Source organism: Collinsella aerofaciens, from assembly GCF_039758965.1.
Lineage (GTDB): Bacteria > Actinomycetota > Coriobacteriia > Coriobacteriales > Coriobacteriaceae > Collinsella > Collinsella aerofaciens_BR.
Genome location: NZ_JBDMSL010000003.1, coordinates 57,672 through 115,342, shown reverse-complemented (window position 1 = coordinate 115,342; position 57,671 = coordinate 57,672). Strand labels below are relative to the sequence as shown.

Sequence of the window (57,671 nt, the reverse complement as noted above, 5' to 3'; positions counted from 1 at the left end):
CTGTAGAAGTCCTCGGTAACGATGCACCCGACCAGGATGGCGCCGATAATCAGGTGCTTTCGTTGGTTGTTAACGCGTGCCTTCAACTCGACCTTTGTACTTTTATGAGCCGTCCAAAAGATGTACAGCCCCACAAAGATAAGGAACACCTGGCGCATTGTGTAGTAGAGCCACTGATGCATGGGGCCGTAGGGGACAGCGACGATACTCAGCGACTCGCACAGCAAAAACGTTACGACGGGGATAACGAACTGCTTTTTAGAATGTTTGTCGAGCAAGTCCCTGGCAATGGCCCAAATAAAAGCCTGCGAAGCGGTCGCCACAAGGGTCCGCATCACGGGCATGATGATTGAGTAATAGTCGCTAGCTGGAAAGCTCTGGTTTTGCAGCGTGTATTCAAAAAAGAAAATCTCGGTCATCTCGAAGGCATAGCAAATAAAAACGCCGCTGCCATAGATAAAGAACTGTCGGCGAGACGAGGCATAGGCGGCAAGCGAGAGCGCCGCTCTCGAGGCTCTCGAGCAGCTCTAAGCCTCAAGGCTTCTAAAAGCGCGTCTGCGGCGTCGGATGCTCGTCTCCTGTCGCCCGCTCACCGAGGCCCGGCAATTGCCTTAATATCTTAAGGGCCTCGATTTGCCCAAAACTGAGCGAAGGAGCTCATCATGAGCGACGGAAAGAAAAAGCTTTCCTTCTTGACGGTCATCTCGACCATCATCTGCGTCGTCTTCGTTTGCGAGGCCGCCGCACCTGCTGCTGCCATTGGCAACCAGCAGTTCTTCTGGTGGATCTTCCTGATTCTGACCTTCCTGCTCCCTTATGGCATGGTTGTTGCCGAGCTCGGCACTGCCTATGACGGTGAGGGTGGCATTTACGACTGGGTACGCGATGGCCTGGGCGACAAGTGGGGTGCCCGCATTTCGTACTACTACTGGGTTAACTACCCGCTGTGGATTGCCTCGCTGGCCACCATGTTCCCTGACATTTTGGGCATGGTCTTTGGCGTCGAGTTCAATCTGATTGCCAAGATTGGTATCGACCTTGCCTTTGTGTGGATCGTCTATCTTATGGGTCGCTCCAAGGCTGCCGACTCCGAGTGGGTCCTGAACGGCGGCGCCGTCATCAAGGTTGCCGTTGCCGTTATTGTCGGCGCTTTGGGCATTTGGTACGCCATGGAGAACGGTTTTGCGAACGACATGTCCGCTGCCACCTTCCTGCCCGAGCTCACCAACACCAACGCGCTCGGCTACCTGTCGATCATCATCTTTAACTTCATGGGCTTCGAGGTCATCTGCACCATGACCGACGATATGGCCGATCCCGCTCGCGATATCCCCAAGGCTATCATCGTCGGCGGCCTGTCTATCGCCGTGATCTATCTGTTCGCTGGCTTTGGCATCGGCGCTGCTGTGCCGGCCGATTCCATCGATCCCGACTACGGCATGATCTACGCTGTCCAGACCATGGTGGGCGACTCCATGATCTTCAAGGTCATCTGCATTGCCTTCCTGATCACCCTGTTCGCCAACATGGCTGCCTGGTCCTTCGGCGTCAACTCCGTTGCTCGTTATGCTGCCGAGCATGGCAACATGCCCAAGGTCTTCGCCTCGATGATCTCGGATGACGACATGCCCAACGGCGCCAACCTGGTCAACGCCATCGTCGCCTCCCTGGTGCTGTGCCTGCAGCTCGTTCCCATCGACGCCATCTCCAACGGTGTCTTCTGGATGCTCTTCGGTACCTCCGTTGTATTCTTGCTGCTCACCTACATCCCGATGTTCCCGGCATTCCTCAACCTTCGTAAGAACGACCCTAACCGTGCGCGCATCTTTACGTTCCCGTTTAAGGGCGTCATGATGAAGGTCATGCTGGCTATTCCCTGCATCGAGCTGATTCTGGCTATCGTTGCAACGCTGATTCCGTTCTCTGTCGATGAGATTGGCGATAAGGTCCCGATGATCGTTATCTTCATCGTGCTCTTGCTTATTGGCGAGGTTGTCCGCGTCGTCAGTGCTAAGGGTCGCGAGACCGAGTACAAGGGTCTCACCCCTGAACTAGCTGCTCAGCGTCTCGCTGAGGAGGCCGCCGAGGCCGAGGAGAACTAGAACACCCGATTCGGGGTTCCAACCCTCCTCGCCACTTGACCATTCCCCGGGGTGGGTGTGAGCGATAGCTCTGGTAACCACCGCCCGCCCCAATCTCTCTTCCGTATTCTTCGTGCGTTTTGTTTCCGCGCGCCAGGTTACGTCGTCGCTTGCCGGTGCGACTCCGTGAAAACCGGCGCCGGGCGCCCCGACCTTTGCCGGGGGACGGGCGTCCGCCACCTCTTGGTTTTAGGTTGCGGGTAATTCGCCCGCAGCAAGCGATCGTTCGATTTGGAGGAAATCTTATGCGCACGATTACCGAGTCCGAGTCCACCCCCAAGGCCGACGGCTTCTTTATGCCCGCTGAATTCGCCCCGCAGGATCGCGTGTGGATGGGCTGGCCCCACCGCACCGACACCTGGGCCCACGGCGCCAAGCCGGCTCAGAGGCAGTATGCCGCCATCGCCCGCGCCATTGCCGAATTCACCCCGGTTACCATATGCGCCAACCAGGCCGACTACGCCAACTGCAAGGCCGCCTTTGAGGAAGACGAGAACGTCACCGTTATCGAGATGACCACCGACGACGCTTGGTTCCGCGACACCGCTGCCACTTTTGTTATCAACGGCAAGGGCGATAAGCGCGCCAACCACTGGCACTTCAACGCCTACGGCGGCCTCGTTGACGGCCTCTATTTCCCGTGGGACAAGGACGAGCAGATCGCCCTTAAGATGGCTGAGCTTTCCGGCTGCCGTCGCTATCGTCCCGATGACATGATCCTCGAGGGCGGTTCCATCACCGTCGACGGCGAAGGCACCGTGGTCGTGACCGACCAGTGCCTGCTTTCCCCGGGCCGCACCTGCTCTGCGGTTCTGGAGGAGGAAGAGGATCCCGAGTCCATCTGGCCCAAGTTCCACAAGAAGTTTGAGCCCTGGAGCGAGGAACTTCGCGCCTATATGGACGAGCACCTCAAGGATTACCTGGGTGTCGAGAAGGTCATCTGGGTCAAGGAGGGCATCGATCCCGAGGAGACCAATGGCCACATCGATGATGTCGCTACGTTCATCGCTCCGGGCGTCATGGCCTGCATCTGGACCGACGATCCCGAGTATCCGTTCTACGAGCAATGCCACGCTGTCTACGAGACCCTCTCCAACGCCGTTGACGCCAAGGGCCGCAAGATGAAGGTCTACAAGCTCTGCATGCCCGTGAACCCGCTGTTCATGGACCAGGCTTCCTGCGATACCATCGACGCCGACGAGAACGCCGGGCCGCGCGTCGCCGACGAGCCGCTGATCGCCTCCTACATGAACTACCTGGTCACCAACTACGGCGTTATCGTCCCGCAGTACGGCGACGAGAACGACCAGCTTGCCATTGACACGCTCCAGAAGATCTACGACGAGGTCTGGGGCGAGGGCGTCTACAAATGCGTCGGCGTTCAGTCCGAGCAGGTCGTCTTCGGTGGCGGAAACATCCACTGCATTACTCAGCAGGAACCCTCGGCGTAACTGTCTGTCTTCCCGAGGCACGGCGCCTTCCCGTTCATTTTTCGCTTGCGTACCAAAGTACGCGGCGCTCCTCTTTCACGGGAATCTGCCGCACCTCAGAAACTCAGCCGGTCAAACGGACTGACGTAGCTAGTTACCGCATTAGTCATTGGTGCCAACCCTGGCAACGATGCAGGTCAAAAAACGTCAGCGAAAGCCCGCCAGAGCGAGCAAGGTGCCTTGAAGCGAGGCGGCATTGACCTTCTGGTCATGCCGTCGAAGCTGAAAGGCAGATTGCCGCTCTGGCGGGCTTGCAGCGTCGAGCCGTTACGGCGTTTGGTAAAACGCCGTAACTCTAAACCCGCTCCGCGATCTCGTGGATGAGGTAGTCGGTCTTTTCCCAGCCCAGGCACGGGTCGGTGATCGATTTACCAAAGACGCCGCCGTCGACCGGCTGGTTGCCGTCCTCCAGGTAAGACTCGATCATAAAGCCCTTGACCAGCTTAGAGATGGAATCGTTGCGACGGCAGCTGTCGAGCACTTCCTTGCAAATGCGATACTGCTCCAGCGGACGCTTGCCGGAGTTGTCGTGGTTGCAGTCGATGACCGCTGCCGGATTGGCATAGCCGGCGTGCTCGGTGTAGCGCTCGGCCAGGCGCTCCAGGTGCTCGTAGTGGTAGTTGGGGTAGGTGCGACCGTCGAGACCGATGTAGCCACGCATAACGGCGTGCGCGAGCGGATTGCCGTCGCACTCGACCTCCCAGTTGCGGAAGATGAAGCTCTGGTGCGCCTGCGCGGCGTAAATGGAGTTGAGCATAACGGTGGTAGAGCCGGCAGTGGGATTCTTCATGCCGACGGGCACCGAAATGCCGCTCGACACCAGGCGATGCTCCTGGTTCTCGACCGAGCGCGCACCCACGGCAACATAGCTCAGCAGATCAACGAGGTACTGGTAGTTGGACGGATAGAGCATCTCGTCGGCGGTGAAGAAGCCCGTTTCCTCAATAACGCGCAGGTGCATGTGGCGGATGGCCTTGACGCCCTCGAGCAGGTCGTCGGGAGCCTCGGGGTTGGGGTTGTGCAGCAGGCCCTTGTAGCCGGTGCCCTTGGTGCGCGGCTTGTTGGTGTAGACGCGCGGAATGATGATGAGCTTGTCCTTGACCTCCTCGGCGGTCTTGGCCAGTCGGTTCATGTACTCAAGCACCGAATCCTCGCGGTCGGCAGAGCACGGGCCGATGATGAGCGCCTTGCGCGCGTCCTCGCCAGTAAAGACTTTGGCGACCTCGGCGTCAAATGCCTGCTTTTTGGCGGTAAGCTCGGCGGAAAGCGGCATTTCCTCGCGGATCTCCATGGGGATCGGCAGTCTGTGTTTGAATTCCATGGCCATAGGGGCCTCCTCAATCTATAGAAAGAGCAATAAGCGTATTGTCGAGTGGTCGGCATTATCCGCTGTCGCACGCTAAAGTGCAACCCCTCGCCGCCCCGAAACCTGCCAAAAGGGACAGGTTTAGTTTGGCAGGTTTTATATGGGGGAACGTCGGCGGATACCGGGAGGGAGTGGCACCGCGCGCGACCCTAAGGCTGTTGTCGGTTCCCCAGGAAACACCCTGTGGGCAAAAAATGCCAAATATGAGTACGGTTGCTAACCTAGTAACATATCAGTCTAGCAAGATAATAGACAAAGTGAAAAATATGTTCATTAACGTTGGCACACAGAAGCCCGCTAACGGGCGTTTTGATTAATTTGAAGGCGTATAGAGGCCGCAAGGAGGTCGTTTGAGGCGGTTTTGGCTGTTACCAAAAAGGTAACAGTACTCATATTTGCCATTTTTTGCCCACAGGGCTTCGAAGGGGCTGTCAATCAGGTCCCAAGGGAGGCGGCTCAAGGGCCGTAGAACAAAAACGGGGGCGCAGGTTGTCCTGCGCCCCCGTTCTCGGGCGTTATTCGTTCCCTGCGGCAGAATTTACGCCGCCTCGTCGAACTGCGAGTTGTACAGGTCGGCGTAGAAGCCGCCCTGGGCGAGCAGCTCGTCGTGCGTGCCCTTCTCGACGATGTCGCCGTCGCGGATTACCAAGATCACGTCGGCGTTGCGGATCGTGGACAGGCGGTGCGCGATGACAAAGCTGGTACGGCCCTGCATCAGCGCATCCATGGCGCGCTGAATGAGCTCCTCGGTGCGGGTGTCGACGTTGGAGGTCGCCTCGTCCAGAATCAGCGCCGGGCGGTCGGCCAAAATGGCACGGGCGATGGTCACGAGCTGGCGCTGACCCTGCGACAGGTTAGTGCCCTCCTCGTTGATCATAAAGTCGTAGCCGCCGGCGAGCGTATGGATAAAGTGATCGCAGCGTGCGGCGCGTGCAGCGGCCTCGACCTCGGCATCGCTTGCATCGGGGCGTCCGTAGCGTATGTTCTCGCGAATAGTGCCGTTAAACAGCCAGGTATCCTGCAGCACCATGGCAAACTCGCCGCGCAGCGCCGCGCGATCCCAGTCGCGCACGTCGACACCCTCGACGCGCAGCGAACCGCCGTCCACATCGTAGAAGCGCTGCAGCAGCTTGATGAGCGTGGTCTTGCCAGCTCCGGTGGGGCCGACGATGGCGATGGTCTGGCCGGGCTTGGCCTCGCAGCTAAAGTCGTGGATGATGGTCTTGTCGGGCGTGTAGCCAAACTTGACGTGGTCAAACTCCACATGGCCGGGGCGCTTCTCGGGGATCTGCGCGTCGGCCTTCTGCTCCTCCTCGGGCGCGGCTAGGAACTCAAAGACGCGCTCGGTGGCGGCTGCCATCGACTGCATCGTGTTGCTCACGTTGCCCAGCTGCTGCACGGGCTGCGTAAAGTTGCGCACGTACTGGATAAAGCTCTGGATGTCGCCGGGCGTGGCGTTGCCGGTCAGCGCGAGCTGCGCACCCACCACGACGACGCCCACGTAGCCCATGTTACCCACCAAGCTCATGAGCGGCATCATCAGGCCCGACAGGAACTGCGAGCGCCAGCCACTAATAAACAGGCGGTCGTTTTGACGGTCGAACTCCTCGATCGAGGCCTCGGCGCGGTCGAACACCTGAATGACGTTCTGGCCGGCAAAGTCCTCCTCGATAATGCCGTTGACGGCACCCAGGACCTGCTGCTGCTCGCGGAAGTACGGCTGCGAGAAGTGAATCATCACCATTAAGATAATCGCGGCGGCCGGCAGCGTGAGCACGGTGACGCCGGTGAGCGGCAGGCTGATCGACAGCATCATGACGAGCACGCCGATAATCTGCGTGACGGACGTAATGAGCTGCGTTACGCTCTGGTTGAGTGACTGGCCGAGCGTATCGACGTCGTTGGTGATGCGGCTGAGCACATCGCCCTTGCTGTGACCGTTGAAGTAGCTCATCGGCACGACGGCAATCTTGGCGGCAATCTCCTTGCGCATGCGGTAGCAGATCTTTTGCGTGACGCCGGTCATGAGCCAGCCCTGGATCAGGCTGCAGGCAGAGCTCGCCAGATACAGGCAGAGCAAAAAGCCGAGCGTCTTGGAGATCCAGTTAAAGTCGACATCGCCGGTGCCGTTGACCTTGGCAACCAGGCCCTCGAACAGCTTGGTCGTAACCTGGCCGAGCACCTTGGGCCCCACAATGTTAAAGATGACCGAGCACACGGCAAAGGCGACGGCGGCAAACACGGCAATCTTGTGCTGACCGATATAGCCGAGCAGCTGCCTCATGGTGCCCTTAAAGTCCTTGGCCTTTTCGCCGCGACGCATGCCACCCATGCGGCCCATGGGTCCACGCTGACGGGTGGGCTTGGGAATTTGAGTCTTGGTCTCGTCTGCCATTAGCGCTCGCCTCCTTCCGTGACGGCTGCAATTTCTTCTTGGGTAAGCCCCAGCTCCTCGGCGGAAAGCTGCGACTGTGCGATCTCCAGGTACGCCGGGCAGCTGCGCAGCAGCTCCTCGTGCGTACCGGTGCCCACCACGTGGCCGTCGTCGAGCACGATGATCTGGTCGGCGTGCATGATGGTCGCGATGCGCTGGGCCACGACCACGAGCGCGGCGTCGGTGACGTTTTTGGCCAGCTCCTCGCGCAGGCGCGCGTCGGTCTTGTAGTCAAGCGCGCTAAACGAATCATCGAACACTACAACCTCGGGCTTTTTTGCCAAGGCGCGGGCGATGGCCAGGCGCTGACGCTGACCGCCCGAAACATTGGAGCCGCCCTGGCTGATGGGGGAGTCGTAGCCGCCCTCGCGTTCGGCGATAAAGTCCTCGGCCTGGGCGATGCGCGCGGCCTGGCGCATGTCGTCATCGCTCACCATGTCGCCGGCAAACTTGAGGTTGCTCTCGACAGTGCCCGAGAACAGACGCCCCTGCTGCGGGATGTAACCAATGCGGCGGCGCAGCTCGGAAAGGGCCATGTCGCGCACGTCAATGCCGTCGAGCGAAATGCTGCCGCCCGTGACGTCGTACAGGCGCGGAATCAACTGCACAAGCGTGGACTTGCCCGAGCCCGTGGAGCCAATGATGCCGAGCATCTGACCGGCGTGCGTGGTGAAGTTCACGCCGCTGATGACATCGGCACGGGCGTCGGGATACTGGAAGCTCACGTCGCGGAAGGTGAGCTCGCCGCGCGGCGCGCTGACCGCGGGCAGTTTGGGCGAGACGGGGTCGTTGATGCTGGTGGGGCAAGTGATGACCTCTTCCACGCGCTCGGCGGCGACCTCGGCGCGGGGCAGGATGACCGAAACCATGGTGAGGATCATAAACGCCATGACGATCTGCATGGTGTAGGAGATAAACGCCATCATGTTGCCGACCTGCATCACGCCGTCGGACACGCCCTGCGCGCCAAACCAGACGATAAGCACGGTGATGCAGTTCATGACGAGCATCATGAGCGGCATCATAAAGCTCATGGCGCGGTTGGTGTAGAGTTGCGTGGTCATTAGGTCGAGCGACGCCTTGTCAAAACGCTCGAGCTCATGTTCCTCGCGGTTGAACGAGCGGATGGGCATAAGGCCGTCGAGCAGCTCGCGGGCGGTAAGGTTCACGCGGTCCACAAAGCTCTGCATCTTTTTGAACTTGGGCATGGTGAGGCCCATGAGCACGCCGACAACGGCCGAGACCGCGATGATGGCCACGGCGATGGTCCACTCCAGGCCGGTATGGTTGGCCAGGACGCGCATGACGGCGACGATGCCCATGACGGGGGCCATCAGACACATGCGGATAAACAGGGTTGCGGCCATCTGGATCTGCTGAATGTCGTTGGTGCAGCGGGTAATGAGCGAGGCCTGGCTAAACTTGCCCACCTCGGCCGGCGAGAAGTGCATAACCTTGTTGAAGGTCTCGCGGCGCAGGTCGCGGGCGATGGAGCAGGCGGTGCGCGACGCCACGGCACCGGTCAGGATGGTGGCGACGAGCGACACCAGGCACAGGCCAAACATCGTGGTCGCCATGCGGCTCAGGTAAGCGTTCTGCACGTCGGCGGGGTCGATGCCCTGCGCTTTGTACTCTTCTTGTACGTAGGTCACGGCGCGCTGGGTCACGATGGAGCCCGACATGGAGCCCATTTTGTCTGCCATATCGTTGGCGCCCTCGACGAGCTTGCCCTGGTCGATTAGGCCGCCTTCAACGCCCAGACGCAGGCTCTTCATGGTGATCTTGCCGCCGTCGGCGTCGATCTGCTTTTGTATGCTCTGCGCGGCTGCGGCCTTCTGCTGCATCTCGGCGAGCTGCTCGGGCGTCATGGCAGCCATCTGCTCGGGGGTGGGCATGGCTTGGGCAGCGTTGTTGTCTTTCTCGCTGGACGAGCCCATCATGTCGCCCATGGAGTTGGCGTCAATGCCCTGGCTGAGCGAAAGGACGACAGTCTCGGGCAGGCTCATAATGTCGGCAATCTTGCCACCGTCGCCGCGCTCCTCCTCGGTGCCCTTGTACGTTCGAATGCCGTTATTGTCCGCCTTGCTAAACACGGCCTCCACAGCTTTGGCGTCCTTGGCGCTCATAAAGAGTTCGAGGTCGTCGAGCGATTCGGCGCGAATGGTGTCGGGCACGGGCGAGGCGATACCGCCTTGCTGCACGCCCACGTCGACGATGTCGCTCATATAGGTAGGCAGCGCCAGATCGGCGTTGCAGCTGATTACGATAAGCACGATAGCTGCGAACAGTGCCAGGACATGTTTTTTAAAGAGCTTGAGAATCCTCACTCGGCATCTCTCCTTTCTTGATTGCGGTCGATAATTTCGTTGGCACGCCTTAGAAGACGCACCATCTCTTGGGTATCTGTTTCGCCGAGTTGCTCGAGGAAAGCCGCGGTGCGGTCCTCGAATTCCCGGCGTTTGATTTCGAGATCCTGGAATCCCTTGTCGGTTACTATGACGTGTACGCGACGACGGTCAGTCTTTGAGTGTTCGCGCTCGACCCAGCCCTTGGCTTCGAGGGCGCGTAAGATATTGGCGATGCGGGCGCTCGAGACCCAGGCGCGATCAGCGAGTTCGCTCGGTGTGAGCGAACCGCCGGCGAGTATGAGGGCGCGCATGACGGCCATCTCGCCGCCGAGGGCTTTGTCCGCAAAACGCGAAATGCGCTGATGCATGCTGCCGAACTCGGAAAGGAGCTGACGCCCAAGTTCACGGAAATCGGTATCTTCCACCGAAAACCCCTAACACTAGAAACTATTTTCGGTGAAAGATGATACCCTTGCACGCGCACCCTATGCGGTAGATTTTGGGACATGTCTAGAAAACTACCTTTAGGCGACCTCCGTACACCGTCGGTGCCAGCAAAGTTAGGGGCAGATCGTTAGGCATGTCCTAAAGCCTACTCAGAGGCACTTTACCCTGCTAAAGCTGGCATAACAGCTAGAGTGAACGTCGTACAAAGGCAAGGAAAAATACCGAACAAATCGGTGAACGGTAGTTGTTTGCGCTCGCATTTCCTGCGGGTTTGTAAAAAACGCTCTTATGATATAAAAAAAGAAACATATAACAGCCCAGATGGAGAGGGTGGCTATGTTATCCTTCTCAGACGGGTGAAATCTTGGGTTTTGGGTTGTAGTTCCAAGGTGGACAAACGTTTTTCCTGCACCAACGTGTGGTGAAGAACGGAAGAAGCCGGTAGTGCAAGCCGAAAATTCAAGAATTCAATAAGCAGCGGTGTGAGAGAGCGCCGCATTACACGTAACTAGGAGCGTGGTTACACAATGCAGGAGGCATGGGAAGGCTTCAAGGAAGGTATCTGGACGGGAGAGGTTGACGTCCGAGACTTCATCCAGAAGAACTACACCCCCTACGAGGGCGATGAGTCGTTCCTCGTAGGTCCGACCGAGCGTACCAAGGAGCTGTGGGGCGAGGTTCTCGACCTGCTGCTTAAGGAGCGCGAGCAGGGTGGTGTCCTCGATATGGACACCAAGACCGTCACGGGTATCGTGAGCCACCCCGCTGGCTACATCGATAATGCCCATCGCGACAAGGAGACCATTGTTGGCCTCCAGACCGACAAGCCGCTCAAGCGCGCGCTGCACGTCAACGGTGGTATCCGCATCGCTTGCCAGGCTGCCAGCCAGCACGGCTACAAGGTCGACGAGAACGTTGTCGAGCGCTACACCTTCGAGCGCAAGACCCACAACGCTGGCGTCTTCGATGTCTACACCCCCGAGATGCGTGCTTGCCGCTCGGCTCACATCATCACCGGTCTGCCCGATGGCTATGGCCGCGGCCGCATCATCGGCGACTACCGTCGTGTTGCCCTGTACGGTGTCGACTACCTGATCAAGGACAAGGAGGCCCAGAAGGCTTCCACCCCGACGGTCATGACCGCCGACAACATCCGCGATCGTGAGGAGCTGCAGGAGCAGATCCGCGCCCTCGGCGAGCTCAAGATGATGGCCGAGACCTATGGTTTCGACATTTCCAACCCTGCTACCAACACGCAGGAGGCCATCCAGTGGATGTACTTCGCCTACCTTGCTGCCGTCAAGGAGCAGAACGGCGCTGCTATGTCCATCGGCCGTACCTCTACGTTCATCGACATCTACGCTGAGCGCGACCTTGCCAACGGTACCTTCACCGAGGAGCAGATCCAGGAGTTCGTGGATCACTTCATCATGAAGCTCCGCATGGTCAAGTTTGCCCGTACCCCCGAGTACCAGGCCCTGTTCACCGGCGATCCGCAGTGGGTCACCGAGTCCATCGGCGGCATGGGTGTTGACGGCCGTACGCTCGTTACCAAGATGAGCTACCGCTATCTGCACACGCTCGAGAACATGGGTACCAGCCCCGAGCCCAACATGACCGTTCTGTGGTCGACCCGTCTGCCCGAGAACTTCAAGAAGTTCTGCGCCAAGACTTCCGTTGCCAGCTCCTCGATCCAGTACGAGAACGACGACCTCATGCGCGTCTATCACGGCGACGATTACGGCATCGCCTGCTGCGTGTCCTCCATGCGCATCGGCAAGGAGATGCAGTTCTTCGGCGCCCGCGCCAACCTGGCCAAGTGCCTGCTGTACGCACTCAACGGCGGTGTTGACGAGGTCTCCAAGAAGCAGGTCGGCCCCAAGTATCGCGCCGTCGAGGGCGATACGCTCGATTACGACGACGTTGTGGCCAAGTACAACGACATGATGAAGTGGCTCGCTGGCGTGTACGTCAACTCGCTGAACATCATCCACTACATGCACGATAAGTACTGCTACGAGCGCATTCAGATGGCTCTGCACGACAAGCACGTGCACCGCTGGTTCGCTACGGGCATCGCTGGCCTTTCCGTCGTGGCTGACTCCCTGTCCGCCATCAAGTACGCCAAGGTCCACCCCGTCCGTGACGAGAACGGCATCATCGTCGACTTCGAGACCGAGGGCGAGTTCCCCAAGTACGGTAACGACGACGACCGCGTCGACCAGATCGCTCACGACGTTGTGCACCAGTTCATGGAGTACATCCGCATGAACGACACCTACCGCAACTCCGTGCCCACGACCTCGGTTCTGACCATTACCTCCAACGTCGTGTACGGCAAGAAGACCGGCTCCACGCCCGATGGCCGCAAGGCTGGCCAGCCGTTCGCCCCGGGTGCTAACCCCATGCACAAGCGCGATAGCCACGGCGCCATCGCTTCGCTGTCTTCGGTTTCCAAGCTCCCGTTCCGCGATGCTCAGGACGGCATCTCCAACACCTTCTCCATCATCCCGAGTGCGCTCGGCAAGGAGGACCAGGTGTTCTTTGGCGATATCGACCTTGATCAGCTGGGCGAGTAACTATTGTTAGTGCTATACTAACAATAACGATTACTGATTAGTGCGCCGGTTTCGGCCGGCGCCTATCGATCGAAGGAGACACATTATGAAGGTTTCTGAAGTTTCTGAGACTCAGGCCGATAACCTGGTCCACATGCTCGACGCTTACGCCGAGAAGGGTGGCCACCACCTGAACATCAACGTCTTCAACCGTGAGACGCTGCTCGACGCTCAGGCTCACCCCGAGAAGTATCCGCAGCTGACCATCCGCGTTTCCGGCTATGCCGTGAACTTCCACACGCTCACCAAGGAGCAGCAGGACGAGGTCATTGCGCGTACCTTCCACAACAAGTTCTAAAGGGACTCAACTCCCACCGGAGACCCGGTAAGGCCTACGCACTTTGCCTCTCAAACGTCCTCGCCGCTTCGCGGCTGCGGAATGTTTGCGAGGCAAAGTGCTCCTGGCCTTGCCGGGTCTCCTGCGTTGTCGTCCTTTAGGGAACCACGCTAAATTAAATTGGTGTCCTCGGACATGCAAAGGGCTCCGCTGCGCGCTTCGCGCTGCGGGGCCTCTTTGCGGAATGTTTTGGGAGGTAGCCCAAACAGTCCCGGCGGGGGTCCTGTGTAGTCACCCTTTAGGCGGAACTCTCCTAATTATTTGGATGAGTCGTTTACTTACTTGTGCTGTTACCGTCTTCCCGCTGTTGTTGGGGTATGCTTTGTTCGTATGTAAACGTTTGACATGTTGATGGGGGAGGGTGCTATGGCTCGCGAGGGCGCTCGTTCTAAGGATTCTGCTAAGCCTGGCATCAAGGAAGTTGCAGCGGTGGCGGGGGTTTCGCCTACTACGGTATCTCGCGTGCTTAATAATCGCGGCTATATTAGCCAAGAGACCCGCGATAAGGTCCATGCCGCGATGGAGCGCATCAACTATACGCCCAACGATATCGCCCGTGCCATGCTCAACGGTCGCCTGAATCTTATCGGTATGATCGTTCCCTTTGTGAGCAGCCCGTTCCATGCTCAGGTTGTGCAGGCGGTCGAGCGCACGTTGGCGGAAAACGGCTTTAAGATGTTGCTGTGCAACAGCGCCAATCGACCTGATCTTGAGCGTTCCTATATCGACATGCTCCGCCGCAATATGGTCGACGGCGTCATCGTCAACTCCCTCAATATCGGTGCCGAGGCATATGCCGAGATGGGCTTGAGCCTGGTTGGCATCGACTGCGATCTTGGCGAGGGCTCTGTCCAGATTGCAAGTGACAGCTATGGCATCGGCGAGCTCGCCACGCGCCGTCTGATTGATGACGGCTGCAGGCGTATCCTGTGCCTGCGCAGCAATAGCCGCATGCGCATGCCTGCCAATAAGCGTACCGATGCCTACCTCGATGTTGTTGAGCAGGCCGGTTTGTCCGCGCTTGTCCGTGAGGTTGAGTTCGTTAAGCCCGACGACGAAAAGGGCGCGGTCGTTGCGAAGATCCTCGATGAGAACCCCGATATTGACGGCATCTTTGCGGGAGACGATACGATGGCGGCCATCTGTCTCAACGTGATGAAGCAGCGCGGCTTGAGCGCTCCAGACGACATTAAGGTCGTGGGCGCGGATGGTGCCCGCCGCACTATGACGTTTATGCCTGACTTAACAACCGTACGTCAAGATATCGATCGCATCGGAGAGCTCGCGGCGCAATCCATCATTGCTCTTATTAACGGTGAAAAGCCCGAGTCGAATATCAAGCTTCCCGTTGAGCTTATCGAGGGCAAAACCGCGTAATTCGCCCCGTGCCAAAAGAATTCCTCAAACGCCTCTGATGACCGTTCACCGGCATATGTCAACCGTTTGCCGACGACTGGAACTGCGAAAAGACGTATTGGTGTGAAAACGTTTGACATATGAAAACGATTGACATATCTTGCCATTGTACCGAGTTAGTATGTCGTGGAAAGGAAGTCTCGGATGCACAAGGTGTATTACCAGCCTGAGGGAATTTGGGTAGGCGACATCATGCCGTACGGCGAGGACGGCACGTTCTATCTCTATCATCAGCGTGACACGCGTAACCCCGAACCTTTCGGAGAGCCGTTTGGCTGGGCACTCGCTACGACCAAGGATTTCGTCAACTACAAGGACTTTGGCGAGAGCCTTGAGCGCGGCGGCGACGAGGAAGTCGACCAGTACATTTATGCCGGCACGGTGTTTAAGGTGGGCGACAAGTACCATGCGCTCTACACTGGTTGCAATCGCGATAAGGTCCGCGCACGTTTGATGAAGCAGGTTCTTCTTCACGCAACGAGCGACGACGCCGTCAAGTGGGAGAAGAACATCGCCGAGACGCTGCTTCCGCCCCAGGAGGGTTACGATGACCGCAACTGGCGCGATCCCTTTGTGCTTTGGGATGAGGAGAACGAAGAGTACATGCTCATCCTCGGCACGCGTGTGGGCGAGGACAAGCGTCTGATGACCGGCCGCCTGGTCAAGTTCACCTCCAAGGATCTGACCAACTGGGAGTTCCAGGGCGACTGGTGGAACCCGGGCCTGTACACCATGTTTGAGATGCCTGATCTCTTTAAGATGGGCGACTGGTGGTACCTCGTCTTTTCCGAGTACAGCGACGGCAACAAGACCCGTTACCGCATGTCCAAGTCCATCAACGGTCCTTGGATTACCCCCGCTGACGACTCCTTCGACGGCCGCGCGTACTACGCCGCTCGCACCGCATTCGATGGCGAGCGTCGCGTTCTCTTTGGTTGGGTTCCTACGCGTGACGAGGGCGGCGACCCCAGCTCTTACCTATGGGGTGGCACCTTTATGCCCCTCGAGATCGTTCAGCGTGCCGACGGAACGCTCGGCACCAAGCTCCCCGACAGCATGCTTGGCGCCTTTGGCGAGGCTAAGGCAGTCGAGACCTTTGAGCTTTCCTGCGAGTCGGGCAAGGTCGAGCAGGTGCTCGCCGCGGATGCCGGCTCCACCTACTTGCTCGATGCCGACATTGAGCTCGGCGGTAACGCTGCCGGCTTCTCGGTCAAGTTCGCCGAGGACGCCGAGACCGGTCTTGCCTATGAGTTCCGCGCCAACCTGCGCGAGGGCAAGCTCGAGTTCACGCCGGCTCCCCAGTACCCGTGGTTCCAGGTCAACAACATGGGCCTCGAGCGTCCGTTGTTCTTTAAGGGCGAGGGCACTCACCATGTGCGTCTGGTCGTCGACGACGACATCGCGACCATCTTTGTCGATGATGTTGCGCTCAACGCTCGCTTCTGCAACAAGCAGGGCCAGGGTGTGGCGCTTACCGTCACCGACGGTGCGCTCAAGTGCGCAAACGCAACGATCGCGTCTCTGTAGCGGCAACGAACCGTTTTATGATTTAGAAAAGGAATGGAGAGGAACATGGACTACAAGGCAGTGTCCCAGCAAGTCGTCGACAACGTCGGCGGACTGGAGAACATCGAGGGCGCCACGCATTGCGTGACCCGTCTGCGTCTGGTGCTCAAGGATACGAGCAAATACAACAAGGCCGAGCTCGAGAACATCGATGGCGTCAAGGGCGTGCTGTACAACAGCGGCCAGCTCATGATCATCTTCGGTACCGGTACCGTCAACAAGGTTTACGATGAGTTTATGGCTCTGACGGGCGTTAAGGAGATCAGTGCTTCCGAGGTCAAGGGCGCTGAGGCGGACAAGAAGGGCAAGTTCTTCTCGGTCCTCAAGGTATTCTCGGACATCTTTATCCCCATCATTCCCGCCTTCGTCGGCGCTGCAATCATCATCGGCCTTAAGTCGCTGATCGTTGCCAACGGCCTCTTTGGCATGGAAGGCAGCCTCGCCGATCACAGCGAGTTCCTCAAGAACCTCGCAAGCTTCTTTGCCATTATCGCCACCACGTTCGACTACCTGCCTGTCCTGGTTATGTACAGCGCGGTCAAGCGTTTTGGCGGTAACCCGATCCTGGGCATCCTCGTCGGTATCGTCATGGTTCACCCGAGCCTTATGAACCGCAATGCGTTTGTTATGGACCCGACGGGTGCTGAGTACTGGAACTTCGGTCCGCTATCCATTCCCATGGTTGCTTTCCAGGGCGGCGTATTCCCTGCAATCCTGACTGCCTGGTTTATGGCCAAGGTCGAAAAGATTGCCCAGAAGTACATCCCCGAGGTCGTTTCGTTCGTCTTTGTCCCGACCGTTACCCTGATTCTCGCTAACGTCGCCCTGTTCACCGTGTTCGGCCCGCTCGGCAACCTGATCGGCGACGTCCTCGCTGGCGTAATCGATGTCCTGTACAACAGGATGGGCGTCTTTGGCGCCTTTGTCTTCGCCGCGTTCCTGCAGCCGCTCGTCGTTACCGGTACGCATCAGTTCATCCAGGGTATCGAGGCAAACCTTGTTGCCACGACTGGCTTCAACTACATCCAGGCCATCTGGTCGGTTTCCATCATCGCCCAGGGCGGCGGCGCCATCGGTATGTACCTCATTCACAAGAAGCACTCCAAAGAGCGCAACATCTGCATGTCGTCCTTTATCCCGACGCTGGTCGGAATCTCCGAGCCCGCTATCTTTGCTGCAAACATGCGCTATTCGATCATTCCGTTCATCTGCGCATGCATCGGTGCAGGCTGCGGCGGTGCCTTCGTCAAGCTCTTTGAGGTGCGCGCTATCGGTCAGGGTCTGACCGGCGTGCTTGGCCTGCTCATCGTCACGCCCGAGACCCTCGTGTGGTATGTGGCTGGCAATCTCATCGCCTTTATCGTGCCGATCGTCTTGATCTTTGCCTACAACAAGGCAAAGGGCGTGCCGACCACCGATGAAGAGGGCGCTGGCGCTGGCTTCGACGTTAGCTTCTAGTTGAGCCGTTCAGTGTAATCTGAGGATAAGTCCATTTGAGGAAGGGCGTTCGACTCGTGTGAGTCGAGCGTCCTTCCCCATAGACGAGAAAGTCAACGGCGATGTTAAATCAAAAAAACAAGGTGACACGCGCGGACTATGAGCAGTGGCGTGTCGGACAGGATGAGACGGCGGCTCGCATCGCGTCCGACCCCGATAGGCTTCTGTTCCATGTGGAGCCTGAGCTTGGCTGGCTCAACGACCCCAACGGTTTGGTTCAGATTGGTGATACGTATCACATCTATCATCAATACGATCCGTTCGATGCTGCGCATGGCGGTCCAGTGCTTTGGAACCATCTGACGACAAAGGATTTTGTGACGTACGAGAATCACGGCCCCGTGCTGTTCCCCGATTCCGATTTGGATTCGAGCGGAGCGTATTCTGGTTCTGCCTTTGTACGTGATGGCAAGATTCACTACTTCTATACCGGCAACGTCAAGCATTTTGACCGCGATGATTACGACTACGTGTTGACGGGCCGTGAGCAAAACCAGATTCATATGGTTGCCGAGAATCCCGACGAATTGGGCGAGAAGTGCATAGCTGTTGGACCGGTCGATTACCCCGACGATATCGGTACGCACGTGCGCGACCCCAAGATCCTTGAGCACGATGGTATCTACTACATGGTTCTGGGTGCTCGTACGAAAGACGACCGTGGCTGCGTGCTTGTCTATACCTCGCGCAATCTTGAGGACTGGAGCTATGCGACGCGCATTGAGTTGGGCGAGAAGTTTGGCTTTATGTGGGAGTGCCCCGATCTGTTTGAGCTCGATGGCGAGCTTATTCTCGTTTGCTGTCCGCAGGGTGTGCCTGCCGATGGTTGGCGTTACCGCAATCCGCATCAGTGCGTGTGGTTCCCCATCGAGGCCGATTGGGAGGCGCCGAGCTTTAAAATCGTCGGGCAGGGCATGCCCCCGATGGTCGATGCCGGTTTTGATTTCTATGCTCCGCAGTCCTTTGAGGATACTGCAGGCCGGCGTTTGATGATCGGATGGTCGGGTTGCCCCGATGCGACGGCAGAAAACCCGACGGTGGCGCGCGGGTGGCAGTGCGCGTTGACGGTGCCGCGAGAGCTGAGCATGCGCGATGGCAAGCTCTGCCAGCAACCGGCGCACGAGATTGAGAGGATGCGCGGCGACTGCGTTCGCGCGACAGGCGGTGAAACCGTTGAGGAGCCGGGCCGCCTGTTTGATCTTGTGGTTTCCTGTGAGGGCGCCAAGATGGTCGAGCTCGAAATCCGCAAGGGTGTCTTTGTGTGCTATGCAGACGGGATGCTTACCCTCGACATGGGTGACGAAGGCTATGGGCGCGACCAGAGGTCGATCGAGCTCAGCGAGCTTCGCGACCTGCGCGTGCTTTCGGACACTACGATGGTCGAGATTTTTGCAAATGGCGGCGAGGCGGCACTTACGAGCCGTACCTATTCGCCGGCGGTTCCGGCGATGGAGCTGCACGCCGAGGGTGTGGCATCGATGAATTTCTACCGCCTCGTGCATTAACCGTGCGTGGAGCACGATTGGATTTACTGGACGGAATGTGTCGCAGTTGTCGCGGCCAACTACCGCTTACCGCATATATAGCGACCGTTTGCGGAATAAGTAACACTTAGTAATAAACCGTGTAGAATCTCAGGTTAGCACGGAGTTTTCCAGGGAGACGCTGTCCTTTGTTGTGTGCAAGGGGCGGCGTCTCTTTGGCGCTCTGCCGCCGTTGTGCAACAGTGCGGCGGCGCGTGCCATGTATTGAAAAGCCAATGTCGAGATGGGTCGTGATAATAATGGGCAAGTACGTAATCGTAGTTGAGTCTGGTTCGGATGTGACGCCGGAGCTCTGCGAGCGCTACGGCATCGTGCGCGTGCCCATGCATGTCACGATTGCTGACGAGACCGTTGAGGATGGTTCAATCGATCCGCTCGAGATTTATTCGCGCTGCAACGAGTTTGGCGTAATGCCCAAGACCAGTGGCTGCGCGCCTGCGGATTTTGCTCACGTGTATGACCGTATCCATGCCGAGCAGCCCGACGCGACTATTTTGCATCTCGCGTATTCCGAGGCCACGACCTGCTCGCATCAGTCCTCCAAGATTGCAACCAAGGGGCGCGACTACGTGTTCTCCATGGACACGCGTTTTGTTTCGGTGGGTCAGTCGCTCGTTGTCGTCGAGACTGCCAAATACATCGAGGCTCACCCCGATGCCACCGTCGACGAGATCTTTGCATTTACGAATTCCGTCATGGACCACGTGTTGCTGGGTTTTGTTCCTACCGATCTTGCCTTTCTTAAGGCGGGCGGTCGCTTGTCCAACGTCGCATTCCTTGGCGCCCATCTGCTCAAGATTAAGCCCTGCATTGAGGTGACGGGCGGCAAGTTCGTGGCGACCAAAAAGTTCCGCGGCTCTATGCTCAAATGCGCCCGTGCCTTTATTGACCACATGGTTGCCAAGGGGGAGATTGACTACTCGCACATTGGCCTGGCGTATTCGGTAGGCCTTTCCCAGGAGCTGCGCGACGACATGGAAGTCTATGCGCACGACCTGGGCTTTAAGGACGTTACCTGGACTCAGGTCGGCGGTGTCATCTCGAGCCATTGCGGCCCGACCGCCTTCGGTGCGGTTGCTCACGCTTAAGGCGTAAAGGCCGCAGGCGAGCGTTCTTCAGCCTGACATCTCGACGTAGCCCCCAGCCATGGTGATGGGGGACAGATTAAAACGTGCCGTTCTAGTCCGAGACGTTTAAACGCAAACGCATGGGCTAGAATGGCTCTGGCATTTTAATTGGTTGCATCCAAGGAGAGGCAAGGTAGCGCGAATGGCAGAAATGACGCTTGAGGGTGTGGACGCTCGTCCCGAGGACTCTGCGTTTGCCCTGGGCCGCGTACATTCGATTGAAACGATGGGTACGGTCGATGGGCCCGGCATCCGCTTCGTAGTGTTTGTCCAAGGCTGCCCCATGCGCTGTGCGTATTGCCACAACCCCGATACCTGGTCGGTTAACGGCGGCACCATGGTGACCGTAGAGCACCTGATGGACGAGTTCCAGAGCAACCATGAGTTCTATCGCAGCGGTGGTATTACGGTGTCCGGCGGCGAGCCGCTCCTGCAGCCCGAGTTTTTGGCTGATCTGTTCCGTGCCATGCACAGCAACCCCGACGGCCGCGTGCATACCTGCCTGGATAGCTGTGGCTACGCCTTCGACCCCCAGCATCCCGAGAAGTTCGATGCCCTACTCAACGAGACCGATATGGTGCTGCTCGACATTAAACACGCCGATCCCATCGAGCATAAAAAGCTGACCGGTTGCGATCCCGCACGCATTCTGGCGTTTGGTGATGAGCTCGCGCGTCGCAAGATTAAGGTCGTTATCCGCCACGTGGTGGTGCCGGGCATTACCGACACGGTGGAGGAGTGCGAGAAGCTCGGCCGCCTCATCGCTCCGTGGCATAATGTGGTGGGTTTGGAGATGCTGCCGTATCACACGATGGGCGTCGTCAAGTATGAGCAGCTGGGGATTCCCTATAAGCTCGAGGGCGTTCCGCAGATGGATACCGCGCGCATGCCCGAGCTGCGCAACGCCGTCATGGCGGGCATGAAAAAGCGCCGCGCGGAGCTCAGGTCGGCCATCGGCTAACAAGCTATTTTTGCCCCTTTATGATACCCGAGCTGTACTGGCCTAACGGCTTGGTGCTGACGCGGTTGAGCCAAAATGCTGGTACCATACCGTGGATAAGCAATTTGCACGGATTTGGGGGATGGCATGGCAACCATCGCGATCATAGGCGCACTCGAAAAAGAGGTTGCGCAGATTAAGGAAGAGCTGAGTGGCGCGCATGAGTCGCAGGAGGCGGGCTTGACCGTTGTGAACGGTGGGCTTTCGGGTCTGACGGTAGTCGCCACGACGGCAGGCATGGGGACCGTGAACGCCGCTGCCGCAACGCAGCATCTCATCAGCAAATACGCCCCGCAGGCCGTTGTGTTTTCGGGTATTGCGGGCGGCCTAAACCCTAAACTCCATATTAACGACGTGGTTATAGGCAAGTGCCTGCGCTATCTGGATACCGATACGGCACTCATCGCCGAGTCCGCGCCGGGGCTCGAGGAGTTTGCCTCGACGCCGGCGTTGGTTGATGTTGCCGCCGCCGTGCTTGCCGAGCATGGATTTGTGGATACCTCGGCGGATGAGAATTCTGCGGAGAAGGACCCCAAGCAGTTCCTGTGTGGCACTATCGCCACGGGTGACCGCTTTGTTACGGGTGACGCCATGCGTAACGCTGCGATTGAGGCCACGCATGCCGATTGCGTCGAGATGGAGGGCGCGGCAATTGCGCACATCGCGGCCAAGAATGGTGTCGATTGCCTGGTGCTGCGCGCTATCAGCGATAATTGTGACGAGGCATATGATGCGTTTTGCGAGCGCGAGTTCGATCTGGATGAGTACGCTCGCACCGCAAGTGACATCACGCTCGATATCGTCCGCCGCATTGCCGCTGCGCAATAGCGCGTCTATTTGTAAGAACCTACGACCAAGGAGTGTCCATGGCCGATTCCATTAACTATCAGCTTGCCAAGTTCGTTGCCAGCTACGGCAAGGTTTCGCAGATTCCCGAGTCCACCTGCCCTGAGGTGAGCTTCGTCGGCCGCTCCAACGTGGGCAAGTCCTCCATCATGAACAAGCTATTTGGCCGCAAGAACCTGGTCAAGGTTTCAAGCACGCCGGGCAAGACGAGCAACATCAATTTCTTCGAGGCCGACGACGTGCACTTTGTGGACCTGCCGGGCTACGGTTTCGCCCGTCGTTCCAAGGCCGAGCGCGACCGCTGGGCTGAGCTTATCGGCGACTTCTTCGACTCAGAGCGCAGCTTTAACCTGGTTGTGTCGCTGGTGGACATTCGCCACGACCCCAGTAAACTCGACCATGACATGATCGACTACCTGCAGGGCAACGAGTTCAACTTTATCGTCTGCCTCACCAAAGCCGACAAGCTCAGCCGCACCCAACAGGCCCGCCAGGCAGCAGCCATCAAAAAGCAGCTCAACGTCCCGGCCGAGAACGTGATCATCACAAGCTCCCAGATCGGCACCGGCATCGACGAGCTTAAGCGCCGCATTGCCGAGGCCTGCCTTTAGTCAGGCCTCGGCCCCTCAAAAGCTCTTATCTATATCACCTCAGTGATAGTTATTGGTAAACTATCACTGAGGTGATATTTTTTGGAGGTCGATATGGAGCTTTGGCACGGGTCGGACGTTGTTGTCGATCATCCATCGTTGGATAAATGCAGGCAATTCAATGACTATGGGCGTGGGTTTTATTGCACACCGCATGAGGAAATGGCAATGGAGTGGGCATGTCGAACCGAGTTTGATGGCATTGCCAATCGATATGAGCTTGATTTAGATGGCCTTGCGATTTTGGATTTGGAATCAGGTGAGTTCTCGATTCTCAACTGGCTTGCAATTCTGGCGAATAACAGAGAGTTCAATGTATCAACGCCAGTGGCACGCGAGGGGCTTCGTTATCTGCTGGATAACTGCCTGATTGATATTTCTCCCTATGACGTTATTCGAGGTTATCGTGCAGACGATTCCTATTTCTCGTTTGCAAGACAGTTTGTCAACGGCATGATCTCGCTCAGGCAATTGCAGCGCATTATGTTTTTGGGGGATTTGGGCATTCAATATGCGCTTATGAGTGAGCGTGCGTTCTCGGCGATTAAGTTCCGCGATTGGAAGCAGGCCTCGGGAGCTGAGTTTTATCCCAAAAGATTTGAGCGAGAACAGAACGCTCGACGAAAGTACCTGGATACGGTAAACGGATTTGACTCTAATGGTGTCGACATTAGGGATTTGATGGCAGGGAGGGTTGATTTAAATGATCCAAGAGTTAACGGATTGTGGGCCGAGTAGGACATACCCCGTCTACTACCTCGAGGATGCAATGAACAACCTCGGCGACTGCTTTGACTATGCCGTTAACGATTATGGGGCAGAAGGATCGGAAGTTGCTGAACTCTTTTGCCTGAGCGGCGTAGCCCGCGAGTTCGAACGCGGCAACGCATGGGTAGTGTCGGGAAAATCGGGCGTTGAGCTGTTCGCGCTCATTGCCGAAAGGTCCGGCTATCAATCAAGGCCGATGCCAAATCGAACCTACCGATTCGAAAAGACACCGGAATATTGGACAGGCTGGATATTGGCATACCTTCAGTGGCGCCTAGGAGAGTCTTTCGAAGATTTGCTGCATGTCGTTCCATTCGATGTGCTACGCAGTCTGTACTACCCCTGGCACGAAGCCTCGGAGGAACGCGTGGCTCGCCTCGTCTGCGATATGGCGAAAAAAGCGTCCAGGCAAACCAAACTTGCGTTAGCAAGAAAGAGGCTCAAGAAAACCCAACAAGATCTGGCATACGAATCGGGTGTGTCACTCCGCTCAATCCAAATGTACGAGCAGCGTCAGAGAAACATCAATGAAGCCTCGGTAACAAGCGTACGAGCCATAGCAAAAGCCCTCCACTGCAACATCGAAGACCTCCTAGAACCAGTCTTCGAATACAAAGAAACCATCGCCGCGTAAATCAAACACACAGCCGATGCTCACCTCTAGGAAATGCTCCAACTTAGCAAGAGCCCCTGCCAATAAAAATCAACTATCAGCCCGGCGCCCCTTCAAAGCGTGGGTCCCTGTAGACATCCTCAGCAAGGTAGGCGCTGGGACGGTCGGGATGTTCCCTCAAAATCATTCCGCAGCGCGAAGGCCCCTTGTCCGTCGCTCCGTAGGAGCAGGACAAGGGGCCTTCATGCGCGAGGACGATTTTGAGGGAATATCCCGACCGTCCCGGACAGGTATATGAGGAGGATGTCTACAGGTACTCGATTTGAGCGCCTTCCGTGTCGCACGTGAGGATATGCGTGTCGCACTTGGGGAACTGCTCGCGCAGCTTGACCTGCAGGAACTTTGCCACGATGGTGTCGTCGGTCACAGCCATGAGGGTCGAGCCGGAGCCACTGATCCAGATGGTCTTGGCGCCGCCGTTAAGGCAGGTGTCGCGCACGGCGTTGTAGTCGGGAATCAGACGGCGACGATAGGGTTCCTGGATGCGGTCGTCATTGGCGGCGGCAATCAGGTCGAGGTCACCAGTCTCCAAGCCGCGCGTCATACCGGCGATGCGGCCCATCTGCCACACGGCGGTGGAGAGCGGAATCTCCTGCGGCACGACCTTGCGCGCCTCGCTCGTGTGTACCTCGTAGGGCGGAATCACGGTAATAAAACGCAGGCGATCGCTCACCTCGTAGCGCAGGCACTGGGGGAGCGAATCGGTCGGCGTAAAGGAGCAGACGGCGCCGCCCAGGATGGCGGGGGCGACGTTATCGGGATGGCCCTCGACCTCGGTGGCAATGCGGACGAGCTCGGCGCGGTCGACGGTGTGGCCCGTCAGTGCGGCGGCTGCCATGATGCCGGCGACGACGCAGGTGGAGCTGGAGCCCAGGCCACGGGCGACGGGAACGTCAGTCTGAATGTCGATAGCGACGGGGAAGGCCGGCTCGTCCCATGCGGCCAGTGCATCCACAAAGCTGACGTAGACCAGGTTGTCCTCGTTTTGGAACTCTTCGGGGCAGCCCGTGATGGTGAGTTTATCGGCGCGCTCAAAGGTGAAGTGCGAGTAGAGGCTGACGGCCATGCCGAGGGTGTCGTAGCCGATGCCTAGGTTGGCGCTGGTTGCTGGGACGGTGATTTTGATCATGTGGGTCCTCCTGGGCGGGTCTGGCCGTTTAGTTCGCTGCTCGGGCAGTCCTGGCTCGCTCGGAAAGCACATTAAGTGCTTTCCGGCTCGTGCGGAACTCGCGACGAACTAAACAGGCAGACCCGCATGTCAGTTCGTCATCATCCCGGTGGTTATCTGATAAAAGAAGGTGCGCCGGCTTTCGCCGGCGCTTAATAAGGGTTTTAGTTGGTAGCCATCTTTTTTGCTGCAGACTCTACGTAGTTGGCCATGTCGGCTACGTCGCAGACGTCTTCGAAGCGGACAGGCTTGGACTCAAGCTCGGCGAGTTGGACCGGGGCGACCGTGTTGGTGGCCTGCTCGAGTACACGCATAGCCTCAAAATCATCCTCGGGAACGTCGAGGCCCAGGGCGTCGCAGCAGGCGCGCGGGAACTTGTAGGGGCTGGCGGTCGAAAGCAGCACGCGAGCCTTGGCGCCCTCGGCGGGAGCGACCTTTTCAAAGACGTGATAGCCGCAAGCGGTGTGCGGGTCGATCACGTAGCCGTTGGCGTCCCAGCAACTCTTGATGGCAGCGAGGACCTCGTCCTCGCTGGCCCAGCCGCAGCCAAAGACGCTCTGAATCTTGGCCAGCAGCTCGGCGGGTACCTCGTAGCGACCGGTCTGTGCCAACTGCTCCATAAGGCCGGCAACGAGTTCGCAGTCGCCATCGGACAGGAAGTACAGCATGCGCTCCAGGTTAGAGCTGATGAGGATGTCCATCGACGGCGAGATGGTCGTGAAGAACGGGCGGTTACGGTCGTAGACGCCGGTGGTCAGGAAGTCGGCAAGCACGTTGTTCTTGTCGCTCGCGACGATGAGCTTGGCGACGGGCAGGCCCATGCGCTTGGCGTAGTAGCCGGCCAAGATATCGCCAAAGTTGCCGGTGGGCACACAGAACTCTACGGCGTCGCCAGCCTCGATAGCGCCGGCGCGCAGCAGCTGCGCATAGGCGGCAAAGTAGTAGACGACCTGCGGTACCAGACGGCCGACATTGATAGAGTTGGCGCTCGAAAGCACCGTGCCGGCGGCTTCCAGGCGCTCGGCAAGCTCCTTATCGGCAAAGATGCGCTTGACGGCGCTCTGGGCGTCGTCAAAGTTGCCGCGGATGCCGCAGACGGCGACGTTGTCGCCCTCCTGCGTGGACATCTGCAGGTTCTGGACGCGGCTAACCTTGCCCTCGGGATAAAAGACGGTGATGCCCGTGCCCGGAGCGTCGGCAAAACCGGCGAGCGCAGCCTTGCCCGTGTCGCCCGACGTGGCGGTGACGATCATGATGCGCTCGGCGCCGCCGTCCTTGGCGGAAGTGCGGGCCATCAGACGGGGGAGCATCTGCAGGGCGACGTCCTTGAAGGCGCTTGTAGGGCCGCCAAAGAGTTCCATCACATAGGTCTGAGGGGCGTCAACACCCGGCGCAGCGTCGAGTTTGACGAGCGGCGTAACCTCTTCACTCGCGAACGTGCCGCGGTATGCCTCGTCGACACACGCCGAAATTTCTTCGGCCGTGTAATCATTCAGTAACATTCCCAACACATCTTGAGCGATTTCAAAGTACGATTTAGCTGCAAGCGAGCTGATATCGACCTGCTGGGTGCCGAGCTCGTCCGAGACAAACAAACCCCCGTCGGGAGCGATGCCGGTACGGATTGCCACCTTACTTGAGCACGATAAAGTGCGTCCTCGTGTACTATGATAAGTTCCCATATAACACTGCTCCTCGGATGCCTTGGTCCCAATCGGTGAAACCATGGTATCAGAGCACGCAAAATAGGTTCGCAGAGGCTTTTAGAAAGGTAACCTCCACGCCATGATAAAAATTGCCAAGTTTGGCGGCTCGTCGGTCGCCGACGCCGAACACTTCAAGAAGATCAAGGCCATCGTCGATGCCGACCCTGCCCGCCGTTTTGTGGTGGTTTCTGCCTGCGGTCGCCGCTTTAAGGGCGACACCAAGGTGACCGACCTGCTCTACCTGGTTAACGCGCACGTTAAGTATCACGTGTCGTGCGAGGAGTTGCTCGAGGACATTGGCCAGCGCTATTTTGATATTGCTGACGAGCTGGAGCTTACCTATCCCATCCGCGAGGAGTTCGCGGCCTTTGCCGAGCGCGCCCGCTCGGGCGGTTACTCCACCGAGGAGCTCGTGAGCCGCGGTGAGTACTTCACCGCTCGCCTGATGGCCGAGTACCTGGGCCTGCCGTTCCTGGATGCCGCGACGGTCGTTGCGTTCCATCACGACGGTACGCTCAGCATGAACCGCACCTCCGAGCTGGTGCAGGAGTACGGTCAGCAGGGCGGCTTTGTTATGCCCGGTTTCTACGGCGCGACGCGTGAGGGCCAGATCAAGCTGCTCGATCGTGGCGGCGGCGATATCTCGGGCTCGATCTTGGCTAAGTGCCTGGGCGCCGATCTGTACGAGAACTGGACCGACGTCTCGGGCTTCTATTCTGCCGATCCGCGTATCGTTCCCGAGGCTCAGCCCATTGCGCGCGTTACCTATGAGGAGCTGCGCGAGCTTTCGTACATGGGCGCAAGCGTCCTGCACGAGGAGGCCGTGTTCCCCGTGCGCGAGGCGGGTATTCCGCTGGTCATCAAGAACACCAATGCGCCGCAGGACCCCGGCACCATCATTAGCGAGACGGCTGATGAGGGCGAGGCGGAGCCCATCATTACCGGTGTGACCGGCAAGCGCGGTTTTGTCGCCATCAACGTTGCCCGCGACCGCACCAAACCCCGTGTCGGTTTTATGCGCCGCGCGCTTTCGGTCTTCGAGCGCTATGACGTTTCCGTCGAGCACATGCCCACCGGTGTCGACCGCTTTGGCGCCGTGGTGCAGGAGCAGGACGTGCACGATTCGCTGTACTCGCTCGTGGGAGACATTCAGCAGGAGGTCGAGCCGCTCGAGATCGAGGTTGTCGAGGGCCTGGCGCTTATCGCTACCGTTGGCCGCAACCTGCGCGGTCGTGCTGGCATCTCTGGCCACCTGTTTGGCATGCTTGGCCAGGCGGGCGTGAGTGTGCGTATGATTTCGCAGAGCTGTGACGAGATCAATATCATCATCGGTGTGGAGGAGAAGGACTTTGATCTGGCGATTCAGACCATTTACCGCGCCTTCTCCGACGAGAACGGCATTGTGAAGGTCTCCGATCTGGAGGCTCCCGCGCCGGTCGATCCCGCTCTGGTCGCGCTCCACAAGTAGCTGCTATCCCAGTAGATTTTTGGACTTGCCTCAAAAATCTATGGCGGGGCGTTTCGTTTCGGTTTCGTTTCGACGGGGCGGGTTTCGTGCCCGCCCCGTTCTTGTATACACTGGCAACAATAATCGGCCTGCTTGGCGTGCGGGCAAAAGCCACAACCTTTAAAGGGGGAAGCATGAAACAGTACACGGTTGCTATTTTGGGCGCGACGGGAGCCGTGGGCACCCAGATGCTCGAGTGCCTCAACGAGCAGGAGTTCCCGGTTGGCAAGCTCAAGCTGCTGGCGAGCGCGCGTTCTGCGGGCAAGACCGTCGAGTTCCGCGGCGAGCAGATCGTGATCGAAGAGGCTTGTCCCGAGGCCTTTGAGGGCTGTGACATTGTGCTTGGAGCTGCCGGCGACGACATCGCGAAGGAGCTACTGCCCGAGGCCGTCAAGCGCGGCGCCGTCGTGGTCGACAACAGCCATGCCTTCCGCATGGATCCCGAGGTGCCGCTGGTTGTGCCCGAGATCAATGCCGACGACATCAAGTGGCATCACGGCCTTATCGCCAACCCCAACTGCGCGACCATTATCGGCCTGGTTCCCACCTGGCCGCTGCATCAGCTCGCTGGCGTGAAGCGCATGATCGTCTCGACGTACCAGGCGGCTTCGGGTGCTGGCGCCCCCGGTATGGCCGAGCTCGAGGCTCAGCTGGCCGCCCTGGGTCGTGGCGAGGAGATTCCCGAGCCGCGCGCGTTTGCCGCCCAGCTCGCGAGCAACCTGATTCCGCAGATTGGCGGCGTCAAGGAGGAGGGCTTTACCTCCGAGGAGATGAAGTTGCAAAACGAGGGCCGCAAGATCATGCATCTGCCCGAGCTGCGCGTGAACTGCACCTGTGTGCGCGTGCCCGTGCTGCGCTCTCATTCCGAGAGCATTACGCTTGAGTTTGAGCGTGATATTACGGCCGAGGAGGCCCGTGTTGCGCTGGCTGCCGCTCCGGGCGTGAAGCTGGTTGACGACATGGGCGCCGAGGATGCGCACGAGCGCTTCCCCATGCCGATGGATACGTCCGACCAGGACCTGATCTGGGTCGGCCGCGTGCGCCGCGACATCTCGAACCCCGAGGCCGCGCGCGGTATCACCTTCTGGTGCTGCGGCGACCAAATCCGTAAGGGCGCGGCAACCAACGCCGTCCAAATCGCTAAGCTGCTCTGCGAGTAGTGTGACCTGTCCGGCGGGGGCCGGGCTTAGTTTTCAGAACGTCCTCGACCATGTGTGGCGCCTTGTCCTGCTCCTTCGGAGCCGCGGACAAGGCGCCACACTGGTCTGCGGAGTGTTCTGAAAACTAAGCCCGGCCCCCGCCTGCGGTGACGCTGCTGCAAGCGGCCTGCGATGGGGCCGTTGTTGGCTGGGGTCGCTGGGCTGATGGGAGCACGTGGCTGTTGCGGGCCCTGGTCCCAGCGGCGGCCTCGGCGCTTTGCGCCTGCCGCCTTGGGGGACTGTGGGGCGCGGCCGGCAGCTGCGGCGCGTTCGCGCCTGCTGCCTAGGGTGACTTTGGGGTCGATTGGGGTTGTCTGCACAATTCGCGGTATTATGTTGCGGAGTTTTGAAAGGAGCCGCTGGTGGTCACGACGACGTTTGCTTCGCCTTTGGGCGAAATCTTGCTTGCCGCTGATGGCCGCGGTCTGACGGGACTTTGGTTTGAGGGGCAGGAGCATTTTGGCTCCACGCTTCTCCGGGAAGACTCCGAACATGTTGAAGGCGCCGATGCGGTTTCTGGTGCTGGCGGCATGTCGTCGGTAAGTCCCGCAAATGGTGCGGCGTCTTCGGTGCTTGAGCGTTCCTGGGCTTGGCTGAATGCTTATTTTGCGGGGCAGGAGCCTCGGTTTACGCCGCCGTTGCATATGATTGGTACGGCGTTTCAGCGCGAGGTTTGGTTTGAGCTGCTTTCTATCCCGCGTGGCGAGGTCGCTACGTATGGCGAGATCGCCCAGCATGTTGCGGCTCGACATCGTGCACCGGGAAACGAAGCACCCGTTGTGTCTCCCCGTGCCGTGGGGGCCGCGGTCGCGCGTAATCCCATTTCGATCATTGTGCCGTGCCATCGTGTGGTTGCCGCCGACGGCTCGCTTAACGGATATGCCGGCGGACTTGATCGCAAAGAGTGGCTGCTTCGGCTTGAGGGCGCGTACGAGGAATAACGTTCGAGCACTTTGCATAGTCAAAACGCCCTGAAAGAACGAGTCGCCGTCCTTTCGCGGCCGGCATGCGTCCAAGCGCTCGGCATATGTGCCTTAAGTTTGGCTAAGCCCTATCCTGCGTATTTGAAAACGCGCAGGTTGAGTAGCTAAGGATGCGCTAAGGCGGCTGGCGGTGCGCTATTATCGGCAGTATCGAAACCTGTATAGCCGTGCGCCAAAGGAACAACCATGAAGCTGATGCTTGCCGAGGACGAGCCTGGCCTCTCCCGCGCTCTTACCGCGATTCTTCAACATAGTGACTACGAGGTCGACACCGCGCTCGACGGCCTGACGGCACTCGAATATCTACTCGCCAACGACTATGACGCCGCAATCCTGGACATCATGATGCCCGGCATGGACGGTATCGAGGTTCTCAAGCGCACGCGTGAGGCCGGCAAACGCCTGCCCATCATCATGCTCACGGCAAAAAGCGAGGTGTCCGATAAGGTCGAGGGCCTGGATGCCGGTGCCAACGATTACCTGACCAAGCCGTTTGCCGCCAAGGAACTGCTCGCACGCATTCGTGCCATGACGCGCGCTGCCACGGCGATTGACGCTACGACGCTCAGCGTGGGCAACGTGCGTCTCGACACGGCGGCTTACACACTCGTTGGGCCTTTGGGCGAGGAGCATCTGGCTAATCGTGAGTTTCAGCTTATGGAGCTCTTTATGCGCAACGCCGGCACGCGTATGCCTACCGAGCGTCTGATGCTCGGGGTTTGGGGTGAGGACGCGCCCGAAGGCGCCAACGTGGTGTGGGTCTACATCTCGTACCTGCGCAAAAAGCTGACGGCGCTTGGTGCCAACGTGGCCATCCGTGCATCGCGCAACCAGGGCTATTCGCTCGAGGTTGTTGAGGAGGGCGAATAGGCGTGAGCGCGAGTGCGTGGTGGAAGCGCACGACGGCAAAGCTCGGCATGGGCGCGGACTCGGGTAATCCGGGGCGCGCCGATGCTGCCAGTGCAATGGGACGTCGCCTGCGTCGTAAGTTCATCCTGGTTGCCATGGGTGCCGTGACCGCCGTGCTTACGCTTATCATCGCCGGCATCAATATCGTCAACTACTCGCATGTCTGCAAGATGGCCGACGCTCGTCTGGGCTATATCTTGGCGGGCAAGGACGGCATTGATTGGACGGATGAGCCTAAGGCCGATCCCGGTCAGGATGCGGTTGCCGGCAAGGTTGCTACCGGTAACCGGGCAGCCGTTCGCGATGGGCATTTTGAAGGCATGACGGCGGAGTCTCCCTTCGACACGCGCTACTTTACGGTGTCGATTGCCGGTGGGCAGGTGACCGATGTCAACACGGCCCGCATTGCCGCGGTGGGTGCCAAGCGTGCTGCACGCATCGCTGCAGGACTATATTCCAAGGGTCGGACCTCGGGCTTTTCTGGTAACTACCGCTATACGGTTACGGTTCAGGGCGACGAGACCACCTATGTGTTCGTGGACTGCTCGCGCGAGCTTGCAAGCTTTCATTCGTTTTTGAGCGCGAGCGTGGCGATCAGTTGCATTGGCTGGCTGGCGGTGTTGGCAATTGTGGCGGGTGCCTCGGGCGCGGTGATTCGACCGATGGTCGAGAGCTACAGCAAGCAAAAGCGCTTTATTACCGATGCGAGCCACGAGATCAAGACGCCGCTGGCCGTGATTGATGCCGCTAACGAGGTACAGGAAATTGAGAGCGGCGAGAGTGAGTGGACGCAGAGCATTCACGAGCAGGTCGCGCGGCTGACGGCACTTACGGAGCGTCTGGTATTTTTGGCTCGCATGGACGAGGGCTCGGCGGGCTTTGCCATGACATCGTTTGATCTTTCGGAGGCGGTGGACAAGGCGGCGGCGCCGTTTGAATCGGTGGCGGTTTCGCGCGGCAAGCGGCTGTCGACGTCGATCGCGAGCGGTGTGCGGGCCCATGCCGATGCCGCGGCAGTGGCGCAGGTTGTTGAACTACTGCTGGACAACGCCACACGCTACGCAAGCGAAGACAGCGTTATCGAGCTGAGCCTGCGTGCTGTTTCGCGCGGTGCGGGCAAAGGCTCGGCCGAGCTTGTCGTTTCGAACGCCGTGGACGAGCTGCCCGAAGGCGACCTGGACCGATTGTTCGACCGCTTCTATCGTGTGGACGTGTCGCGCAGCTCCAAGACAGGCGGCTCGGGCGTGGGCCTATCCGTGGTGCGAGCCATCGCCGAAGCCCATGGCGGGAGCGCTTCTGTCTGTGGCCACAGCAACCGGATCACCTTCACTGTCCGCCTCTAAAACCTATCAAAATAAACCTGTCCCTTTTTGGTCGGTGCGAAATGGGTAATACTAAGGAGTTATCCGACCAGATGGGAATTAATCGATGGCTTATATCGAATTCAAAGACGTCATCAAGGCGTACGGCGAGGGCGATGCCCGCATTCACGCGCTCGACGGCGCGAGCTTTACCGTTGAGCGCGGCGAGCTCGCCATTATCCTGGGCGCCTCGGGTGCCGGCAAGACTACGGCGCTCAACATCCTGGGTGGCATGGATACGGTAACCTCCGGCACTGTGACGGTGGACGGGCGCGACGTGAGCTCCGCCAACGAGGCGCAGCTCGTGGAATACCGCCGTGCCGACGTCGGCTTTGTCTTCCAGTTCTACAATCTGGTCCCCAACCTGACGGCGCTCGAAAATGTCGAGCTCGCGGCGCAGATTTGCCCCGATTCGCTCGATGCCGAGCAGACGCTTCGTCAGGTTGGCCTGGGCGAGCGCCTGGGCAACTTTCCGGCGCAGCTTTCGGGCGGCGAGCAGCAGCGTGTGTCCATCGCCCGCGCGCTGGCAAAGAACCCCAAGCTGCTCCTGTGCGACGAGCCAACGGGCGCACTCGACTACAAAACCGGTAAGCAGATTTTGCAGTTGCTGCAGGACACCTGCCGCAAGCAGGGCATTACGGTCATTATCATCACGCACAACTCCGCGCTCGCGCCCATGGCCAATCGCCTGATTCGCTTTAAGAGCGGTCGCGTGGAGAGCGAGACGGTCCAGCAAAATCCCGTGCCGATCGAGACGATCGAGTGGTAGCGCCCATGGATCAGGACCGCCAAAACAGCCAACGCCGCGACGCGCGGAACACGGAGCGCGAGCAGGATTTTACGACCTACCGCACTGCCCAAAGCTCAAACGACATGGTGCCGACGGTGTTTCGCCGCGGTGTCTACCGCACGATTCGCGGCAGCCTCAAACGCTTCTTGTCTATCGTCGTGATCACCGCGCTCGGCGTGAGCGTGATGTGCGGCCTTAAGGCGGGTTGCGAGGACCTGTGCGATTCGGTTGACGCCTACTTTGACCAGCAAAATGTCTATGACATTAACGTGCAGTCGACCTATGGCCTGACTGACGATGATCTCGACGCCATCCAAGAGGTCGATGGCGTCGAAACGGCCGAGGGCATCTACACCGAGACCGCCTACACCGCCGTGGGCACAACGCGCGAGCGCGTGGTCGTGCAAAGTCTCTCCAAGGAGAACATCGATCAGCCAGTGCTCGTGAACGGCGATTTGCCCGAGAGCGCCGATGAGGTCGCGGTGACTTCGAAGTTCCTGAAGGCTTCGGGCAAAAAGCTCGGCGATACGGTGAGCTTTGCTGCCAACGATGCGAGCTCGTCGAACCAAAGCGCCAAGGATCAGTTTGCCGATGGCGATTACACCATCACGGCCGAGGTTCTCGATCCCACTGATGTGAGCTCCGACTCGACAGTTAACGCCTTTCGCGCTGCTTCGGCGGCGGACTATAAGTTCTATGTGAGCGAGGACGCCGCGACATCTTCTTCCTACTCCGCTGTCCACGTGATCGTCGAGGGAGCCAAGGATCTCAACTCCTATTCGGATGCCTACGCGGCAAAGATCAATGAGGTCAAGGGCAATATAGAGAAGATCCGCGAGGAGCGTGAGAAGGCGCGCGCTCAGGAGCTGACGGTCGACACGCCGACAAGCTTGGATGCGGCCGAGCGCCAGGCGAATATGCTCTTTGGGATTGAGCAGGACAACATCAACCGCATGGCAGAGGGCAGTGAGGAGCGCGTGCAAGCGCAGGCCGACCTGGATCAGCGCCGTGCCGCCGCCGACCAGCAGTTTGCCGATGCCCGCGCCGAGCTTTCCGATCTGGGAGAATGCACCTGGTACATCCAGGACCGCGGCAATATCGCAAGCTACTCGAGCGTGGAGAGCGATAGCTCGTCAATTGAAGCCATCGCCACGGTGTTCCCGTTCATCTTCTTTATCGTCGCCGTGCTCATCAGCCTTACCACCGCCACGCGTATGGTCGAGGAGGAGCGCACGCTCATCGGCCTGTATAAGGCGCTCGGCTATTCGCGCGGACGCATCCTGTCCAAATACGTGGACTATGCGCTGTGGGCTTGTCTGATCGGCGGCGTGCTCGGCAACATCATCGGATTTGTGGGCCTGCCGCTGTTCTTGTTTACGGTGTTCGACGACATGTACTCGCTGCCCCAGATGTTGCTTTCGTACGACATCGTGTCCTCGATCGTTTCGGTGGCGCTGTTTGCCGTGGGCGTGGTGGGCGCCACGATTATCGCCTGCCGCCACGAGATGGCCGAGACCCCGGCCTCGCTCATGCGCCCCAAGGCCCCGCGCGCCGGCTCGCGTATCTTGCTCGAGCGCATCGGCTTTATCTGGCGCCGCATGGGCTTTTTGAACAAGGTGGCAGCACGTAACCTGTTCCGCTACAAAAAGCGCGCCTTTATGACCATCTTTGGCATCGCGGGCTGTACGGCGCTTGTGATTTGCGGCATGGGCATTCGTGATACGTCGGTCGCGCTTTCGCCCAAGCAGTACGGGCATATCACGCGCTACGACCTGCTGGCTGTCGCCAATCCCGACGATTTTTCGCAGACGTGCGCGGCATTGGATGAGCGCAGCGCGGCCAATGATTTCAACGTGACCGTGACCTCGACCCTGCCGATTATGACCGACAACGTCACCTTTACATTCGGCGGCAAGAGCGAGACCGTGCAGCTGATAGTGGTGCCAGATGACCGCACGAACGACCTGGACGACTACGTGTGTCTCGAGGACGAGTCCAAAGAGCCGCTATCTTTGCGCGACGGAGATGTGTATCTGAGCAAGAGTTCACAGCTGGTTCTTGGGATTCAGCCGGGCGACACGGCGCAGGTCCAGGATTCGTCGCTCAACGTCGCCAAGGTCAAGGTTAGCGACATCTCGCTCAACTATCTGGGCAACACGCTTTACATGACACAGGGCACCTATGAGCGCGCGTTCGGTCGAAGCGTGCGCCTTAACGGCGTCTTTGTGCTGCTTAAGGGCTCATCTTCTGACCAGATTGCGTTTAGCAAGAAGATTAAGAGCGACGGTTGGCTCACCATCTCGAGCACGGCCGAACATTGGCAGAACTACGAGGCGAACTTTACGATTATCAATTCTGTCGTGGTGCTCGTGACCTTTATGGCGGCGTGCCTGTCGTTTGTGGTGGTGTTTACGCTGTCCAACACTAACATCTCCGAGCGCGAACGCGAGCTGGCGACCATCAAGGTGCTGGGCTTCCGCCGTGGCGAGGTGCACCACTACGTCAACAAGGAGACGTTGATCCTCACGGCGATTGGCACTGCACTGGGCGTGCCGCTGGGTGGCCTGCTTGCCGAGAGCTTTACGTACATCCTGCAGATGCCGTCGCTGTACTTTGACGTCGAAGTCGAGCCGCTGAGCTACGTGCTTGCCGTGGTGCTTTCCTTCGGCTTTACGATCATCGTCAACCTCGCCACCAACCGAACCCTCAACAAGATCGACATGGTCGGCGCCCTCAAGAGCGCCGAGTAACCTGTCCTGGGATTCAAGTTCTAGCGAGCTGCCGACGCGCCCGCAGCAGTATTTTTGCATAAACCGCTCCGCCAAATGCATACTTTGACGGGGCGGTTGCTTTTTGCCCACAGGTACCCCAGGGGGCGCCGTGCAAATTCCGGAGTATTCAGCGTCCCGGGGTCCGCGGGCGCGGGGGCGGGTGCACAAAACCGCGCTGAAAGCCCCGATTCTGAGTCCCAACGCCTCTAGAGCCGCTCGTTTTTTTTACAGGATGCGGCCCATGGTGCCTGCCTTTCGCCCAAAATCCAGTATGCAGGCACCCTCGGCTGCTGAATACTCCCAAAAATGCACGCCGCATCCTACCCCAGGCACCCGTAGCAAGAAGACGAATAGCCTCGGCCTCCCTAGTTACCGCAGGAGGCCCCAGGGCTTACCTCCCAAATCTTTCCGCAGGACGGAAGGACCCCGCCGCGCGAAGCGCACGGCGGGGTCCTGACATGTCCGAGGACGATTTGGGAGGTAAGCCCTGGGGCCTCCGATGGGGGCGGTTACAGCCGAGGCTATTCGTCGCCGAAGCTGATGCCCAACGCCTTGGCCTCGCGCACCAGGTCGCTCTGGGGGTCGACATACTTGAGCTTGCCGGCGACCTCCTCGAGCGGCATGTGACACATCTTGCCGTCACGCAGGGCAATCATGTAGCCAAACTCGCCGCGCAGGCAGCCGAGCGCCGCCTCGACGCCGCACTGGGTCGCAAAGATGCGGTCCTGGGCATCGGGCTGACCGCCGCGCTGCGTGTGGCCGGGGATGGCGACGCGGGTCTCGCGACCGGTCTTGGTCTCAATCTCCTTGGCGATGTCGTAGACAATCGACGGACTCGTGCGCTCGGCAAGCTTTTTCTTGTACTCCTTCTTGGACAGCGCCGCGTCCTCCTTAGAGATGGCACCCTCGGCGACGGCCACGATGGTAAAACGGCTGCCGGTCTCCATGCGATACTCGATGGTCTTGATGACGTTATCCATGTCGTAGGGAATCTCGGGAATCAAGATGACATCCGCGCCGCCCGCGACGCCGGCGTACAGCGGGATCCAGCCAACCTTGTGGCCCATGATCTCGATGACAAACACGCGGCCGTGGCTCGAGGCGGTAGTGTGGATGTCGTCGATGCACTTGGTGGCGACGTCGATGGCGCTCGTAAAGCCAAACGTCAGCTCGGTGCCCCAGGTGTCGTTATCGATGGTCTTGGGCAGGGCGATAACGTTGAGGCCCTCTTCGCGCAGGCGGTTGGCGGTCTTGGTGGAGCCGTTACCGCCCAGCATAAACAGGCAGCCGAGCTGCAGCTTATGATAGGTGTGGACCATCGCCGGCACCTTCTCGACACCATCGGCTTCGGGGGTATCCAGGCGCTTGAACGGCGTGCGGCTCGTGCCCAGGATGGTGCCGCCGCGGGTGAGGATGCCGCTAAAATCGGCGGGCGTCATGACGCGGAACCTGCTGTAGATAAGGCCCTGATAGCCGTCCTCAAAGCCATAAATCTCGATAGGCTCTTCGCTATTGGTCATAAGCGTTTTGACAATGCCGCGCATGGTGGCGTTGAGCGCCTGGCAGTCGCCGCCACTAGTAAGAAGACCGATTCTAAGCATGGTGAATCCTTCCGGGCAAGTTATAACATGCGCATAAGTTTACCCCCGCACACTGTTGATACGGGGGTAAAACGTGTTAGCTCAAATGTATGGAAATGTAAGCAACGTCAGGCCAGCGTAAGGACGACGGTGCCAGCTCCTTACAGCGCGAAGGCATCGATGTCGCCCCAGTGGCGGCGCAGCGTGATGGCGGCAGCGGGCTCGGTGTTGTCAAAGACGACCGACCACTGCGTGTTGCTGGTGATGTCTTCCGGATTGGGCTCTTGCGCCGCAGCGCGTAGGGCCTTCCAAGCGACTGCCTCGTTCTGGGCACCGACATGGGCGTCAAGGACATCGGCGATTGCGACGGCGCGCTCTTTACCATGGCCCAGCTCGCCATTCTTTTGGTTGGGCAGCACTTCGTCGCCATAGCAGGCATAGAAGTTCGTAACCTGGCGTACAGGAGTCGCTTTGAAAGCGCGGTCCGGATCGCGCGGATCCCACTCTACTACGCGCGCGTCACCGGCGGCGTCGTTGATAAAGAAGTGGTAATCGCGTCCTGCCATAGCGTGCATGTCGTAGGCGGAAAGCAGGTCGACAGCTTCTTGCGTGGTGGCGGCACGGTCGAGCACCAGGCGGATGGCGAGCGAGGTGTTGATGGCGGGGCGTTGCGTGTCCTGGTCACAGGGCTTGGAATCCAGGGTGAGTACGGCAATGGACACGCCGCATTCGTTAACACCGTCGAGCTGGGCAAACGGGCCCATCAACGCCGCGGCGCGTCCGGTGATGGAGTCAAGCGGAGTGTTGGCGCCCAGGTTATTGAGGGCGGCAAACCCGACGGAGGCATAGCCGTCGCGCGGGTGATTGCGCACCAGCAGCGCCGAAGTATCGTCCTTAAAGTCGTAATTGCGACCGGTGCGCACGCGACCTTCGGCATCCACGGCGACAAAGGCGCTGCAGGCAAACTGGGGTGCCTGAACATGCGCCGGCACACCGGGCAGCACCTGTGCCACCACGGCATCGATGTAGGCCTGGTCGTCGCGCACGCCAGCGGCGATGATGCGATCGAGATCGTAGTCGTAGGCGATGTCGATTGCGTACAGGTCATAGCCATCCGCGTAGCCGGTCAAGCGTTTGAGCGACGCGGCGGACTTGATTTGCTTGCGGTAAACGATGCCGGCGGCAGCGGCAAGGCCGACGGCGACTCCCGCGACACCGCAGGCGATGGCAATGTTACGTGGCTTCATGACGGCTCCTCTCGTCCTGTTAGCGCAATTGTCGCAAAAGAAGCGCGGGCATGATGGCTCAACTTGGTGAGCGGCGCGGGATTAAACATGGAATGAAGAGCGCGGCGCTGGCGTGGCGGGGTATGCTGGAGGGGACCATCAACCCAGCGAAAGGGGAGAGCATGACGGATCAGGAAACGCCCGAGCGCGTGCACGTGACGGCCGACGATATCGAGGCCGCCAACGACCTTATCGACTTTATCGAGGCGTGCCCCAGCATGTTCCATACGGCGGCGACCATTATGGCCGAGCTCGACGAGGCGGGCTTTACCTACCTGCCCGAGAACGCGGCGTGGGATATCGAGCCGGGCGGGCGTTATTACACGCAGCGTAATACCTCGAGCGTTGTTGCCTTTAAGGCGGGCGAGGACCTGGCCGCGACGTGGGGCGAGGACGGCGTTGCCGGTGACTATCATTTTCAGCTCACGGCGTCGCACAGCGATTCGCCGACGTTTAAGGTCAAGGCTGTGCCCGAGCTCGATGGCGCAGGTGAGACGTTGCGCCTGAACACCGAGGCCTACGGCGGCATGATCGACTACACCTGGTTCGATCGCCCGCTGGCGCTCGCGGGCCGCGTGTTGGTGCGCGAAGGCGACCGTATTGAGAGCCGCCTGCTTGCCACCGAGCGCGAGGTCGCTATCATTCCGAGCCTTGCCATCCATATGAATCGTGGCGTTAACGAGGGCTTTGCGCCCAACCGCGCCGTCGACCTGTGCCCGCTCATCAGCGCCGGTGATCTTAAGCAGGGCGACTTTGATGCTCTGATTGCCGACGAGTTGGACGTTGAGCCCGAGCAAATTTTGGGTCGCGACCTGTTCCTGGTCAATCGTCAGGATGCGCGCATTTGGGGCTGGGCCGACGAGTTTATCTCGACGCCCAAGCTTGACGACCTGGCCTGCGCCTACACCTCGCTGCAGGCATTTTTGGGTGCCGAGAACGCGCACGATGTTTCGGTCTTCTGCTGCTTTGATAACGAGGAGGTTGGCTCCGAGACCAAGCAAGGCGCCATGTCGACGTTCTTGGCCGATGCACTGCGCCGCATTAACGGATCGTTGGGCTTTGACGACGAGTCGTACCATCGCGCCCTTGCCGCATCGATGCTCGTGAGCTGCGACAACGCACATGCCGTGCACCCCAACCACGCCGAGAAGTGCGACGCCCGCAATCAGGTTGTGCTCAACGGCGGCATCGTCATCAAGGAAGCCGCCAACCAGCACTACTGCACCGATGCCTTTAGCCGCGCGGTGTTCCAGGCCATCTGCGATGACGCCGACGTGCCCACGCAGGCCTTCGCCAACAAGAGCGATATGGCGGGTGGCTCCACGCTCGGTAATCTGTCCAATATGCAGGCGAGCATGCATGCCGTGGACGTGGGCCTGCCGCAGCTGGCCATGCACTCGAGCTACGAGACCGGCGGCGTACGCGACGTGATGTACGCCATCCGCGCCCTCACGGCCTTCTACGAGTGCAACCTAACCATCAACGGCGCCGAAAGTGTGGAACTCTAAAATCTGCCAAAAAGGGACAGGTTTACTTTGGCAGGTTTTATTTGGGCAAATGCCGCAATGCCAACAGCTGGACAGAATTGTTATAACACCGCAGGTTGAGCAAACGTCAGCGAGCGATGTCCAGAGCGAACAAGTTGGCATGAAAAAGGCAAGGCATAGACCTTCTGGTCATGCCTCGCCTTTTGAATGACAAATTGTCGCTCTGGGCGGCGCGCAGCGTCGACCGGTCCGCCGTTCGTTAGAACGGCGGAACCCTAATGTTCGATCCAGCAGCGCAGGGTCTCGCCTGCCTGCAGGTGACGCAGATTCTCCGCGGCAATGTCGACCACATTGTTGAGCGTGGCTGCCAGGTGGAACCAGCCGGAGACGTGTGGCGTGATGAGCATGTTGGGCGCATCCCACAGCGGGCTTGTCTCAGGCAGCGGCTCGGGGTCGGTGACGTCGACCGCGGCGCCGGCGAGATGTCCCGACTCCAGGGCGGCAACCAAGTCGTCGGCGACCACAAGGTCGCCGCGGCCGCCGTTGGCAAAGAAGGCGCCCGGTTTCATCGCGGCGAAGAACTCGGCGTTCGCCAGGCCGCGGGTCTCGGGTGTGCTGGGCATAAAGGATGCGACGACGTCTGCCTCCGCCAAGCGCTCGGACAGGGCATCCATGCCGTCCATGTCCTCAAACACAATGGGGTAGACGAGCGGATGGCGCTTGATGCCGCGGACGTGCGCGCCCATGCTGCGGCAGAGCGTGGCGAAGTGGCCACCGATATCGCCCGCGCCCAGCACCAGCACATTGGCGTTTTTGAGCGAGGTGACCGGCCCCAAATCCTTCCAGCGATGCTCGCGCTGCAGATCGTGATAGCCGGGCAGGCGCTTCATCATGGAAAGGACCATGGCAAACATGTGCTCGCTTACGGCCTGACCGTAGGCGCCCACCGAGCAAGACAGTTTGGCGTCGGCTGGTACGGTGCCGGCGGCAAGGTAGTCGTCATAGCCGGCGGTCTGCAATTGCAACAGCCGGAGATGCTCACATGCCGTGAGCATGTCAGGGTCGATGTTGCCCAAGATCACGTCGGCATCGGCGACCTGCTCGCGCGTGGCGGCATCGGCGCTCGTGTAGATAAAGTCCTCGCCCGGAGCGCTCGACTCAAGAATTGCGCGATGGCGGTCGTTGACAGGCAACAAAACCAGGATGTTCACAAGCAGTCCTCTCCGCTTGACCTGCCAAAAAGGGACAGGTTTATTTTGGCAGGTTATATCAGGTAAAACACTCAATTAAAACGCCGGGCGCTCATGGACGGTTGTAAGTCCATGAGCGCCCGGCGTCCGTGCGGCTACCAGCTGAGCAGCTCGTAGCCGTTCTCGGTCACCACGAGCTGTACCTCGCACTGGGCCGAATCGCTGCCGTCCTTGGTGCGCACGCACCAGCCGTCGCCCTTGCTAATCGTGATGTCGGGCGCTCCGGCATTGACCATGGGCTCGATGGTAAAGACCATGCCCGGAGCCATAATGGTGTCCACATCGGGCGCCTCGGTGGTAAAGCCCACAAACGGGTCCTCGTGGAACTCCTTACCGATGCCGTGTCCGCCGTACTCGCGCACCACGCTAAAGCCGGCGTCCTCGACCGTCTTTTGTACGGCCTCGGCCATCACGGACAGCGGCAGCCACGGCTTGACGGCGGCCAGACCCGCCTCCACGCTGGCGCGAGTGACGTCGACCAGACGCTGGCGCTCGGCCGAGACCTCGCCGATGCAGAACATACGGCTCGAATCACTAAAGTAACCGTCCAGGATCGTGGAACAGTCCACGTTGATGATGTCGCCATCGTGCAGCACGTCCGTATCGCAGGGGATGCCGTGGCAGACGACGTCGTTGATCGAGGTGCACACGCTCTTGGGATAGCCCTCGTAGTTGAGGTCGGCCGGCGTGCCACCGTGCTCGACGGTGTAGTCGTAGATCATCTGGTCGATCTGGTTGGTGGTCATGCCTGCGGCGATATGCTCGCCCACATAATCGAGCACGCCCACGTTGATGGCGGCGGAGCGCTTAATGCCCTCGATATCGGCGGGCGTCTTGTAGAGCGTACGGGGCAGAACCTCCCAGCCCTCCTCCCACAGGCGCTCGAGGCGCTCGTCGAAGGCGCTGTGACATTTCTTATATTTTTTGCCGCTGCCGCACCAGCAGGCGTCGTTGCGGCCGGGTACGGGTCCTTTGTCATACATGGCTAACTTCCTTTCATCCGCAGCTAGTATAGCCCACTCACGCGTCCATAAAAGTTGCGGTGATATAGTTCCGATTTAAGCGGTTTAACAGCATAAACAGGAACTATATCACCGCAACTGATGGAGTGGGATGGCGGACACTAGCTGCTGCGTGGTTTTGCTAGTAGCTCACCTGGCAGGGAATGCCGAGGGCGCGCACGCGTGCGGCGATCGTGTCGAGCACCTCGGGCGTTGCTTTGGCAAGGCCGTCGACCGGTGTCTCGCGCGCCACCGTGTAGATGGTCGCCTCCTGCGGACGAATGCGCTCGAGTGCCGCGAGCCAGGGGGCAACGTACTCCTCGCCGGTGTTATCGATGAGCTTGCCCTGATACTCGCCGGTCAAAAAGATCGTCTGGATAATAACGTGACCGTCAAAGCTTGCGAACGTTTCGATCTGGTGCTCGACGTCGTAGGGGCCAACAGGCTGGTCGAGCAGCTGGATAAACGTCGGGTCGACGGTATCGAGCTTGAGGATGTTGTCGTCGACCATCATGAGCGCGTCGTGCACCTGGGGGCGGTCGGCGCGCGTGCCGTTGGAGAGCACGGCGATCTTGGAGTTTGGGGCAAGCTCGTCGCGCAACGCGACGGCGCCGGCGATGGCCTGCGGAAACTCCGGTGCGGCAGTGGGCTCGCCGTTGCCTGCGAAGGTGATCACATCGGGGAGCTCGCCCTCGGCTGCCATCTCGCGCAGCTTTGCCTCGAGCGCGTCGAGTACCACGGCAGCAGTGTTGTACGGCTCATGACAGGGGCGCTCGGCGTTGAGGCCGTTTTCGCAGTAAATGCAGTCGAACGTGCAGATTTTGCCGCTGGCCGGCATCATGTTGACGCCGAGCGAGAGACCAAGGCGACGGCTGCGAACGGGCCCAAAGATGGGGCTGGCATTCAAAAACGTAGACATAGGCATATGCTCCTCAAGACAATTGTGCCTAAGCATAGCATCGGCTCCAAAGCAAGGTGCGGGCCCTTGCTTTACAAGTTTCGTTTTTTCACGTCGCTCATTATGCCGTGCCATGAAAAGCCTCGGGTCGGGTACAGTTAATCTGTTAACAAGGCGTAAGGCAATGCGGGTCCATCCAACCGCACCGACGTGCAACTGGATGAGCATTGATGATGGGGGCACAACATGGATTTTACGGTCGAGAATGCGGGCACCACGATTGCCTGTCGCGAATATGCCGGCCCGGATGTGTCGCCTGATACTCCTGCCTTGGTGTGCGTACACGGCGCTTGTGTCGACGGCACATTTTTTGACGGTATCGCTTGCGAGCTCAGCCGCAACTACTGTGTAATTGCCTACGACCGCCGCGGCTGCGGTGGCAGTAGCGATGCGGCAGACGGCAGCTATGATCTTGCCGCCCAGGCCGCCGACCTGCAAGCCGTGATCGAACACGTTGGCGCTCCGGCAAATGTGCTTGCGCATAGCGCCGGTACGTCGGTGGCGCTGGAGCTTCTTCGCACCGAACCCAATCTCGTCGCCCGTGCGATTCTGCATGAGCCGGCTGTGTCGGCCGAAGGCGTCGGTATGGGCGCAGCTCCGGTTTTGCTCGATATGATTGCGGCTGGAAAGGTTTCAAGGGCGCTCCGGCTTTTCTTGGGAGCCCTCGGCGACTTGGACCCCGAGGCTCCCGGGACGACCGAAGCGGAAGCCAAACATGCCCTGCGCAATGGTCGTTGCTTTATGGCGAACGAATATGGAACAAATATGACATATGCTCCCGACTGGGAGCGCGCCCGCGCGTCAAAGGCGGTGTCGGCCGTGTTTTTGGGCGAGCTTTCGGTCGGCACGCCCCGCGAGGCTGGTACGAGGGTGGCGGCTGAGCTTTTGGGCTGTCCACTCGTAATGGTTCCCGGCGCGCATAACGGTCTGCGCGATCGCCCCGTTACGGCGGCAAACGCCGTTCGCGATGTCTTGGAGCGTTAGCGCGCTCGATGACCTGCGGGGAGAGGGGCTGTTAGCGTTTCGTCATTGTTAACGAATGCGCCCATAACCGCGCACCCGCGGCTCCATTACCGCCGTTTGCCAGGTCATAAAAATGTAACGATAATCGCGCGTTTGCCTTCAGCTGTTAGATGTTACCCTTGTACCAATTGATATGCACCGTTGCCGTGCGTAACGATAGGAAGGGCCCCATATGCTCAATAATCACGAGGTCAATCTAACCGACGAGGAGGCTGCCGCTGAGGTCGCCCGCGTCGCGAAGACCTACCCCGTGGTGCGTTTGCTGTCGGCCGATCAGATTAAGAGCGAGCCTAACTGCCTGCTCGCCGGCAATCGGTGCCCTTGTCTGCGTCAGTCGAGTCTTGAGGCCTTGGCAGATTCCGATGAGGTGTCGGAGCAACTGCTCAACGATGGTGTTGAGTATCGCGCCCGCCTACGCCCTCTGAAGGTCGAGGGCGAGCCTCACGTCCTGCTGATGGTGCGTCCGATCGATGAACAAGAGACTGCAGAAGAGGACCTTGTCTACACCGACGTGCTGACGAGTGTGCGCAATCGCCGATATTACGAGGAAAAGCTCCGTAGCGCCCGCATGAATGCCGGCGTTGCGGTGATCGACCTTGATGATTTTAGGGTCTTCAACGATACGTGTGGCCGTCATGCCGGCGACCTTGCGCTCGGTGCTGTGGCGACAGCCATACGCAGCGGAATTCGTTCGACTGACGAGCTCGTACGCTATGGCTGCGACAAGTTTGTGGTCGTCATGCCCAATATTCCCTCCGATGACTTCACCCGTCGCCTGCATCAGGTGTCCGATGCCGTTCGTTCCACGATTGTTCCGGGCCATGAGTACGTGAGCTTGACGGCATGTGTTGGTGGCGTTCGCATTCATGGCGAGACGGTCGATGAGGGCGTTGGCCGCGCTGTACAGTTACTGAGCCGCGCTAAGGCAAAAGCCGGTTCAGTCGTGACCGATGCCGATTCCATCGAGGCCCTCCAAAGCGAAAAGCCTTTGGTGCTTATTGTCGATGACTCCGAGATGAACCGAGCCATTCTCAACGAGATGCTCAAGGACGAGTATTGCATCCTCGAGGCCGCCAACGGTCGTACGGCGCTCGACATGGTCGACCGCTATGGCGATGAGTTGTCGCTCGTGCTGCTGGATATTGTCATGCCGGGCATAAGCGGCTTTGAGGTGCTGGCCGATCTGTCGCGCCGATCGGGTATCGACAATCTGCCTTTCATCATGATATCGAGCGAAGATTCCGATGATATGGTTCTGCGCGCGTACGAGCTGGGCGCCTCGGACTATATCAACCGCCCGTTTGACTCCCGTGTCGTGCGCCGCCGTGTAAGCAACACCATCCGCCTATACGCCAAACAGCGCCGCCTGACGAGCCTGCTGTCCCAGGAGTACAACGAGCGCGTCAAGAACAGTCGCATGCTCATCGACATCATGGCCGGCGTCATGGAGCTTCGCAACGGCGAGAGCGGCAGGCACGTTACGAACATCGAGAAGCTGACCGAGCTGCTGCTTGACTGCCTGGTCCAGCGTAGCGACACGATCTCCCTCGACAATGAGGAGCGCTCCACGATTGCCCTGGCTTCGGCGCTGCACGATATTGGCAAGATGGCGATTGACGATGCGATTCTCAACAAACCCGGACGCCTTACGCCCGAGGAGTTCGAGATTATGAAGACGCATACCACGATCGGCGCCGACATGTTGCTTGAGCTGGGTCGCCATCACGTCGGCAATGCGCTTATGGAATATGCGTACCAGATTGCGCGTTGGCACCACGAGCGCTGGGACGGCAAGGGCTATCCCGATGGCCTTAAGGGCAACCAGATTCCCATCGCCGCACAGGTGGTTTCGGTGGCCGACGTGTATGATGCGTTGACGAGTGTGCGCGTGTACAAGGGCGCCATCCCGCACGAGGAGGCTATCCAGATGATCCTGGACGGTAAGTGCGGCACCTTTAACCCGCTGTTGCTCGACTGCCTGCTCGAGGTGCAAGACCGTATCGCCGAGACGTTGGCGCGCCCCGCCGACGTTGTCGCGTTTCCCACGATTTAGTTTGACCAAAGGAGTTTTAATCCATGATTTCCATGCGTGAGGCGTATGAGAAGATCGGCGCCAATTATGACGACGCGTGCACTCGGCTGATGGGCGAGGAAATGCTTGCCCGCTTTGCCCTCAAGTTTTTGGATGACGAGAGCATGGACAAGCTGGAGGCCGCCATGGCGGCGGGAGACGCCGAAGGTGCGTTTATGGCAGCGCACACGCTCAAGGGCGTGAGCCAGAACCTGGGATTCGATAATCTGTACGAGCCGGCGGTCGTGGTGACCGAGGCGCTGCGCGGCGCCGATGCCGTTGACGGCGCCCGCGAGGGAATGCATGCGTTGCAGCAGCAATATGCGGCTACGATGTCGGCCCTGCGCGAGGCGGCCGAATAAGGGCTTGCGAGCCTTGGGCTGTGTGTCCCGGCCATAAATAGGTAAAAGGGCGCCCCGCCGGACCATGTGGCCGGCGGGGCGCCCTTTTGTGTTGTGCTGTCCGTGAACTAGCGAGCCTGCTTTACCTTGGCTGCCGCCTCGACAAACGACTTCCACAGGTTAAAGTCGGTCTCGAGCGTCTGCCAGGTGTACTCGGGATGCCATTGCACGCCCAGGCAGAACGGCTGGCCTTCGACTTCGATGCACTCGGGAACGCCGTCGGTTGCCTTGGCGACCAAGCGTGTGCTTTTACCCAGACGATCGACGCAGCAGTGATGTGCCGAGTTGGTCTGGATCAGCCTGTGCCCGCCAACCGCGCGTTCGAGCAGCGAGCCCGGCACAACCTCGACGGGATGCACGGGGTCGTTGAGCACGTGGGTATGGCGCCACTGCGTGCGGCCCTCGCGAGCGCCCAGGCTCGGCACGTCCATGCACAGGGTGCCGCCAGTGGCGACATTGAGCAGCTGCGTGCCGCGGCAGGTGGTAAAGAGCGGCTTCTTGGCGCGAAGTACCTCGTCGACCAGCTTAAACTCAAAGCTATCGCGGATCTCACAGCAGAGGGTGGGGTCGTAGGGTCGATCATCGCCCCAACGTTTGGGATTGACATCGGGGCCGCCGGGAATGGCGATACCGTCGGCGATATCGACGTAATGACGGATGACCTCAATGTCCTCGGTGATGGACATCTGCAACGGCAGGCCGCCAGCGGCAAGGATGGCATCGACAAAGACACTTGCGATTTCCTCGTTGGGGGAGAGCATCTCGGTTAAAAACGGCTCTGCCTCTTCCCAGCGCGGCGCGACGAGGATGAGTGGGCGGTCGGCGGGGGCGACGTCGACGTGCGGGGTGTATGACGATGAAGTGCGAGTTCCGATCATAGGTGTAACTTTCGAGTCTGGATGGTCATGGCGAGCGAACATGGCAATTGGGTTAGTGGCCCTTGATGGAGTTGAGGAAGTCCTGGGCGCGCTTGGTCTGGGGGTGGTCGAAGAACTCGTCGGGCGTGCCGGTTTCCACGATCTGGCCGTCGGCCATAAAGACGACGCGATCGGCCACGCGGCGGGCAAAGTTCATCTCGTGCGTAATGACGATCATCGTCATGCCCTGCTGGGCCAGGCGAACCATGACCTCGAGCACCTCGTTGATCATTTCGGGATCGAGGGCGCTCGTGGGCTCGTCAAAAAGCATGGCCTTGGGCTGCATGGCGAGCGAACGGGCGATGGCCACGCGCTGCTGCTGACCGCCTGAGAGCTGCGCGGGTACCTTGTCGGCCTGCTCGGCAACGCCCACGCGGCCAAGCAGGTCCATGGCGCGCTCGCGGGCCTCATCCTTGGAGACGCCCAACACGTCGACCGGCCCCAGCATGACGTTCTGCAGTACGGTCATATGTGCAAACAGGTTGAACTGCTGAAACACCATGCCCAGCTCGGCACGCATGCGGGCAAGATCCTTACCTTCCTGCGGCAGGGGCTCGCCCTCGATGAGGATCTCGCCCGAGTCGATGGTCTCCAAGCGGTTGATGGTGCGGCACATGGTCGACTTGCCCGAGCCCGAGGGGCCAATCACCACGACGACCTCGCCGCGGTCGACCGAGAGATTGATGTCGTTGAGGACGTGCAGGTCGCCATAGTGCTTATCGACGTGTTTGAGCTCGATCAGCGGCTGATTGCCGGTGGAAGAAGTGCTCTGTGCCATGATGCTCGGCTCCTTATGACTCGAAATGGTAAAGCGTTAGCGGATGATGGTCGCGCCGGTCTTGTGCGAAACGTAGACAGCGGCCTTGTTAATCGCGACGTTGATGAGGATATAGATGACCGCGATTACCAGGTAGACCGACACGAGGGCGTCGTAGTTGGTAATGAGCACGCGGGCATTTTGCATCAGGTCGGGATAGCTCACCACATAGGCGACGGTGGTGTCCTTGACTACGACTACAAGTTGTGAGATCAACGACGGAATGATAAACCGAATCGCCTGGGGCAATACGATTTTAAAGGTGATTTTAGCCTTGGAGAGACCGAGCGCCTGGGCCGCCTCGACCTGCCCGCGCGGTACGGCGTTGACGCCGGCACGGAAGATCTCGGCAAGTACGCCGGCTGCAGCGAGCGCGACAGGAAGCGTGAGCATCCAAAACGACGGCAGCGCAATCTTGTACTGGGGCAGCACCAAAAAGAAGAAGTAGATGAACAGGAGGCTCGGTACGCCGCGGAAGAAATCGGTGAGCACGCGGCAGACCAGCTGCAGCTGCTTAATGTCGCTGGTACGGCCGAGCATAAGGGCTAAGCCCAGCACCAGCGCGATGGCGCCGGCGGTGAGTGCGACTTTAACGGTGCCCTCAAAGCCGGCAAGCAGGAACTTCCAGGTGGTGAGGTGCGTAAAGAAATACCAATAGTGGACCGAAAGCTGGCCGGTCACATAAAAGCGCTGCAGTACCAGGACGACGAGCGCGGCGACGGCAACAAGCGAGATGGCGGTGCCGATGCGAATCTTGGCGCGCATCTTGGGGCCGGGAGCCTCGTAGAGCGCATCGCGCATGGTAAGTGCAGGGGAGGAATGCTTGCTCATCGGAGGATCCTCACCTTCTTATCGATATAGTTGCCAATGTGGCTCACCACAAAGGCCGTGCCCAGGTAGCCGAGTGCCGAGATAAAGAACGCGGCGACGCCGCCAAGTGAGCGCGTGTTGATATAGCTCACCACGCCGGTAAGCTCTTGCGGCTTAAGCGGCACCTGGCTGCCCAAGGCGGTAGTGAGCATGACGGCGATAAAGAGGTTGGTCATGGGCAGCACGCTCGAGCGCAGCGCCTGCGGAATCACGATCTTGGCGAGGATGCGGTTAAAGCTCATGCCGAGCGAACGTGCGGCTTCCACCTGGCCGACGCCAACGGTGTTGATGCCGCTCATAAAGTTCTCGGAACCAAAGGCCGAGCCCAAAAGAACCGTGGCGACGATAACGCAGGTGCGGTAGGGCAGGATGACCTTGAGCGGCGGCAGCGCGTAGACGACGATGATGAGCAGCGCGATGCCGGGGATGTTACGGAAGACCTGGACATACAGGTCGCCAAAGACGCGCAGCGGCTTGAGCGGCGACACGCGCATCACGGTGACGGCGACGGCCAGCACCATGGCGATGACAAACGACTCAAGCGTCATACCCCAGGTTGCTAGCAGCGCGTCGATATAGTTCTGGCCATAGAGTGACCAGAGTTCGGAGAGACTCATGCGGACCTCCTGCCGATAAGGAAAGGGGCTCCCGCGTGTACGGAAGCCCCGACAACTCAGTGAGGAAACAGTTTACCGCAATAAAGCGCATCATGCGTTTCCGTATGGTTTCGTTGCGGCCGTTACTAGACTCGCTGCCTAGGCGCCGATCTCGGGCAGCTCGGGAACATTGGTGTCGCCCGTACGGTCGCCGATGCAGATCTGCCACAGCTCGGTCCAGGTGCCATCGTCCTCGATCTTCTTAAGGAAGTCGTTAACGAAGGCGACACCGTCGGAATCGAGCGGCAGGCCGATGCCATAGGGCTCCTTGCTGCCGAAGGGCTTGCCGGCAATCTTGTACTTACCGGGCTCGCGAACCAGGGCGCTCTGCTGCATGTTGTTATCGATGACGTAGGCGTCAACGCGGCCCTGCTGGAGTGCCTGGCGGGCCTCCTCGTCGGTCTTGAACTCCTGCTGGCTGGCCTTGGGGGCAAATTCTTCCAAGATGGCGGGGCCGTTGGAGCCGGACTGGACGGCGACGTTCTTGTCGGCCAGGTCGTCGACGCTCTTGATGTCGTCGTTATCGGCGAGCACCAGGATGGCCTGCTGGGTGTAGTAGTAGGGGCCGGCAAAGGAGACGAGTTTCTTGCGCTCGTCAGTGATGGTGTAGGTGGCAAAGACGGCGTCGACCTGGCCGTTCTGCAGGACGGACTCGCGCGTGTCCGAGGTCACCTGGGTGATCTCGACCTTGTTCTCGCCCAGAATGTAGTTGGACAGGAGCTGTGCGATGCCGGCATCGAAGCCGCGGGTCTGACCGTCTTTCTCGTTGAGGAGGGAGAAGAGCGTGGAGGTTTGAACGCCACCGATCTTAAAGACGCCGGCGTCCTTGACGGCCGTGGCCCAGGTGCTGGCAGCGATAGCATCGTCATCGGCCTTGGGGCCGTCGTTGACGAGCTTGTCGAACGCCTTGGCATCGAGCGTGGTGGAAACCTCGGTATCCTCGGAGCTCTTGGAGGAACCGGCGGCGGAACCCTTGTCGGCCTCGGCGCTGGTGTCGGAGCAGCCGGCAAGACCAAGGCCGGCGACGGTTGCGAAGGTGGCGGCAACGAAGCCGCGGCGGTCGAGAACGACCTGCTGGGAGAGGTTCTTGCTCATGGTAGAACACCTTTCTCAATAAAATCCCTAGCGGTTGAGTAGAGTTATACCCTATCGCGCTCAAATGGGTCAACACGAAATAACTCAGAAACATACTTGTCTTATGGGTAATTCTACCTACCAAAAAGGGACAGGCACCTTTGTGGTGGTTCTGGCCGGTGCGGCGGCATGCCTTAGTGTTCTGTCTCAATCTGTAACATCTGCAGCCGTTTTTGCCGAGTAACTGTTACAGATCGAGATTTTCTCTTCAGGGGAATTCGAATGTCTCAATCTGTAACAGGTAGACGAGGAAATGGGTTCTAACTGTTACAGATCGAGATTTTCTCCTTAGGGGGGATTTGAATGTCTAGATCTGTAACAGTTAGACGGGAATTCGGGCCCTAGGTGTTACGGATCGAGATAATCGCGCCGCGAAAACAAAAACCTCCGCAGGGGTGCTTCCCTTGCGGAGGTTTTTTACTCGTTGAGTAGCCTTACGGCTTCGGCGGCCATGTTCTCGACCGTCATGCCGTTCTGGGCAAGCAGCTCGTTGGGGTCGTAACGGTCGGGGAAGCCCTTGGCGATGCCAAAGGTGCGGGTGCGCACCGGTGTGCAGGCCAAGTAGCACGCCACGCGCTCGCCCCAGCCGCCGTCTAAGATGCCGTCCTCGAGGGTGACGACAACGCGATGCTCGGCGGCAAGGCTGTCGAGGAACTCGTGGTCGAGCTCGGTTGCAAAGCGCGGGTTGACGAGCGTGGCCTCGATACCGTACTCGGCAGCCAGACGGTTTGCCACGCGCTCGCCCAGCTCAAAGAAATCGCCAAGCGCGAGCACGGCAACGTCGTGACCCTGGCGCACCACGTTGTAGCGAACGGCGCTGTAATCGGCGCCCTCGGCGGGTGCAAGGTCGGGACGGCTTACCAGGCCGATGCCCGGTACACGAATCGCTACGGGATGCTCGCGGTGGTCGAGCGACCAGCTCAGCATGGACAGATATTCCTCCATGCAGGCCGGCGCCAAGTAGTGCATGTTGGGAAGTCCGCCCAGCATGGAAATATCAAAGAACGAGAGATGCGTCTCGGACGTGGTGCCAAAGATCGACGCGCCAAACACCAGGATGGTTGCGGGGGCGTCGTTGAGGCACAGGTCGTGCCACAGTTCGTCGTAGGCGCGCTGCAAAAACGTGCCGTACGCGCCAAAGACCGGCTTGGCGCCGGCGCTGGCGAGTGCGGTGGCAAAGGTGACGGCGTGCTCTTCGGCAATGCCCACGTCGACAAACTGCTTGTCTGCCGCGGCGCGAAGCTCGGGCGTAAAGCCCATGATGTAGGGCGTTGCGGCCGTGATGCCCACAACCTGTGGATCGCGCTCGATGGCAGCGCTCAGGACCTCGCCCGTAATATCGGCATAGGTGCGCGGTGCGGGCTCGCTCGGGTGGCCCGGGCAAAGTTTGCGGCCGGTTGCCATATCGAAGGGCCCCACATGATGCCAGTGCTCGGGGTCGCTCTGGGCTGGCTCAAAGCCCTTGCCCTTGGCGGTGGAGACATGCAGCACGATGGGATGATCGATATCGCGCAGCTCCTGCAGCGTATCGACCAGCGCTTGGACATCGTTACCGGCGTCCAGATAGCGATAATCGAGGCCCAGCGCGCGGAAAACGTTGTGCTCGGTAGCGCCATTGCTAGCGCGCAGCTCGGCCAAATTGCGATACAGGCCACCGTGGTTTTCGGCGATGGACTGGTCGTTATCGTTGACGATGATGATCAGGTTGCTGTCGAGCTCGGCGGCATTGTTAAAGCCCTCAAACGCCAGGCCGCCCGAAAGCGAACCGTCGCCAATAACGGTAATGACGTTATACGTGTCACCCGCCAGGTCGCGCGCGTGGGCAAGGCCGCAGCCCAAGCTCACCGAGGTCGAGGTATGACCCATGGCAAACAGGTCGTGCTCGGACTCGTCGGGATTGGCAAAGCCAGAAGCCTCACCATAACGCTCCGGATCGATATAAGTGTACGCGCGCCCAGTCAGCGCCTTGTGGGCGTAGGTCTGGTGCGACACGTCAAAGACAATTTTGTCGGTGGGGGAGTTAAACACGCGATGGAGCGCGACCGTGAGCTCAACGACGCCCAGGTTGGGGGCAACGTGCCCGCCGACGGCGGCGGAGCTTTCGAGGATGGCGTGGCGAATCTCGTCGCAGAGCTGCGGGAGCTCGGCACGATTAAGAGCCTTGACGTCCTCGGGCGTTGTCGTTTGCGTAAGCAGCATCGTTGTGGGTTACTCCATGCGAATCGAGCGCCGGCGCTCCCTCGGCCGACACAATTGCACAAGACAGTCTCGCACATTTTGGCGTTTGATATGTGACGGCGGCGCGGTAATTCGCCAACTGGTGGGGCAAAACGTTTTGTCCGATGCCATACTGATGTGTTCCATGATGATTTTATCGATTGTGCACAGGCCGTGGCTTGCCGCCATGAGCCGCCGGAAGGAGGCAGCATGTCCGATGCCGTTCGTGCCGAGAAAATCGCGTGCGAAGTAGACCATGCTGCCCGTCAACTGGCACAGGCGGGCCGTTTGGACCTGACGCGCGAGTTTATCCAGCATGGCGATGTGACGGTGTATGCGCATGTGATCTCGGTGGCGCGGGCGAGCCTGTCCTTTGCCGAGCGCTTGGGCCGTGCTGGCATTTCGGTCGACCGTGCTTCGTTGCTGCGCGGGGCCTTGCTGCACGACTACTTTCTCTATGACTGGCACGATCCCGACCCGAGCCATCGACTGCACGGATTCCGGCATCCATTTTTTGCTCTGGCGCGTGCCGAGGAAGATTTTGAGCTGACGCCGCGCGAGCGGAATATTATCGTGCGGCATATGTTTCCGCTGGTGCCGGTGCCGCCGACGTGTCGCGAGGCGTGGATTGTTTGCCTGGCGGATAAATGGTGTGCTCTGCGTGAGACGGTCGCCGGCCGCCTGCCGCGCAAGGACGAGACGGACGATAGCGTGAGTAAAGCATCGAGCGAAAAGAGGAGAGGGTAGACGGTGGGGACCGCGATTGATATGGCGTTTTGCGGCGCGACGCTTGCCGCCTGCCCACTCTCGGCACTGGTGCTCTCGTTTGCCTTTTACGGGTTTTGCGGTTGGGCATGGGAGTCGACAGTATGCGCCATGCTCAATCACGGACGATTTGCCAACAGTGGCTTTTTGCTGGGGCCGTGTTGTCCCATCTATGGTGTGGGCGGCATTGCCTGCTGGCTGCTGTTGCGCGGGATTCCGGATGCCTCGAGCCAGTTTGTCGCTGCAGCGCTCGTATGCAGCGTGATTGAGTACAGCGTGGGCGTGCTGCTGGAAAAAACAACGGGCGCTCGCTTTTGGGATTACTCGCACCTGCCGTTTAACCTGCACGGACGCATCTGTCTGTACTGGGCCTGCGCGTTTGGCTTGGGTGCGTTGTGTATTTGCCGTTTAGTGGAGCCGGCATTGCTGGGGCTGCTTGGCCATCTGCCGGTGCTGATTGTGCGACTGTCCGCCTTTATCGTCGCGGTCGCGATGATGGTCGACGCGGTGTGCTCGTTGGCGAGCTGGCGGCGTCTGTCTGATCAGCTGGAGCGCGTCCGGGCCGACCTTGCCGACCGCATCAATGAGTCGCTTGCCGATGCCTCGGACTCAATGCTCGAACGTATTCCCGATTCTACGATTGACTCGGTGGCACAGACGCACATCCGTAGCCGTGCCGTTAACGCGTGGCTAGCCGAGCTGGGTGACGCCGCGCTCGATGCCCTGCGCGAGAAGGCTTCGATGCCGACGTTTATCTCGGATGGTGCTCGCGGCCTGGCGCTCGCTGCCCGCCGCGTGGCCGATGCCGCGCCGAACATGCCGCGTCCGTCGCTCAGTCGTCGCCTTGCCGGCAAGCGCATGGGCCGTCCGGTGCCGAGCGTGTCACTCAGCCGCCGCGACCTACGCTTCTTTAACGCCTTCCCGCGTCTGCGCATTAATCGCTACGAAGGTGTCATTCGAGCAACTAATCTCCGCGACCGCGCCCACGAACTGTTTCGGCGCTAGCCGGGACGGGCGCGCCCACGGCTCCCTTGCTCGCGCATTTCCCGTTCGTTTCGCGCTCGTTGCCGCGCCGTTTCCAAGATTGCGGCACCGTTTCCATTCGACAACGCAGCGTTTAACAACGCCGTATCTGGTCTACACCAGTTGCCCCTCGGCCGCATTATGGGCGCCGACAACGTCCATGCGACCAAGGGGGAGCGAATGTACGATACGGGATCGACAACGTTTATGCTCATCTGCACCATGCTCGTGTTTTTAATGACACCGGGTCTGGCGTTTTTCTATGGCGGCCTGTCCAGGCGCAAAAATGTCATCAACACTATGCTCATGTGCTTTGGCGCCATTGGTCTGGTTGGTGTGCTGTGGATTGTTGCCGGCTGGTCGCTGGCCTACGGCGGCGACGGTTCCAGCCCGTTTATTGGCGGCTTCGACCAGCTGCTGTGCCTGCCGGTGCTCAGCCAGGTGCTGCAGGCGGCCGAGGGCAATGCCGCAGACGGTGCCGTCTACCCCCAGATCATCAACATCGCCTTCCAGATGGCGTTTGCCATGATCACGGCCGCTATCGTCACGGGCAGCCTGGCCGGCCGCGTTAAGTTTGGTGCCATGACGGCCTTCCTGGGCATTTGGCTGCTTGTGGTCTATGCGCCGCTTGCCCACATGGTTTGGGGCGGCGATGGCTCCTTTATCGGTGACATTATCGGCGCGCTCGACTTTGCCGGCGGCGACGTGGTGCACATTTCGTCCGGTCTTACCGGCCTGATTCTCTGCTTAATGCTCGGCCGTCGTCGCGGCTTTGGCATGGTGAGCTACCGTCCGCATAACGTGCCGTTTGTGGCGCTGGGCGCCGGTCTGCTTTGGTTTGGCTGGTTTGGCTTTAACGGCGGTAGCGAGTTTAAGGCCGACGCCGTGGCGGCGCTCGCCATCCTCAACACCGTGACGGCCAGCGCGGCGGGCATGGTCTCGTGGCTTGCCGTCGAGCGCGTGCATACCGGTCGCCCCACGCTGGTGGGCGCCAGTACCGGTCTGGTTGCGGGCCTTGTGATGGTTACGCCGGGTGCGGGCTTTGTCGAGCCGTGGGCGGCACTGGTCATGGGCCTGATCGTGTCGCCCGTCTGCTACCTGGCTATCAGTCATCTCAAGACCAAGTTTGGTTATGACGATGCGCTCGACGCGTTTGGCTGCCATGGTATCGGCGGCATCTTGGGCGGCGTGCTCACGGGCCTGTTCTGCGTGCCGGAGCTCTCGTGGACCGGTAAGGGCGGCCTGCTCTACACGGGCGACGTGTCGCTGCTCATCTCGCAGATTTTGGGCATTGTGGTTACGGTCGCTCTTGTGCTGGTGCTCGACTTGGTGATCGCCGCGGTGGTCAAGGCGCTGTTCCATGGCAGCCTGCGTGTGGACGAGGCTGACGAGGCGCTGGGCCTGGATGCGAGTCAGCACGGCGAGAGCGCATATCCCTCCTTCTCGGGACTTGACTAGCAGCTTCCCCAAGCACCGCACCTTGCCGTTCAATCGTCGCTCACGTACTTAAGTACGCTTCGCTCCTCTTTCACGGCAATCTGCGGCACTTGGGA

Annotated in this window: 46 protein-coding genes (1 of these 46 only partly in view); 28 read left to right on the top strand and 18 right to left on the bottom strand. The window is 59.5% G+C overall.

Annotation, left to right across the window (positions count from 1 at the left end; genetic code table 11):
- On the bottom strand, window positions 1–419 hold the 5' portion of the coding sequence (locus tag ABHU32_RS01805) for a response regulator transcription factor (protein ID WP_346978676.1). Its footprint begins 403 nt before the window's first position; the window shows 419 of its 822 coding nt (coding positions 1–419); it begins with the start codon at window positions 417–419; its stop codon lies beyond the left edge, outside the window.
- 243 nt (window positions 420–662) lie between these two features.
- Here ABHU32_RS01805 and ABHU32_RS01800 point away from each other — a divergent pair, with 243 nt between their 5' ends.
- A complete protein-coding gene (locus ABHU32_RS01800) occupies window positions 663–2,102 on the top strand; it encodes an APC family permease (RefSeq protein ID WP_346978675.1) in 1,440 nt (479 codons plus the stop codon).
- Between the two features lie 284 nt (window positions 2,103–2,386).
- A complete protein-coding gene (locus ABHU32_RS01795; RefSeq protein WP_346978673.1) occupies window positions 2,387–3,592 on the top strand; it encodes an agmatine deiminase family protein in 1,206 nt (401 codons plus the stop codon).
- Window positions 3,593–3,926: 334 nt separating this feature from the next.
- Here ABHU32_RS01795 and ABHU32_RS01790 read toward each other — a convergent pair whose 3' ends face one another.
- The 4 genes from ABHU32_RS01790 to ABHU32_RS01775 form a co-directional block, all read right to left on the bottom strand.
- Window positions 3,927–4,958, bottom strand: a complete 1,032-nt coding sequence (locus ABHU32_RS01790) for a 3-deoxy-7-phosphoheptulonate synthase (protein WP_346978672.1) — start codon at window positions 4,956–4,958, stop codon at window positions 3,927–3,929.
- A gap of 577 nt (window positions 4,959–5,535) precedes the next feature.
- Window positions 5,536–7,392, bottom strand: coding sequence for an ABC transporter ATP-binding protein (locus ABHU32_RS01785; RefSeq protein ID WP_346978671.1), 1,857 nt, complete (start codon window positions 7,390–7,392; stop codon window positions 5,536–5,538).
- The gene (locus tag ABHU32_RS01780; protein ID WP_346978670.1) at window positions 7,392–9,758 is read right to left on the bottom strand and encodes an ABC transporter ATP-binding protein; all 2,367 of its coding nucleotides are present in this window, start codon (window positions 9,756–9,758) and stop codon (window positions 7,392–7,394) included. The genes ABHU32_RS01785 and ABHU32_RS01780 overlap by 1 nt, the downstream gene beginning before the upstream one ends.
- Window positions 9,755–10,204, bottom strand: a complete 450-nt coding sequence (locus ABHU32_RS01775) for a MarR family winged helix-turn-helix transcriptional regulator (protein ID WP_271730268.1) — start codon at window positions 10,202–10,204, stop codon at window positions 9,755–9,757. The genes ABHU32_RS01780 and ABHU32_RS01775 overlap by 4 nt, the downstream gene beginning before the upstream one ends.
- Window positions 10,205–10,753: 549 nt before the next feature.
- Here ABHU32_RS01775 and pflB point away from each other — a divergent pair.
- From pflB to ABHU32_RS01715, 12 genes are all read left to right on the top strand, one after another.
- The gene (gene pflB, locus ABHU32_RS01770) at window positions 10,754–12,805 is read left to right on the top strand and encodes a formate C-acetyltransferase (RefSeq protein WP_195543963.1); all 2,052 of its coding nucleotides are present in this window, start codon (window positions 10,754–10,756) and stop codon (window positions 12,803–12,805) included.
- Between the two features lie 85 nt (window positions 12,806–12,890).
- Window positions 12,891–13,142 (top strand): autonomous glycyl radical cofactor GrcA3, encoded by a 252-nt coding sequence (gene grcA3, locus ABHU32_RS01765; RefSeq protein ID WP_117746636.1) that lies wholly within the window; start codon window positions 12,891–12,893, stop codon window positions 13,140–13,142.
- A 405-nt stretch (window positions 13,143–13,547) separates the two neighbouring features.
- The gene (locus tag ABHU32_RS01760; RefSeq protein ID WP_346978669.1) at window positions 13,548–14,558 is read left to right on the top strand and encodes a LacI family DNA-binding transcriptional regulator; all 1,011 of its coding nucleotides are present in this window, start codon (window positions 13,548–13,550) and stop codon (window positions 14,556–14,558) included.
- A 183-nt stretch (window positions 14,559–14,741) separates the two neighbouring features.
- Window positions 14,742–16,124, top strand: coding sequence for a family 43 glycosylhydrolase (locus ABHU32_RS01755; protein WP_035137642.1), 1,383 nt, complete (start codon window positions 14,742–14,744; stop codon window positions 16,122–16,124).
- A gap of 45 nt (window positions 16,125–16,169) precedes the next feature.
- Window positions 16,170–17,621: a PTS transporter subunit EIIC gene (locus ABHU32_RS01750; protein WP_346978668.1), complete on the top strand. Its 1,452-nt coding sequence runs from the start codon at window positions 16,170–16,172 to the stop codon at window positions 17,619–17,621.
- A gap of 101 nt (window positions 17,622–17,722) precedes the next feature.
- Entirely contained in the window at window positions 17,723–19,165 is a 1,443-nt protein-coding gene (locus ABHU32_RS01745; RefSeq protein ID WP_346978667.1) for a glycoside hydrolase family 32 protein, read from the top strand.
- A 278-nt stretch (window positions 19,166–19,443) separates the two neighbouring features.
- Window positions 19,444–20,292, top strand: a complete 849-nt coding sequence (locus tag ABHU32_RS01740; RefSeq protein ID WP_346978666.1) for a DegV family protein — start codon at window positions 19,444–19,446, stop codon at window positions 20,290–20,292.
- Window positions 20,293–20,473: 181 nt separating this feature from the next.
- Entirely contained in the window at window positions 20,474–21,292 is an 819-nt protein-coding gene (gene pflA / locus ABHU32_RS01735; protein WP_346978665.1) for a pyruvate formate-lyase-activating protein, read from the top strand.
- A gap of 126 nt (window positions 21,293–21,418) precedes the next feature.
- Complete coding sequence (mtnN, locus tag ABHU32_RS01730; protein WP_346978663.1) at window positions 21,419–22,159, top strand: 5'-methylthioadenosine/S-adenosylhomocysteine nucleosidase; 741 nt, start codon at window positions 21,419–21,421, stop codon at window positions 22,157–22,159.
- A gap of 38 nt (window positions 22,160–22,197) precedes the next feature.
- The gene (gene yihA, locus ABHU32_RS01725; protein ID WP_346978662.1) at window positions 22,198–22,788 is read left to right on the top strand and encodes a ribosome biogenesis GTP-binding protein YihA/YsxC; all 591 of its coding nucleotides are present in this window, start codon (window positions 22,198–22,200) and stop codon (window positions 22,786–22,788) included.
- 93 nt (window positions 22,789–22,881) lie between these two features.
- Window positions 22,882–23,565, top strand: coding sequence for a DUF3990 domain-containing protein (locus tag ABHU32_RS01720; protein WP_346978661.1), 684 nt, complete (start codon window positions 22,882–22,884; stop codon window positions 23,563–23,565).
- 31 nt (window positions 23,566–23,596) lie between these two features.
- Window positions 23,597–24,229: a helix-turn-helix transcriptional regulator gene (locus ABHU32_RS01715; protein ID WP_346978660.1), complete on the top strand. Its 633-nt coding sequence runs from the start codon at window positions 23,597–23,599 to the stop codon at window positions 24,227–24,229.
- 286 nt (window positions 24,230–24,515) lie between these two features.
- On the opposite strand, the gene thrB is transcribed toward ABHU32_RS01715, so the two are convergent.
- Both thrB and thrC read right to left on the bottom strand, forming a co-directional pair.
- Window positions 24,516–25,397, bottom strand: coding sequence for a homoserine kinase (gene thrB / locus ABHU32_RS01710; RefSeq protein WP_346978659.1), 882 nt, complete (start codon window positions 25,395–25,397; stop codon window positions 24,516–24,518).
- 203 nt (window positions 25,398–25,600) lie between these two features.
- Window positions 25,601–27,118, bottom strand: coding sequence for a threonine synthase (gene thrC, locus ABHU32_RS01705; RefSeq protein ID WP_346978657.1), 1,518 nt, complete (start codon window positions 27,116–27,118; stop codon window positions 25,601–25,603).
- A gap of 103 nt (window positions 27,119–27,221) precedes the next feature.
- Between thrC and ABHU32_RS01700 the strand changes: the two genes are divergently transcribed.
- The 7 genes from ABHU32_RS01700 to ABHU32_RS01670 all read left to right on the top strand — a co-directional run bounded on the left by ABHU32_RS01700 (window position 27,222) and on the right by ABHU32_RS01670 (window position 36,641).
- Window positions 27,222–28,610: an aspartate kinase gene (locus ABHU32_RS01700; RefSeq protein ID WP_117766542.1), complete on the top strand. Its 1,389-nt coding sequence runs from the start codon at window positions 27,222–27,224 to the stop codon at window positions 28,608–28,610.
- A gap of 173 nt (window positions 28,611–28,783) precedes the next feature.
- Window positions 28,784–29,809 (top strand): aspartate-semialdehyde dehydrogenase, encoded by a 1,026-nt coding sequence (locus ABHU32_RS01695; RefSeq protein ID WP_346978654.1) that lies wholly within the window; start codon window positions 28,784–28,786, stop codon window positions 29,807–29,809.
- 401 nt (window positions 29,810–30,210) lie between these two features.
- Complete coding sequence (locus ABHU32_RS01690; protein WP_346978652.1) at window positions 30,211–30,789, top strand: methylated-DNA--[protein]-cysteine S-methyltransferase; 579 nt, start codon at window positions 30,211–30,213, stop codon at window positions 30,787–30,789.
- A gap of 228 nt (window positions 30,790–31,017) precedes the next feature.
- Entirely contained in the window at window positions 31,018–31,701 is a 684-nt protein-coding gene (locus ABHU32_RS01685) for a response regulator transcription factor (RefSeq protein ID WP_346978650.1), read from the top strand.
- 2 nt (window positions 31,702–31,703) lie between these two features.
- The gene (locus tag ABHU32_RS01680) at window positions 31,704–33,083 is read left to right on the top strand and encodes a sensor histidine kinase (RefSeq protein ID WP_346978648.1); all 1,380 of its coding nucleotides are present in this window, start codon (window positions 31,704–31,706) and stop codon (window positions 33,081–33,083) included.
- A gap of 85 nt (window positions 33,084–33,168) precedes the next feature.
- Complete coding sequence (locus ABHU32_RS01675) at window positions 33,169–33,870, top strand: ABC transporter ATP-binding protein (protein ID WP_346978646.1); 702 nt, start codon at window positions 33,169–33,171, stop codon at window positions 33,868–33,870.
- 5 nt (window positions 33,871–33,875) lie between these two features.
- Window positions 33,876–36,641: an FtsX-like permease family protein gene (locus ABHU32_RS01670; RefSeq protein WP_346978644.1), complete on the top strand. Its 2,766-nt coding sequence runs from the start codon at window positions 33,876–33,878 to the stop codon at window positions 36,639–36,641.
- A 542-nt stretch (window positions 36,642–37,183) separates the two neighbouring features.
- On the opposite strand, the gene ABHU32_RS01665 is transcribed toward ABHU32_RS01670, so the two are convergent.
- Window positions 37,184–38,263, bottom strand: a complete 1,080-nt coding sequence (locus tag ABHU32_RS01665; protein WP_346978643.1) for a 6-phosphofructokinase — start codon at window positions 38,261–38,263, stop codon at window positions 37,184–37,186.
- A gap of 140 nt (window positions 38,264–38,403) precedes the next feature.
- The gene (locus ABHU32_RS01660) at window positions 38,404–39,489 is read right to left on the bottom strand and encodes a carcinine hydrolase/isopenicillin-N N-acyltransferase family protein (RefSeq protein WP_346978641.1); all 1,086 of its coding nucleotides are present in this window, start codon (window positions 39,487–39,489) and stop codon (window positions 38,404–38,406) included.
- Between the two features lie 161 nt (window positions 39,490–39,650).
- Between ABHU32_RS01660 and ABHU32_RS01655 the strand changes: the two genes are divergently transcribed.
- Entirely contained in the window at window positions 39,651–41,036 is a 1,386-nt protein-coding gene (locus tag ABHU32_RS01655) for a M18 family aminopeptidase (protein WP_346978639.1), read from the top strand.
- Window positions 41,037–41,290: 254 nt separating this feature from the next.
- On the opposite strand, the gene ABHU32_RS01650 is transcribed toward ABHU32_RS01655, so the two are convergent.
- The 3 genes from ABHU32_RS01650 to ABHU32_RS01640 form a co-directional block, all read right to left on the bottom strand.
- Window positions 41,291–42,226, bottom strand: a complete 936-nt coding sequence (locus ABHU32_RS01650; RefSeq protein WP_346978637.1) for a D-2-hydroxyacid dehydrogenase — start codon at window positions 42,224–42,226, stop codon at window positions 41,291–41,293.
- Window positions 42,227–42,360: 134 nt separating this feature from the next.
- Complete coding sequence (locus ABHU32_RS01645; protein WP_346978635.1) at window positions 42,361–43,248, bottom strand: methionyl aminopeptidase; 888 nt, start codon at window positions 43,246–43,248, stop codon at window positions 42,361–42,363.
- A 160-nt stretch (window positions 43,249–43,408) separates the two neighbouring features.
- The gene (locus tag ABHU32_RS01640; protein ID WP_346978633.1) at window positions 43,409–44,185 is read right to left on the bottom strand and encodes a radical SAM protein; all 777 of its coding nucleotides are present in this window, start codon (window positions 44,183–44,185) and stop codon (window positions 43,409–43,411) included.
- Between the two features lie 225 nt (window positions 44,186–44,410).
- Here ABHU32_RS01640 and ABHU32_RS01635 point away from each other — a divergent pair, with 225 nt between their 5' ends.
- The 3 genes from ABHU32_RS01635 (at window position 44,411) to ABHU32_RS01625 (ending at window position 47,680) form a co-directional block, all read left to right on the top strand.
- On the top strand, window positions 44,411–45,208 hold the full coding sequence (locus tag ABHU32_RS01635; protein ID WP_346978631.1) for an alpha/beta fold hydrolase: 798 nt from the start codon (window positions 44,411–44,413) through the stop codon (window positions 45,206–45,208).
- A 211-nt stretch (window positions 45,209–45,419) separates the two neighbouring features.
- Entirely contained in the window at window positions 45,420–47,300 is a 1,881-nt protein-coding gene (locus ABHU32_RS01630) for a diguanylate cyclase (protein WP_346978629.1), read from the top strand.
- 23 nt (window positions 47,301–47,323) lie between these two features.
- Entirely contained in the window at window positions 47,324–47,680 is a 357-nt protein-coding gene (locus ABHU32_RS01625) for an Hpt domain-containing protein (RefSeq protein WP_346978628.1), read from the top strand.
- Between the two features lie 107 nt (window positions 47,681–47,787).
- Here ABHU32_RS01625 and ABHU32_RS01620 read toward each other — a convergent pair whose 3' ends face one another.
- From ABHU32_RS01620 to ABHU32_RS01595, 6 genes are all read right to left on the bottom strand, one after another.
- A complete protein-coding gene (locus tag ABHU32_RS01620; protein WP_346978626.1) occupies window positions 47,788–48,597 on the bottom strand; it encodes a gamma-glutamyl-gamma-aminobutyrate hydrolase family protein in 810 nt (269 codons plus the stop codon).
- 52 nt (window positions 48,598–48,649) lie between these two features.
- Entirely contained in the window at window positions 48,650–49,414 is a 765-nt protein-coding gene (locus ABHU32_RS01615; protein WP_117840240.1) for an amino acid ABC transporter ATP-binding protein, read from the bottom strand.
- 36 nt (window positions 49,415–49,450) lie between these two features.
- A complete protein-coding gene (locus ABHU32_RS01610) occupies window positions 49,451–50,284 on the bottom strand; it encodes an amino acid ABC transporter permease (RefSeq protein ID WP_346978623.1) in 834 nt (277 codons plus the stop codon).
- Window positions 50,281–50,940 (bottom strand): amino acid ABC transporter permease, encoded by a 660-nt coding sequence (locus ABHU32_RS01605; RefSeq protein WP_346978621.1) that lies wholly within the window; start codon window positions 50,938–50,940, stop codon window positions 50,281–50,283. The genes ABHU32_RS01610 and ABHU32_RS01605 overlap by 4 nt, the downstream gene beginning before the upstream one ends.
- Window positions 50,941–51,078: 138 nt before the next feature.
- Window positions 51,079–52,074, bottom strand: coding sequence for a glutamate ABC transporter substrate-binding protein (locus ABHU32_RS01600; protein WP_346978619.1), 996 nt, complete (start codon window positions 52,072–52,074; stop codon window positions 51,079–51,081).
- Window positions 52,075–52,530: 456 nt separating this feature from the next.
- On the bottom strand, window positions 52,531–54,312 hold the full coding sequence (locus ABHU32_RS01595; RefSeq protein ID WP_346978617.1) for a 1-deoxy-D-xylulose-5-phosphate synthase: 1,782 nt from the start codon (window positions 54,310–54,312) through the stop codon (window positions 52,531–52,533).
- 228 nt (window positions 54,313–54,540) lie between these two features.
- Between ABHU32_RS01595 and ABHU32_RS01590 the strand changes: the two genes are divergently transcribed.
- From ABHU32_RS01590 to ABHU32_RS01580, 3 genes are all read left to right on the top strand, one after another.
- Window positions 54,541–55,077, top strand: coding sequence for an HD domain-containing protein (locus tag ABHU32_RS01590; protein ID WP_346978615.1), 537 nt, complete (start codon window positions 54,541–54,543; stop codon window positions 55,075–55,077).
- A gap of 3 nt (window positions 55,078–55,080) precedes the next feature.
- A complete protein-coding gene (locus tag ABHU32_RS01585; RefSeq protein WP_346978613.1) occupies window positions 55,081–56,100 on the top strand; it encodes a putative ABC transporter permease in 1,020 nt (339 codons plus the stop codon).
- Between the two features lie 198 nt (window positions 56,101–56,298).
- Window positions 56,299–57,576 carry an ammonium transporter gene (locus ABHU32_RS01580; RefSeq protein ID WP_346978611.1) on the top strand — a complete coding sequence of 426 codons (1,278 nt, stop codon included), beginning with the start codon at window positions 56,299–56,301 and terminating at the stop codon, window positions 57,574–57,576.
- The last annotated feature ends 95 nt before the right edge of the window (window positions 57,577–57,671 follow it).

Bases quoted from the DNA above. Each gene is read 5' to 3' on its own strand.
- ABHU32_RS01800 (WP_346978675.1), top strand. From the start codon at position 663: ATGAGCGACGGAAAGAAAAAGCTTTCCTTCTTGACGGTCATCTCGACC.
- ABHU32_RS01795 (WP_346978673.1), top strand. From the start codon at position 2,387: ATGCGCACGATTACCGAGTCCGAGTCCACCCCCAAGGCCGACGGCTTC.
- ABHU32_RS01790 (WP_346978672.1), bottom strand. From the start codon at position 4,958: ATGGCCATGGAATTCAAACACAGACTGCCGATCCCCATGGAGATCCGC.
- ABHU32_RS01785 (WP_346978671.1), bottom strand. From the start codon at position 7,392: ATGGCAGACGAGACCAAGACTCAAATTCCCAAGCCCACCCGTCAGCGT.
- pflB (WP_195543963.1), top strand. From the start codon at position 10,754: ATGCAGGAGGCATGGGAAGGCTTCAAGGAAGGTATCTGGACGGGAGAG.
- grcA3 (WP_117746636.1), top strand. From the start codon at position 12,891: ATGAAGGTTTCTGAAGTTTCTGAGACTCAGGCCGATAACCTGGTCCAC.
- ABHU32_RS01760 (WP_346978669.1), top strand. From the start codon at position 13,548: ATGGCTCGCGAGGGCGCTCGTTCTAAGGATTCTGCTAAGCCTGGCATC.
- ABHU32_RS01755 (WP_035137642.1), top strand. From the start codon at position 14,742: ATGCACAAGGTGTATTACCAGCCTGAGGGAATTTGGGTAGGCGACATC.
- ABHU32_RS01750 (WP_346978668.1), top strand. From the start codon at position 16,170: ATGGACTACAAGGCAGTGTCCCAGCAAGTCGTCGACAACGTCGGCGGA.
- ABHU32_RS01745 (WP_346978667.1), top strand. From the start codon at position 17,723: ATGTTAAATCAAAAAAACAAGGTGACACGCGCGGACTATGAGCAGTGG.
- ABHU32_RS01740 (WP_346978666.1), top strand. From the start codon at position 19,444: ATGGGCAAGTACGTAATCGTAGTTGAGTCTGGTTCGGATGTGACGCCG.
- pflA (WP_346978665.1), top strand. From the start codon at position 20,474: ATGGCAGAAATGACGCTTGAGGGTGTGGACGCTCGTCCCGAGGACTCT.
- mtnN (WP_346978663.1), top strand. From the start codon at position 21,419: ATGGCAACCATCGCGATCATAGGCGCACTCGAAAAAGAGGTTGCGCAG.
- yihA (WP_346978662.1), top strand. From the start codon at position 22,198: ATGGCCGATTCCATTAACTATCAGCTTGCCAAGTTCGTTGCCAGCTAC.
- ABHU32_RS01720 (WP_346978661.1), top strand. From the start codon at position 22,882: ATGGAGCTTTGGCACGGGTCGGACGTTGTTGTCGATCATCCATCGTTG.
- ABHU32_RS01715 (WP_346978660.1), top strand. From the start codon at position 23,597: ATGAACAACCTCGGCGACTGCTTTGACTATGCCGTTAACGATTATGGG.
- thrB (WP_346978659.1), bottom strand. From the start codon at position 25,397: ATGATCAAAATCACCGTCCCAGCAACCAGCGCCAACCTAGGCATCGGC.
- thrC (WP_346978657.1), bottom strand. From the start codon at position 27,118: ATGGGAACTTATCATAGTACACGAGGACGCACTTTATCGTGCTCAAGT.
- ABHU32_RS01700 (WP_117766542.1), top strand. From the start codon at position 27,222: ATGATAAAAATTGCCAAGTTTGGCGGCTCGTCGGTCGCCGACGCCGAA.
- ABHU32_RS01695 (WP_346978654.1), top strand. From the start codon at position 28,784: ATGAAACAGTACACGGTTGCTATTTTGGGCGCGACGGGAGCCGTGGGC.
- ABHU32_RS01685 (WP_346978650.1), top strand. From the start codon at position 31,018: ATGAAGCTGATGCTTGCCGAGGACGAGCCTGGCCTCTCCCGCGCTCTT.
- ABHU32_RS01675 (WP_346978646.1), top strand. From the start codon at position 33,169: ATGGCTTATATCGAATTCAAAGACGTCATCAAGGCGTACGGCGAGGGC.
- ABHU32_RS01670 (WP_346978644.1), top strand. From the start codon at position 33,876: ATGGATCAGGACCGCCAAAACAGCCAACGCCGCGACGCGCGGAACACG.
- ABHU32_RS01665 (WP_346978643.1), bottom strand. From the start codon at position 38,263: ATGCTTAGAATCGGTCTTCTTACTAGTGGCGGCGACTGCCAGGCGCTC.
- ABHU32_RS01660 (WP_346978641.1), bottom strand. From the start codon at position 39,489: ATGAAGCCACGTAACATTGCCATCGCCTGCGGTGTCGCGGGAGTCGCC.
- ABHU32_RS01655 (WP_346978639.1), top strand. From the start codon at position 39,651: ATGACGGATCAGGAAACGCCCGAGCGCGTGCACGTGACGGCCGACGAT.
- ABHU32_RS01645 (WP_346978635.1), bottom strand. From the start codon at position 43,248: ATGTATGACAAAGGACCCGTACCCGGCCGCAACGACGCCTGCTGGTGC.
- ABHU32_RS01640 (WP_346978633.1), bottom strand. From the start codon at position 44,185: ATGTCTACGTTTTTGAATGCCAGCCCCATCTTTGGGCCCGTTCGCAGC.
- ABHU32_RS01635 (WP_346978631.1), top strand. From the start codon at position 44,411: ATGGATTTTACGGTCGAGAATGCGGGCACCACGATTGCCTGTCGCGAA.
- ABHU32_RS01630 (WP_346978629.1), top strand. From the start codon at position 45,420: ATGCTCAATAATCACGAGGTCAATCTAACCGACGAGGAGGCTGCCGCT.
- ABHU32_RS01625 (WP_346978628.1), top strand. From the start codon at position 47,324: ATGATTTCCATGCGTGAGGCGTATGAGAAGATCGGCGCCAATTATGAC.
- ABHU32_RS01620 (WP_346978626.1), bottom strand. From the start codon at position 48,597: ATGATCGGAACTCGCACTTCATCGTCATACACCCCGCACGTCGACGTC.
- ABHU32_RS01615 (WP_117840240.1), bottom strand. From the start codon at position 49,414: ATGGCACAGAGCACTTCTTCCACCGGCAATCAGCCGCTGATCGAGCTC.
- ABHU32_RS01610 (WP_346978623.1), bottom strand. From the start codon at position 50,284: ATGAGCAAGCATTCCTCCCCTGCACTTACCATGCGCGATGCGCTCTAC.
- ABHU32_RS01605 (WP_346978621.1), bottom strand. From the start codon at position 50,940: ATGAGTCTCTCCGAACTCTGGTCACTCTATGGCCAGAACTATATCGAC.
- ABHU32_RS01600 (WP_346978619.1), bottom strand. From the start codon at position 52,074: ATGAGCAAGAACCTCTCCCAGCAGGTCGTTCTCGACCGCCGCGGCTTC.
- ABHU32_RS01595 (WP_346978617.1), bottom strand. From the start codon at position 54,312: ATGCTGCTTACGCAAACGACAACGCCCGAGGACGTCAAGGCTCTTAAT.
- ABHU32_RS01590 (WP_346978615.1), top strand. From the start codon at position 54,541: ATGTCCGATGCCGTTCGTGCCGAGAAAATCGCGTGCGAAGTAGACCAT.
- ABHU32_RS01580 (WP_346978611.1), top strand. From the start codon at position 56,299: ATGTACGATACGGGATCGACAACGTTTATGCTCATCTGCACCATGCTC.